The 57238-nt window shown below is 60.9% G+C and carries 53 protein-coding genes and 1 tRNA gene (2 of these 54 only partly in view); 31 read left to right on the top strand and 23 right to left on the bottom strand.

Going from position 1 to position 57238, the window contains the following annotated elements; genetic code table 11:
* Window positions 1-440, bottom strand: partial view of an Asp-tRNA(Asn)/Glu-tRNA(Gln) amidotransferase subunit GatA gene (gene gatA / locus IPK79_05595; GenBank protein MBK8189907.1) — the start only. The gene continues 1111 nt to the left of window position 1, outside the view; the window shows 440 of its 1551 coding nt (coding positions 1-440); its start codon is at window positions 438-440; the stop codon falls past the left edge of the window.
* 88 nt (window positions 441-528) lie between these two features.
* Window positions 529-1302 (bottom strand): hypothetical protein, encoded by a 774-nt coding sequence (locus IPK79_05590; GenBank protein MBK8189906.1) that lies wholly within the window; start codon window positions 1300-1302, stop codon window positions 529-531.
* A 367-nt stretch (window positions 1303-1669) separates the two neighbouring features.
* On the opposite strand from IPK79_05590, the gene IPK79_05585 reads away from it, so the two are divergent.
* From IPK79_05585 to purF, 5 genes are all read left to right on the top strand, one after another.
* A tRNA-His gene (locus IPK79_05585) sits at window positions 1670-1745 on the top strand.
* Between the two features lie 187 nt (window positions 1746-1932).
* Window positions 1933-3678 carry an LCP family protein gene (locus IPK79_05580; protein MBK8189905.1) on the top strand — a complete coding sequence of 582 codons (1746 nt, stop codon included), beginning with the start codon at window positions 1933-1935 and terminating at the stop codon, window positions 3676-3678.
* A 46-nt stretch (window positions 3679-3724) separates the two neighbouring features.
* Window positions 3725-4525, top strand: a complete 801-nt coding sequence (locus IPK79_05575) for a hypothetical protein (protein ID MBK8189904.1) — start codon at window positions 3725-3727, stop codon at window positions 4523-4525.
* A 92-nt stretch (window positions 4526-4617) separates the two neighbouring features.
* Window positions 4618-6921, top strand: a complete 2304-nt coding sequence (purL, locus tag IPK79_05570) for a phosphoribosylformylglycinamidine synthase subunit PurL (protein MBK8189903.1) — start codon at window positions 4618-4620, stop codon at window positions 6919-6921.
* Between the two features lie 91 nt (window positions 6922-7012).
* Entirely contained in the window at window positions 7013-8470 is a 1458-nt protein-coding gene (gene purF / locus IPK79_05565; GenBank protein MBK8189902.1) for an amidophosphoribosyltransferase, read from the top strand.
* A 301-nt stretch (window positions 8471-8771) separates the two neighbouring features.
* On the opposite strand, the gene IPK79_05560 is transcribed toward purF, so the two are convergent.
* From IPK79_05560 to IPK79_05550, 3 genes are read right to left on the bottom strand one after another with little or no spacing between them, the layout of a single operon-like run.
* Window positions 8772-10424, bottom strand: a complete 1653-nt coding sequence (locus IPK79_05560; protein MBK8189901.1) for a SulP family inorganic anion transporter — start codon at window positions 10422-10424, stop codon at window positions 8772-8774.
* Between the two features lie 25 nt (window positions 10425-10449).
* On the bottom strand, window positions 10450-11283 hold the full coding sequence (locus tag IPK79_05555) for a Dam family site-specific DNA-(adenine-N6)-methyltransferase (GenBank protein ID MBK8189900.1): 834 nt from the start codon (window positions 11281-11283) through the stop codon (window positions 10450-10452).
* A gap of 5 nt (window positions 11284-11288) precedes the next feature.
* Complete coding sequence (locus IPK79_05550) at window positions 11289-11798, bottom strand: N-acetyltransferase (protein MBK8189899.1); 510 nt, start codon at window positions 11796-11798, stop codon at window positions 11289-11291.
* Window positions 11799-11967: 169 nt separating this feature from the next.
* On the opposite strand from IPK79_05550, the gene IPK79_05545 reads away from it, so the two are divergent.
* The 5 genes from IPK79_05545 (at window position 11968) to IPK79_05525 (ending at window position 16429) form a co-directional block, all read left to right on the top strand.
* Window positions 11968-12414: a DUF1292 domain-containing protein gene (locus IPK79_05545; protein MBK8189898.1), complete on the top strand. Its 447-nt coding sequence runs from the start codon at window positions 11968-11970 to the stop codon at window positions 12412-12414.
* Between the two features lie 64 nt (window positions 12415-12478).
* Window positions 12479-13648, top strand: coding sequence for an ADP-forming succinate--CoA ligase subunit beta (sucC, locus tag IPK79_05540; protein MBK8189897.1), 1170 nt, complete (start codon window positions 12479-12481; stop codon window positions 13646-13648).
* Window positions 13649-13687: 39 nt separating this feature from the next.
* The gene (gene sucD / locus IPK79_05535; protein MBK8189896.1) at window positions 13688-14581 is read left to right on the top strand and encodes a succinate--CoA ligase subunit alpha; all 894 of its coding nucleotides are present in this window, start codon (window positions 13688-13690) and stop codon (window positions 14579-14581) included.
* Between the two features lie 204 nt (window positions 14582-14785).
* Window positions 14786-14989 (top strand): hypothetical protein, encoded by a 204-nt coding sequence (locus IPK79_05530; protein MBK8189895.1) that lies wholly within the window; start codon window positions 14786-14788, stop codon window positions 14987-14989.
* A 54-nt stretch (window positions 14990-15043) separates the two neighbouring features.
* Complete coding sequence (locus tag IPK79_05525; GenBank protein ID MBK8189894.1) at window positions 15044-16429, top strand: MmgE/PrpD family protein; 1386 nt, start codon at window positions 15044-15046, stop codon at window positions 16427-16429.
* An 8-nt stretch (window positions 16430-16437) separates the two neighbouring features.
* On the opposite strand, the gene IPK79_05520 is transcribed toward IPK79_05525, so the two are convergent.
* Genes IPK79_05520 through galE form a run of 3 tightly spaced genes read right to left on the bottom strand, consistent with a single transcriptional unit; the run spans window position 16438 to window position 20093 of the window.
* Complete coding sequence (locus tag IPK79_05520; GenBank protein ID MBK8189893.1) at window positions 16438-17976, bottom strand: AMP-binding protein; 1539 nt, start codon at window positions 17974-17976, stop codon at window positions 16438-16440.
* Window positions 17948-19096, bottom strand: coding sequence for an A/G-specific adenine glycosylase (gene mutY / locus IPK79_05515; protein MBK8189892.1), 1149 nt, complete (start codon window positions 19094-19096; stop codon window positions 17948-17950). The genes IPK79_05520 and mutY overlap by 29 nt, the downstream gene beginning before the upstream one ends.
* A 4-nt stretch (window positions 19097-19100) precedes the next feature.
* Window positions 19101-20093, bottom strand: coding sequence for a UDP-glucose 4-epimerase GalE (gene galE / locus IPK79_05510; GenBank protein MBK8189891.1), 993 nt, complete (start codon window positions 20091-20093; stop codon window positions 19101-19103).
* Window positions 20094-20641: 548 nt separating this feature from the next.
* On the opposite strand from galE, the gene IPK79_05505 reads away from it, so the two are divergent.
* The 3 genes from IPK79_05505 to IPK79_05495 all read left to right on the top strand — a co-directional run bounded on the left by IPK79_05505 (window position 20642) and on the right by IPK79_05495 (window position 25252).
* A complete protein-coding gene (locus tag IPK79_05505; GenBank protein ID MBK8189890.1) occupies window positions 20642-22027 on the top strand; it encodes a hypothetical protein in 1386 nt (461 codons plus the stop codon).
* A 38-nt stretch (window positions 22028-22065) separates the two neighbouring features.
* On the top strand, window positions 22066-23388 hold the full coding sequence (locus IPK79_05500) for a hypothetical protein (protein MBK8189889.1): 1323 nt from the start codon (window positions 22066-22068) through the stop codon (window positions 23386-23388).
* 124 nt (window positions 23389-23512) lie between these two features.
* On the top strand, window positions 23513-25252 hold the full coding sequence (locus IPK79_05495; protein ID MBK8189888.1) for a 4Fe-4S dicluster domain-containing protein: 1740 nt from the start codon (window positions 23513-23515) through the stop codon (window positions 25250-25252).
* A gap of 33 nt (window positions 25253-25285) precedes the next feature.
* Here IPK79_05495 and IPK79_05490 read toward each other — a convergent pair whose 3' ends face one another.
* A complete protein-coding gene (locus tag IPK79_05490; GenBank protein ID MBK8189887.1) occupies window positions 25286-26593 on the bottom strand; it encodes an adenylosuccinate lyase in 1308 nt (435 codons plus the stop codon).
* Window positions 26594-26701: 108 nt separating this feature from the next.
* On the opposite strand from IPK79_05490, the gene argF reads away from it, so the two are divergent.
* From argF to IPK79_05455, 7 genes are all read left to right on the top strand, one after another.
* Entirely contained in the window at window positions 26702-27664 is a 963-nt protein-coding gene (gene argF / locus IPK79_05485; GenBank protein MBK8189886.1) for an ornithine carbamoyltransferase, read from the top strand.
* 146 nt (window positions 27665-27810) lie between these two features.
* Entirely contained in the window at window positions 27811-29154 is a 1344-nt protein-coding gene (locus IPK79_05480) for an adenylate/guanylate cyclase domain-containing protein (protein MBK8189885.1), read from the top strand.
* Window positions 29155-29234: 80 nt separating this feature from the next.
* A complete protein-coding gene (locus tag IPK79_05475; protein MBK8189884.1) occupies window positions 29235-29696 on the top strand; it encodes an Hsp20/alpha crystallin family protein in 462 nt (153 codons plus the stop codon).
* Window positions 29697-29793: 97 nt separating this feature from the next.
* Complete coding sequence (locus IPK79_05470; protein ID MBK8189883.1) at window positions 29794-30675, top strand: zinc ABC transporter substrate-binding protein; 882 nt, start codon at window positions 29794-29796, stop codon at window positions 30673-30675.
* Window positions 30672-31472: a metal ABC transporter ATP-binding protein gene (locus IPK79_05465; GenBank protein ID MBK8189882.1), complete on the top strand. Its 801-nt coding sequence runs from the start codon at window positions 30672-30674 to the stop codon at window positions 31470-31472. The genes IPK79_05470 and IPK79_05465 overlap by 4 nt, the downstream gene beginning before the upstream one ends.
* Before the next feature lie 32 nt (window positions 31473-31504).
* A complete protein-coding gene (locus IPK79_05460; protein ID MBK8189881.1) occupies window positions 31505-32281 on the top strand; it encodes a metal ABC transporter permease in 777 nt (258 codons plus the stop codon).
* 127 nt (window positions 32282-32408) lie between these two features.
* On the top strand, window positions 32409-34103 hold the full coding sequence (locus IPK79_05455) for a hypothetical protein (GenBank protein MBK8189880.1): 1695 nt from the start codon (window positions 32409-32411) through the stop codon (window positions 34101-34103).
* Here IPK79_05455 and IPK79_05450 read toward each other — a convergent pair.
* Genes IPK79_05450 through IPK79_05440 form a run of 3 tightly spaced genes read right to left on the bottom strand, consistent with a single transcriptional unit; the run spans window position 34100 to window position 35546 of the window.
* Window positions 34100-34465: a nucleotidyltransferase domain-containing protein gene (locus IPK79_05450; protein MBK8189879.1), complete on the bottom strand. Its 366-nt coding sequence runs from the start codon at window positions 34463-34465 to the stop codon at window positions 34100-34102. The two genes, IPK79_05455 and IPK79_05450, sit on opposite strands and share 4 nt — an antisense overlap.
* 10 nt (window positions 34466-34475) lie before the next feature.
* The gene (locus IPK79_05445; GenBank protein ID MBK8189878.1) at window positions 34476-34907 is read right to left on the bottom strand and encodes a nucleotidyltransferase substrate binding protein; all 432 of its coding nucleotides are present in this window, start codon (window positions 34905-34907) and stop codon (window positions 34476-34478) included.
* Window positions 34908-34928: 21 nt separating this feature from the next.
* A complete protein-coding gene (locus IPK79_05440; GenBank protein ID MBK8189877.1) occupies window positions 34929-35546 on the bottom strand; it encodes a hypothetical protein in 618 nt (205 codons plus the stop codon).
* Window positions 35547-35839: 293 nt separating this feature from the next.
* On the opposite strand from IPK79_05440, the gene ftsH reads away from it, so the two are divergent.
* Complete coding sequence (ftsH, locus tag IPK79_05435; GenBank protein ID MBK8189876.1) at window positions 35840-37756, top strand: ATP-dependent zinc metalloprotease FtsH; 1917 nt, start codon at window positions 35840-35842, stop codon at window positions 37754-37756.
* A gap of 79 nt (window positions 37757-37835) precedes the next feature.
* On the opposite strand, the gene IPK79_05430 is transcribed toward ftsH, so the two are convergent.
* The 3 genes from IPK79_05430 to IPK79_05420 form a co-directional block, all read right to left on the bottom strand.
* Window positions 37836-38156, bottom strand: a complete 321-nt coding sequence (locus tag IPK79_05430; protein MBK8189875.1) for a hypothetical protein — start codon at window positions 38154-38156, stop codon at window positions 37836-37838.
* 226 nt (window positions 38157-38382) lie between these two features.
* Entirely contained in the window at window positions 38383-39453 is a 1071-nt protein-coding gene (locus tag IPK79_05425; GenBank protein MBK8189874.1) for a hypothetical protein, read from the bottom strand.
* 5 nt (window positions 39454-39458) lie between these two features.
* Window positions 39459-40925: a phosphoglucomutase/phosphomannomutase family protein gene (locus IPK79_05420; protein ID MBK8189873.1), complete on the bottom strand. Its 1467-nt coding sequence runs from the start codon at window positions 40923-40925 to the stop codon at window positions 39459-39461.
* Window positions 40926-41172: 247 nt separating this feature from the next.
* On the opposite strand from IPK79_05420, the gene IPK79_05415 reads away from it, so the two are divergent.
* Complete coding sequence (locus IPK79_05415; GenBank protein MBK8189872.1) at window positions 41173-41529, top strand: VOC family protein; 357 nt, start codon at window positions 41173-41175, stop codon at window positions 41527-41529.
* Between the two features lie 15 nt (window positions 41530-41544).
* Here IPK79_05415 and IPK79_05410 read toward each other — a convergent pair whose 3' ends face one another.
* From IPK79_05410 to smpB, 4 genes are all read right to left on the bottom strand, one after another.
* Window positions 41545-42351, bottom strand: coding sequence for an SDR family oxidoreductase (locus IPK79_05410; GenBank protein MBK8189871.1), 807 nt, complete (start codon window positions 42349-42351; stop codon window positions 41545-41547).
* A 37-nt stretch (window positions 42352-42388) separates the two neighbouring features.
* Complete coding sequence (locus tag IPK79_05405; protein MBK8189870.1) at window positions 42389-43528, bottom strand: glycosyltransferase; 1140 nt, start codon at window positions 43526-43528, stop codon at window positions 42389-42391.
* Between the two features lie 126 nt (window positions 43529-43654).
* A complete protein-coding gene (locus IPK79_05400) occupies window positions 43655-44746 on the bottom strand; it encodes a hypothetical protein (protein ID MBK8189869.1) in 1092 nt (363 codons plus the stop codon).
* A 96-nt stretch (window positions 44747-44842) separates the two neighbouring features.
* Window positions 44843-45331: an SsrA-binding protein SmpB gene (gene smpB / locus IPK79_05395; GenBank protein MBK8189868.1), complete on the bottom strand. Its 489-nt coding sequence runs from the start codon at window positions 45329-45331 to the stop codon at window positions 44843-44845.
* A 177-nt stretch (window positions 45332-45508) separates the two neighbouring features.
* On the opposite strand from smpB, the gene IPK79_05390 reads away from it, so the two are divergent.
* The 8 genes from IPK79_05390 to IPK79_05355 all read left to right on the top strand — a co-directional run bounded on the left by IPK79_05390 (window position 45509) and on the right by IPK79_05355 (window position 52595).
* Complete coding sequence (locus tag IPK79_05390; GenBank protein ID MBK8189867.1) at window positions 45509-46555, top strand: GNAT family N-acetyltransferase; 1047 nt, start codon at window positions 45509-45511, stop codon at window positions 46553-46555.
* 459 nt (window positions 46556-47014) lie between these two features.
* Window positions 47015-47911: an S-layer homology domain-containing protein gene (locus IPK79_05385; GenBank protein ID MBK8189866.1), complete on the top strand. Its 897-nt coding sequence runs from the start codon at window positions 47015-47017 to the stop codon at window positions 47909-47911.
* A 119-nt stretch (window positions 47912-48030) separates the two neighbouring features.
* Window positions 48031-49383 carry a FliM/FliN family flagellar motor switch protein gene (locus IPK79_05380; protein ID MBK8189865.1) on the top strand — a complete coding sequence of 451 codons (1353 nt, stop codon included), beginning with the start codon at window positions 48031-48033 and terminating at the stop codon, window positions 49381-49383.
* A gap of 5 nt (window positions 49384-49388) precedes the next feature.
* Window positions 49389-50012, top strand: a complete 624-nt coding sequence (locus tag IPK79_05375) for a hypothetical protein (protein MBK8189864.1) — start codon at window positions 49389-49391, stop codon at window positions 50010-50012.
* Window positions 50012-50653 carry a flagellar type III secretion system pore protein FliP gene (fliP, locus tag IPK79_05370; protein MBK8189863.1) on the top strand — a complete coding sequence of 214 codons (642 nt, stop codon included), beginning with the start codon at window positions 50012-50014 and terminating at the stop codon, window positions 50651-50653. The genes IPK79_05375 and fliP overlap by 1 nt, the downstream gene beginning before the upstream one ends.
* Window positions 50654-50680: 27 nt before the next feature.
* Window positions 50681-51187 (top strand): flagellar biosynthetic protein FliQ, encoded by a 507-nt coding sequence (locus IPK79_05365; protein ID MBK8189862.1) that lies wholly within the window; start codon window positions 50681-50683, stop codon window positions 51185-51187.
* Window positions 51188-51211: 24 nt separating this feature from the next.
* The gene (locus tag IPK79_05360; protein MBK8189861.1) at window positions 51212-52036 is read left to right on the top strand and encodes a flagellar biosynthetic protein FliR; all 825 of its coding nucleotides are present in this window, start codon (window positions 51212-51214) and stop codon (window positions 52034-52036) included.
* 34 nt (window positions 52037-52070) lie between these two features.
* Window positions 52071-52595, top strand: a complete 525-nt coding sequence (locus IPK79_05355; protein ID MBK8189860.1) for a GNAT family N-acetyltransferase — start codon at window positions 52071-52073, stop codon at window positions 52593-52595.
* 600 nt (window positions 52596-53195) lie between these two features.
* Here the strand turns inward: IPK79_05355 and feoB are convergent.
* Together feoB and IPK79_05345 are read right to left on the bottom strand one after the other, a co-directional pair.
* Window positions 53196-55103 carry a ferrous iron transport protein B gene (gene feoB, locus IPK79_05350; protein ID MBK8189859.1) on the bottom strand — a complete coding sequence of 636 codons (1908 nt, stop codon included), beginning with the start codon at window positions 55101-55103 and terminating at the stop codon, window positions 53196-53198.
* A 25-nt stretch (window positions 55104-55128) separates the two neighbouring features.
* The gene (locus IPK79_05345; protein ID MBK8189858.1) at window positions 55129-55371 is read right to left on the bottom strand and encodes a ferrous iron transport protein A; all 243 of its coding nucleotides are present in this window, start codon (window positions 55369-55371) and stop codon (window positions 55129-55131) included.
* A 217-nt stretch (window positions 55372-55588) separates the two neighbouring features.
* On the opposite strand from IPK79_05345, the gene IPK79_05340 reads away from it, so the two are divergent.
* Window positions 55589-56209 (top strand): hypothetical protein, encoded by a 621-nt coding sequence (locus IPK79_05340; GenBank protein ID MBK8189857.1) that lies wholly within the window; start codon window positions 55589-55591, stop codon window positions 56207-56209.
* Between the two features lie 21 nt (window positions 56210-56230).
* Here IPK79_05340 and thrB read toward each other — a convergent pair whose 3' ends face one another.
* Complete coding sequence (gene thrB, locus IPK79_05335; protein MBK8189856.1) at window positions 56231-57142, bottom strand: homoserine kinase; 912 nt, start codon at window positions 57140-57142, stop codon at window positions 56231-56233.
* Window positions 57143-57194: 52 nt separating this feature from the next.
* A protein-coding gene (locus tag IPK79_05330) for an insulinase family protein (GenBank protein MBK8189855.1) crosses the window boundary here: on the bottom strand, window positions 57195-57238 show its final stretch. The gene runs 2797 nt beyond the window's last position; only the last 44 of its 2841 coding nucleotides appear in the window; its start codon lies off the right edge, out of view; its stop codon occupies window positions 57195-57197.

Raw genomic sequence — 57238 nt, 5'->3', positions numbered from 1 at the left:
ATGGCAAACTCGTCCAGATTGGTTTTCCCCAGAATCGGGAGCCCCGCCGCGCGGACTTTCTGGACCACGGTGGCGTCGTAGGGCGAGACGTAGCCTTCGAGAATCCGACTGCTGCACGTCGTCGGCAGTCCTGCGATGTTGAGATTGTCTTTAATGGCGATGGGCGCGCCTGCCAGCAGCGGCAGCGTCTCGCCCGCCCTGGCGCGACGGTCGATGTCGGCGGCGGCTTCCAGCGCCAGCGAGCGGGTCAGCAGATTAAAGCCCTGAATATCGTCATCGAGGGCCGCAATGCGCTCAAAAGCGTTTTCCGCAACGGTAACGGCGCTGAGGCGACCGGCCTGAATGTGGGCGGCGGTTTCCAGCGCCGTCGCGTGCGCCGATGAGGGTATCGGCGACTGTGATGACGACTTTTCGGGCGGCCCTGCCGGCGAATCTGACATGAATGAAGCATCTCCTTAGCGCGCGTCAACGCCCCGTATTTTATCGCAAATTTTATTGCAACGCTCCCGCAGCGCGCGACTGTTTCGGTCACGATCCGCCGGGAGAGCCGCGCGCGCGACCAACGCCCGGCCTGCGCCGAAAGGCCAGCGCTCGATAAGGGCCCAAGTACGGGTCCTGCTCAAGAGGCGGGCAAGGCGGGCGCGACGCGCTAGGGCGCTGACATAAGTCGGGAGAGGACTGACAGGGCGCGCTCGCGCTTGTCCCCGTTATTGCGAGATCCGGCGCTGCGCTTGGCGTGAGCGCGTGCGCTCTGTCCTGAAATGTCCTCGCCGTCACTGACGGCATAGACGCAAAATCCTGTAACGGCTGTAAGCGCGCGTCTGACGCGATTTGCGGGCCTTCGAGCTCGCCCAGACGGCGACGGGCGTAATCAATGAGAAATCGCCGGGGAAAGGGCGGCGACCACGAGGCCGCGCCGCCGTAAGCGCCTGAGGAAGATTTCCGGGAATTTGCGCGCCGCGCTCGCTCGCGGGCTGTCTTTGCGGCGTCTGCCGCCGATTCTGCCGTCTGGCCGGGCGTCAAGGCCCAGGCCGGGCACTCCAGCAGACGCGCTATCTTGCGGAAGACCTCGACCACGGGCGTGACCTGGCGCTCAGCTCGCCCCCGCGTAAACGCCGGACGGAACGGCCCATGAAGCCAGCGGCGGTAATAGCGCTCATAGCCGAAAAGAAAATGCGCGCCCCACATACCGATCCGCATTTTCCCGGAATCCAGAACAGCCATCAGCACCTCGTCAAAGACGGCGAGGTTTTCCATCAACGCAAAAAATAACGCCTGCGGGCGTGAAACCCGGCCTGTCATGGCTTGATTCCTTTAAAATGCCTGTTAAAAGGGCGATATTGTCACAGTATCTCATGTTTTTATAAAAGCATAGAGATCAATCTTTACGATTTTCACAAAGCCGCTCAGGGCTTGAAAAACAGGCTGAAAATCCGCGAAAGCCTTCTGGGGCGCGGGTTATTTTCAGGCAATTTTGAGCGTCGGGATCCACAGGCGTTGCAGCAAACGGGCGCGCCAAACGCCCGCCCTTGCAAAAGACCTTGCCGGCGCCCGGCGCGTTGCGCGGCTTTGAAGCCCACGGCAAATAAGGGCTTGAGCTTCCGCAATGGATTCCGTACAATAGCCCACGCGCCCGCAGGCGGTTGTCCAAAAGGCGCGCGCACCTTCGGCGAGTGTCGCCAAGCGGTCAAGGCCCCGGATTGTGGTTCCGGTATACGTGGGTTCGATTCCCATCACTCGCCCCATTTTTCTGTCGCGCGCCGGACGTTGAAACGGCGCGGCGCGCAATTTCCGGTTCGTGGCCGGTTTTGAGCGTTTAGCCAGCCGAGACGGCGCATTGACAGTCTAATGAATCGCCTCGCGCTTTTGCAGCCGCCTTCGCCCTCGCCTTAGCTTCTTTTTTCGCGCTCTCAGAGGATCGCAGCCGCTCCGATGACCACCCTCGACCAGAAGCCGCCCGCCGACATGCCGCCTTCCCCCCCTGATGACGCCGCCAACGCCGACCCGAATCGGCTGACGCGCCCCGGTCATGCTCCCGGTTCCGCTTCTGCGTCTGGCCCGTCTTCGCACGCGCCAGACGCCGCCAGCTCGGGCGCGCCGCCGTCTTCGCCGTTTTCATCCGGCGCGCCCGCCCCGGCGAATTTGCCGGAATTTCCCAAGCGGCCGCGCCCGCAGGCGTCGCTGACGCCAAAACCCTCTGGCGCGCCATTGTCAGGGCCGCCTTCGGGGGCTTCTTCAGGGCAGCCGGTCCCCGGCGGATCGGGGTCAGTCAAGTCTTCTCACGCGCCTTCTCATGCGCCTTCTCAGGCCGGCCCTCCGGCGCCGGGCGCGCCCCCGCCGGAGTATCCCGCCGCGCCGCTGTCGCCTGCCCCCCCCGGACGCCCTCCGCGCCCGATGCGCCGCCCGCGCGCCCTGTCGCCCATGGGCGCGTTTCTGGTGATGGCCGCCGCCGTGCTGACGAGCATCGCCCTGTTTTTCGCCGTCGGCCATTTTCTGCCCGATATCGTGATTCCGCTGCCCGGCAGCAAACAGCCGCTGTTTACGATTAAAACGCCCAAAGCGCCGACGGATATGGTCGTACTGGTGATGGGCGTTGATGTCCCCTACGCCAATGGGCGTCCTCAGCGCGAGCAGTTTTCCGGCGCGCGCACTGACAGCATGATGCTGGTGCGCGTCAGTCCGGGCAAGAATACGGTATCGGCGATTTCCATCCCGCGCGACAGCAAGGTGCTGATTCCCAACGGACATGGGATTGATAAAATCAATGCGGCCTACGCCTATGGCGGCGCATCGCTGGCGGTTGCGGCTGTAGAGTCGTCGTTTGGCGTGCCTGTGGATCGCTATCTGGTCGTTAATACGCAAGGCGTGCGCGATCTGGTTGACGCTATCGGCGGGGTGACCGTGGTGGTGGAAAAACCCATGCATTACCGCGACCAGACCGCGCGGCTGAATATCCAGCTGGAGCCGGGGCCGCGCGCGCTCAACGGCGAGCAGGCCGAGGGCTTTGTGCGCTTTCGTCACGACGCGCTGGGCGACATTGGCCGGATTCGGCGCCAGCAGCAGTTTCTGTCAGCAGTGGCCGCCAAGCTTAAAAATCCGTGGATGGTCGCCAAGCTGCCCGATCTGGCGCGCTTTGCCGGGCGTTATCTGGATACCAATCTCAGTTCGCATGAGCTGCTGCAACTGGCATGGTTCTCAAAAGATATGGACATGAGCCGCGTTCGGCTCTCAACGATGCCCGGAACGCCGACCAATTCGCGTTATGCCAGCTACTGGGAGATTAACGCCGTAGAAGCCGGGCGCGTTCTCGATCGGCTGATTCTGGATAATCCGATGGCGCAGAACGATATGACCTCCAGTCGGCCGCTTTCGGTGGGGCTGGTCTATGATCCCGCCCAGGCCCAGGCCATTGAGCCGCTGGTGAAACGTCTGGAAGGCAAGCTGTTTCAGGTGGTCTGTCGCGAAAAACGGGCAAGTCAATTGTCACAAATTATTGAGCGCAGCCGCCGGGTAAATGATGAGAGCAGCGCGCGTTTGCGCGGCGTGGATCCTGCGCTGGGGCGAGCGGGCTTGATTTTTTCGCCGATTGGCGCCACGTTTGAATCCAACCAGTGCAGCATGGGCGAAGACTATACGGTGATTCTGGGCGTGGACGCCGCGCCTCGCCATAACCCGTAAACCACGCGCCGTTATTGGAAAAATTTGTCAGCAGGAGGCATCCATCGTGAAGCGTTTCGTACGGATTCCATGGACAGGTATTGGCGGGGTGGGCGTTCGCGCTTGCGCGGCTCTCTCATTGGCGCTCAGCGTCAGCGTCATGGTTGCCGCCCTGTCTTGGGCGCAAGTCGGGCCGCCCGCGCCGCAAGAGAAAGCGCCGGCGCCTGCGCCGAAAGAAGCCGTCAAGAGTTTCACCGACAAGTTCGTGCGCATGTTTAAGCCGGGCGAAGATCCGCAAGCCGCCTCGGCGGATCCCAATGCCCCCGCGCCGCCGCCGGCCCCCACGCCCGCCAACGCGCGCCCGCCGCTGCTGAGTCAGCCCCCGCTTGAAAACGCCAAAGTCGTCCCCCCCGTTGAAAGCGCCCAGGACCCGCCGCGCAAGCTGCCTGCGCTGGACAATCCGAAAAACCCCTTCGGGCTGGCCGATGCCGAAAAACGCTTGAACGAAACCGCCCAGCTCATTGAGAAAAAAGACTACGGCAGCGCCCGCGCCAAGCTGACGCCCCTCAAAGAATGGCTGATGACCTCGACCGAGGCCCATATCAGCATCTACAAGGCGCTGAGCAACGTCCCGGCGGCGCGCGTGCAGTCAGAGCTTGAAAAACAGGTCGCGCTCGAATTTGCCAAAATGCGCGACAAGGCGTTTTTCCAGATGGGAAAGATCCTGATCGCCGAACAGCAGCCGCAAGAGGCCATCAAGCTCCTGACCGAAGTCATTAAGTCGCAACCGCGCAGCGAAATGGGCATGGCCGCTTACGAAACCCTTCAGGAAATGGGCTTTACCCAGAAACTGCAATTGCTGGAGTAAGATGGCGGACGGCCCGCGTTTGGCGGATAATGCCATCAGCAATGCCCTTTGCGCACGCGCACGCCATCCCCGTAATTGGAGACTCGCCTGTAATGACGGTCGCCGCCGACCCTGTGACAGAATCGCCTCTGGCCGATGGGCGTCTGGACCAGACCCTCGCCTCATTCAACCTGACGCGCGACGAGTACGATCGCATTGTCGCCGGTCTGGGGCGCGCGCCGAATTTTAACGAGCTGGCGATGTTCAGCGTGCTGTGGAGCGAGCATTGCTGCTATAAGAATTCGCGGCATCTGCTGAAACGCCTGCCGACGCAAGGCGCGCGCATTTTGCAGGGGCCGGGCGAAAACGCGGGCATCGTCGCCATTGATGACGAAATCTCGATCGCCTTCAAGATCGAGAGTCATAACCATCCCACTGCGGTAGAACCCTTTCAGGGCGCGACCACTGGGGTCGGCGGCATCTTGCGCGATATCTTCACGATGAATGCGCGGCCGGTGGCGAATCTCAATTCCCTGCGCTTCGGGCCGCTTGAGGACGCCAACAACAAACGGCTTTTTACGGAAGCTGTGGCGGGCATCGCCCATTACGGCAACTGCGTCGGCGTGCCGACGGTGGCGGGCGAAGTCTTCTTTGACCCGCGCTATAGCGGCAATCCGCTGGTGAACGCCATGGCGGTCGGCGTGCTGTATGACGGGGCCATTATGGCCTCCGGCGCCAAGGGCGTGGGGAATCCGGTGTTATACGTCGGCTCGGATACGGGCAAAGACGGCATGGGCGGCGCGGCCTTCGCCAGCCGCGAGCTGGACGCCGCCAGTCGAGAAGATCGCCCGGCGGTGCAAGTCGGCGATCCCTTTGCAGAGAAGCTGCTGATTGAATCGTGTCTGGAGGCCTTTGCGACCGGGGCGATTGTCGCTGCGCAAGACATGGGCGCCGCCGGCCTGACCTGTTCCTGCGCCGAAATGGCGGCCAAAGGCGGTCTGGGCATGATCATCGATCTGGATAAGACCCCCGCCCGCGAGCCGGGCATGAAACCCTTTGAATACCTGCTTTCTGAGTCGCAGGAACGCATGCTGATGGTGCTGGAGAAGGGCCGCGAACAGGAAGCCATCGCCGTCTTTGAGAAATGGGGCGTCCCGGCGGTGATTGTCGGCGAAGTGACCGATGACGGCCGCGCGCGCTTTCTGCATCGCGGCGAAGTTGTCGTGGATGTTCCCGCTGCGCTGCTCACCGATGACGCGCCGTCTTATCCGCGCGGCGAGCATCCGCCGGAGCCGGCAGAGGCCCGCGCGCGTCGCGAACGCGACCCCGAGACCGGCATGACAGCGCTTGAAACCCAAGACGTCGGCGCGTGGCTGGAGCGCCTGATGGGCTCGCCCAATATTGCCCGCCCCGGCGGCGTCTTTGGCCAGTACGATCGCCATGTGCGCAATAACACGCTTCTGGCTAGCGAGCGCCATGGCAGCGGCGTGATTCGCCTGCGGCGGCGCAACGGCGAATTTTCGGGCATGGCGCTGGCGATGACCACCGACTGCAACGCCCGGTATGTCGCCCTGAATCCGTACTCCGGCGCGGTGTCCGCCGTCGCGGAAGCGGCGCGGAATCTGGCCTGCGTGGGGGCCCTGCCGCTGGCCGTCACAGATAACCTCAATTTCGGCGCGCCGGAAAAGCCTGAGATTTACTATCAGCTGTATTACGCCATTGAAGGCATTAAAGACGCCTGTCTGGCCTTTGAGACGCCGGTGACCGGCGGTAACGTCAGTTTGTATAACGAGCATTCGGGGGCCCCGATTCTGCCGGCGCCGGTGATTGGCATGATTGGCCTGATCGAAAATGACGCCGCCATTGCCGCCCCCGGCTTTGTCGCGGCGGGACATGAAATCGCGCTGGTCGGGCGCTTCTTGCCGACGCTGGCAGGCAGCGAATATCAGGTCCTGCAAGGGGCGGCGCTGAGCGGCGAGCCGCCGGACGTTTGCCTGAAAACCGAAACGGCGCTGATTGCCGTCATACGCCGCCTGATCGCCGATGGCCTGCTGGCGTCGGCGACCGATGTGGGGATGGGCGGCCTGCTGACCACGCTGGCCGAGTGCGCCTGCATTGGATCAGCGTGTGATGGCCCTCCCTTTGGCCTGTCGCTGCAAGACGACGCGCTGAGCGCGCTGGGAGAGGGCCTGTCGCTGGCAACCCTGCTCTTTGGCGAAAGCAACGGCAGTTACGTCCTGAGCTATCCGCGCGAGCGTCGCGAGGCCATTGCCAAGGCTTTTGCCGACGCGGATCTGACCTGGACGCCGCTGGGTCAGGTGACGGACGGGGCAACGCTGCGTTGGGGCGCGATTCATCTGGATCTGGGTACGGCCTGCGAGCGCTGGAGAACCGGTCTTGACTTGCGGGACGCCTGAGGCGCCCTCGCAAGGGCCTGATAGCGTCGACGCGCCTCCCGTCGGCGATTTTCGGCTAGAGACGGCTTCTGTCGACTTTGCTGGAAATCCTCTGGACGATCACCCTAAAGAGTACTGCGGCGTGTTTGGCGTCCTCGATCCGGCGCTGAGCAGCCTGGGGCATCATCTGTACTACGGCATGTTCGCGCTTCAGCACCGGGGACAGGAAAGCTGCGGCATGGCCGTCTACGACAACGACCAGTTGCGCATCCACAAGGATATGGGACTGGTGAATCAGGTCTTCAGCCAGTCGATGCTCGAAAAAATGACGGGGCAGGTCGGCTTGGGCCACACGCGCTACTCGACGACCGGGGCCAGTCATCTGGATAATGCTCAGCCCGTGGTCGCCCGAACGCGACTGGGGGCCATCACGCTGGCGCACAACGGCAACCTGATTAACACCCGCGAACTGCGCGATTTTCTGAAATCCCATGGGGTTTTTGGCGTTGGGGATAGCGATAGCCATCTCATGGCGCATTATATTCGCCACGTTTTGCAGGAAGACACGCCGCAAGGCGAGCGATCGCTGATCGACGCAGTTCAGAAAACCCTACAGGCCTGTCGCGGCGCGTTTTCGATTGTGGTCGCCTCGGGCGATACGCTGATAGCGGCGCGCGATCCGCACGGCATCCGCCCGTTGTGCTACGGGCTGACCGACAATGGCGGCGTGGTCATCGCCTCGGAGACATGCGCGCTCGATATCGTCGGCGCGCGGTACGAACGCGATGTGGCCCCCGGCGAAATCCTCGCCTTTACGCTGGATGGGCGCACCGAGCAAGCGTTTTTGCCGGAGTCCGGGCCTGAGCGCTTCTGCTTTTTCGAGCTGGTTTACTTCGCCCGGCCTGACAGCCGTCTGTTTGGGCATTCGGTGTATCATTACCGTCTCGGGCTGGGCAAGCGGCTGGCGCAAATCAGCGCCGAAAGCGGGCTTGGCGGTTCAGATGCCGATTACGTCGTTCCAGTGCCGGATTCCGGCAATGTGGCGGCTGTGGGTTACAGTCAGGAGTCGGGCATTCCGTACATGGAAGGCCTGATTAAAAATCGCTACGTCGGGCGCACGTTTATTCATCCTTCTCAGGAGTTGCGCCAGCGCAGCATTCAGCTCAAGCTGAATCCGCTGACCGACGTGCTGCGCGGCAAAAGCATCGTGGTGATTGATGATTCCATCGTGCGCGGCAATACCAGCCGCAAACTGGTGGAGATGTTTCGCGCGTGCGGTGTGCGGGAAATTCACATGCGTATTTCGTCAGCTCAGGTCAAGCATCCGTGTTTCTACGGCATTGATATGTCGCAAGAGGACGAGCTGATCGCCAATCAGATGGACGTAGACGCCATCCGGCGCTGGCTGGGCGTGGACAGTCTGGCCTATCTCTCGCCGCAGGATATGCAGGCGGTGGGGCTGGGTCTGCCGTATTGCATGGCCTGCTTCAATAACGATTATCCGGCAGGGCGTCCGCCTGAGCCGACGCGCCGTCGGGTCTCCAGCCGCTCTGAAAAGCCTGCTTCGTAAGGCCGTAGCGTCTGATCGTCCTTATGAAGTCGGCCTCTCGGGGGCCGTTCCCGCCCCCGACCCCCCACCCTGTCCTGATTTGAGGGTTTCACCCTCAAGGCCCGTTTGAGAGTCTGCCTGTGCGCAGCGGCTTAAGCGGGCGGCGACGCATCCGCAGCGGCGGATTTCTGACCTGCGGGCTCTGGCTCATTGGCGAGCGCCAGCCTCTCGGGGGCCGTTTCCGCCCCCGACCCCCCACCCTGTCCTGATTTGAGGGTTTCACCCTCAGGGCCCGTTTGAGAGTCTGCCTGTGCGCAGCGGCTTAAGCGGGCGGCGACGCATCCGCAGCGGCGGATTTCTGACCTGCGGGCTCCTGACTTAATAAATAGCGCAACGCGGGTTCATAGGCGTCAAATTCGGCGGCTTGCGGCAGATGGGCAAGCGCGCCGAGAGCCGCTAACTCCCCACGGATGCGCGGCGACATGCCGACCACTGCCGTGCGCACGCCCTTGTCGGCGAGCATGGCCAGCGTTTCTTCCAGCGCGTAGCCGCCGCTCTGATCGATAAGCGGCGCATGGCGAAAATCCAGAATCAGCGCATGAATTTGAGGCAAGGCGCTCATTGTCGCCTTGAATTGCCGCACGGTCGCAAAGTACAGCGGCGCATTCAGGGTGTAGAAATACACGCTTTCCCTGAGATGGGCGGGGAACTGCTCGATGAGCGCGTCGAGATGCGCCAGCGACGACACATAGCCTTCAGAGGCGCGCGCCCGATCGCCTAGCTTCTTGCTGAAGAGGATGCCTGCCAGCGCCAGCCCCGCCAGCACGGCGACAATCAGATCTACGAAGACCGTGAGCGCCGCCACGGTGAGCATTGTGGCGACATCTGACTTGGAAGCCTTGCCAATGCTTTTCAGGCCTTTGGTGTCGATAATCGACAGACCGACGGTCACCAGCACGCCCGCCAGCGCTGAATACGGGATTTGAGAGGCCAACGGCCCCAAACCGAGCAGCACCGCCAGCAGAACAATGCCATGGAAGACCCCGGAAAAGCGCGTGCGTCCGCCGCTTCGGATATTCACCACGCTGCGCATCGTGGCCCCGGAACAAGGCAGACCGCCAATCAGCGCGCTGCCCATGTTCCCGATGCCTTGCCCGATTAGTTCGCGGTCGCTGTCGTGATGCCGCCCGGTCAGACGATCCACCACCACGGCGGTCAGCAGTGAATCGATTGAGCTCAGCACGGCCAGCGACAAGGCGGCGGGCAGCAGCAATTCCAGACTGCCCAGCGAGAACGCGGGAAAGCGCACCTCAGGCAATCCCGCCGGAATAGCGCCCAGTAAGGGGACCGCAAGCCCCAGCGCGCTGGCGAGAACGGTCGCCGCCACCAGCGCGATCAACGACGCGGGCAAGTGGCGATACAGGCGCGGCAGCAGGTAAATCGCCGCCATGACGCCCAGACCCAGCGCGGCAGCCGTGGGATTGATTCGCGTCAGCATGTGCGGCAATTCGCCCAGCGCGGCGATTGGGCTGGACGGCGCAGGCAGCCCCAGCAACGGCGGCAGTTGCAGCAGGATGATAATAACGCCAATGCCGGTCATAAAGCCGGAAACAACCGGATACGGGATGTAATGGATATACCGACCGGCGCGAATCAGGCCAAAGATAATCTGAAAGACGCCCGCCAGCAGAATCGCCGCAAACACGAAGACAGGATCCTGAGTATGGGCCGCGGCAATGGAGGCGACAATCACCGTCATCGGGCCGGTGGGGCCGCTGGCTTGCCCCGGCGTTCCGCCCAGCAGGGCGGCGAGAATCCCGGCGGCGATTGCCCCGTACAGGCCCGCCGCCGGCCCCAGACCCGAGGCGACGCCAAAAGCCAGCGCAATCGGCAGCGCGACAATCGCCGTCGTCAGCCCGCCGGTGAGATCGCCGGGCAGATCGGTTTTAAGGTAACGCGTCAAGGCGGACGTCATCGGAAAAACTCCTGAATTAAACGGTTTACTGGCGGGCAATAAACGAGGAAGGAGGAAGATTGCGAACGGCAAGCATCTCGCGGGCCGACGCCCGGTTGCCCGTGCAGGCGATGCGGCGCGGGGCGTCCAGCAGCGCGATTTCAAAGCCCAGCCGGTGATACAGCGCCAGCACGCGCTCGGTCGCCTGATTGCTGACCACGGTCGGGCACGGCGCCGCCGCCAGCCACTCGGCCAGACGCTCTTGATCCGCCCACGAAAAACCGCCCTGCGAATACTGCGTAAACGGCGCGTCGTAAGGCGGATCCGCATACAGAAAATCGTCGGGGCGCAGCGGGTCGAGATCGGCAAAATCGGCGCAGGTGAAGCTCCAGCGCCGCAGCGTCGGGGCGTAGGAGGCGAAATCGCGCGCATAGGCGATGGTTTTGTAGCGCCCGAACGGCACGTTGAAGCGCCCGCTGCGGTTAAAGCGACACAGGCCGTTATAGCCCGTGCGGTTGAGGTAATAGAAGAGGCGGGCGGCCTCGATGCTCTGGGCGGCGCCCGCGTCAATGAGCGCATTGAATCGGGCGCGGGCCGCCTCATACGCGGCGCGATCGTTTTGCAGCGCGGGATCGTCCAGCGCGAGGCCGCGTTGCAGGGCCTGATAGAAGTGAATCAGGTGCGGATTGACGTCGTTGAGCAGCGCTTGCGGCGGATTCAGGCCGAGGGCGACGGCCAGCCCGCCGCAAAAAGGCTCGACGAGACGCGAGGCGTCCGACGCTTGCCACAAGGGTCGCAGATGAGGCAAGAGCCAGCGTTTGCCGCCGGCCCATTTCAGCGGCGGGGACAGAGACGGCGCTGAATTATCAGAGGGCGCCAGCGCTTTCAAGATCCGGTCTCTCGCATCGCGCCCGAGCGGGCCAGCAGCCGGGCCGGATTGCCCGCCACCACGGCGCCGGGCGGCACATCGCGCGTGACCACGGCCCCGGCCCCAATCATCGCGCCTTCGCCAATGGTAACGTCGCAGAGAATCACGGCGCCAGAACCAATCGAGGCGCCGCGCCGCACCCGGGTAGGATGCACGCGCCAATCGGCCTCGCTTTGCAAGGTCCCGTCGGCGTTGGTGGCGCGCGGGGCGGGATCATTGATGAACATCACGCCATGGCCGACAAACACGTCGTCCTCAATTGTGACGCCTTCGCAGATGAACGTATGGCTGGAGATCTTGCAGCGGTCGCCGACGACGGCGTTTTTCTGGATTTCGACAAACGTCCCGATCTTGGTTTCGCGCCCGATTCGGCAGCCATAGAGGTTCACGAAATCGAAAACGCGCGCGCCTTCGCCCAGGACGACATCGCAAGCGATATTCTGGCGCGGGTTGGGGGATATCGACATCAGGCTCTCTCCAATTCTCACGGCGCGGGTAAGCCCTTGTCCAGCATAGCCCAAGCGGCTGCCCGCGTCACGCTCCCGGCGCGCGGCGCCGCGTTTTTTGGGGATTCCGGCTCTTGATGATAAGATGGCATCGTCTGTTCCAACGTGTCGCTATTGAAAGGAACCCCCGATGACAGAGAACGGAAGCCTCGGCCCGGATGTGATCGAGACCACCGATGAAGAGGGAAACGTCCACGTATTTGAGAAGGTCGAGGAGTATGAACTCGACGGCAAGCGCTACGCGCTGCTGATCTATCAGGGCGGCGACGACGATGAAGACGAGGATGAGGACGATGCGCCCGCCGCTGCGCCGCACGCGCATGACCATGGGCATCAACACGGCCCCGGCTGCGCGCATGGCCACAGCCATGATCACGATCACGACGACGATGACAACGACTACGAAGAAGAAGTCATCGTTATGCGCGTCGTGAACGAAGACGGCGCCGACGTGTTTGAGACCATCGACGACGAAGCCGAGTTTAATCGCGTGGTCAAGCACATTGAAGAGGTCGGCCTCGGCGACGATAGCGATATGGTGCTGGATCTCAGCCAGCTCGACAAGCCCGCCGACTAGCCGGGCGCTTGCAAGCCCGCGCGTTGTCTCGATTCCCCCGTGTCGATACAGGATTTCGCATGCGATGAAAATTCATGAATATCAGGCCAAATCGCTTTTCCGGCGTTTTGACATTCCATGTCCCGCCGGGACCGTGGCGTTTACCGTGGAGGAGGCCGTCAACGCGGCCGAGGCGCTGCCCGCGCTGCCTTACGTCGTAAAGGCTCAAATCCATGCGGGCGGACGCGGCAAGGGCGGCGGGGTGAAGGTCGTGCAAACGCTCGACGCCGTTCGCGAAGCCGCCGGGCAGATTCTGGGCATGCAGCTCGTCACGCATCAAACGGGCCCTGAAGGCCAGCGCGTCAAGTCTGTCCTGATTGAGCAGGGATCGACCATCGCCCGTGAACTGTATCTGAGTGTGGTGCTGGACCGGGCCGCAGCCTGTCCGGTGATCATGGCAAGCCCGGACGGCGGCATGGACATCGAAGCCGTTGCCGAGCAATCGCCCGAGCGTATTCTGAAGGTTCATATCCATCCCTCGCTGGGGATTCAGCCGTATCAGGCGCGGCAAATTGCGTATTTTCTGGAGATTCCGGCGCCGGCAATGAAGCAGGCGCTGGCGCTGATTGAGAACCTCTACCGGCTGTATCTGGAAACCGACGCTTCGCTGGTAGAGGTTAATCCGCTGGTCATCACCCAGGACGATCGCGTCATCGCGCTTGACGGTAAAATCACCGTGGATGACAACGCCCTCTATCGTCAGGCGGATATCGCCGCGATGCGCGATACCGATGAGGAAGACCCGCTGGAGGTGGAAGCCTCGCGCTTTCATCTGAATTACATCAAGCTGGACGGCAATGTGGGCTGTATGGTCAACGGCGCGGGGCTGGCCATGGCGACGATGGATATCATCAAGCTGGCCGGGGCGCGCCCGGCGAACTTTCTGGATGTGGGCGGCGGGGCCAACGCCCAAGCCATCGAAAACGCCTTTCGCATCCTGCTGAGCGACGCCAGCGTCAAGGCGGTGCTGATTAACATTTTTGGCGGCATCCTGCGTTGCGACTTGCTGGCGGAAGGCGTGGTGGCCGCCGCCCAGAAGCTCAACGTCAGCGCCCCGATTGTGATTCGCATGAAGGGCACCAACGTCGAGCGCGGCAAGCAGATTCTGGCGGAATCGGCGCTACAGTTCACCGTTGCAGAGACCATGGGCGAAGCTGCTGAGGCCGTATCGCGCCTGGTCTGCCAACCCGTCTGAAAACCCCGTGTCCCGTTTAATTCGCAGGAATAGTCGCTGATGACGTTGATGATTGACGAAAGCACCCGCGTCCTGGTCCAGGGTCTGACCGGCCGTGAAGGCATGTTCCATGCCGAACAATGTCTGCGCTACGGCACGCAGATTGTCGGCGGGGTGACCCCAGGCAAGGGCGGCAGCGCAATTGAGATCGACGGGCGCTCGCTGCCGGTTTTCAACACCGTGCGCGAGGCGCGCGCCGCCACTCAGGCCACCGCATCGGTGATTTTCGTCCCGCCGCCATTCGCCGCCGACGCGATTCTGGAGGCCGCTGACGCCGGTCTGTCGCTGGTCATCTGCATTACCGAAGGCATCCCTATTACCGATATGATGCGCGTGAAAGAGGGGCTGAAATCGCGCCCCGCCACGCGGCTCATCGGGCCGAATTGTCCGGGGCTGATTGCGCCGGATCGTTGCAAAATCGGCATTATGCCCGGCTCTATCCACAAACGCGGTCCGGTGGGCGTGGTCTCGCGCTCAGGCACGCTGACCTACGAGGCCGTCGACCAGTTGACGCAACTGGGCATTGGTCAATCGCTGTGCATTGGCATCGGCGGCGACCCGATTCATGGCACGAGTTTTATTGACGCTTTGACGGCGTTTCAGGCGGATCCCAATACCAAGGCCATTGTGATGATTGGCGAAATCGGGGGCTCTGCTGAAGAAGAGGCGGCGGCCTATGCCAAAGCGCATGTGAGCAAGCCGGTCGTGTGCTTTATCGCAGGTCAGACGGCCCCGCCGGGCAAGCGTATGGGCCATGCGGGCGCCATTATTTCGGGCGGTAAGGGCGGCGCGGCTGAAAAAATGCAGGCCCTTCGAGAAGCGGGCATGGCCGTGGTCGACAGCCCGGCGCGTATCGGCGAAACGGTTGCGGCGGCGCTTTCTCGCTCCTCTTGACGTTTTAACCGCGCAGGACTATGATAGTCCTGTCCGGGCTCAGGCCCGGCCCCCGTTTCCGCTTGGCGTTGACGCCAGCCGCCTTCTCCCTGACCCGCAGATAATCGCCCCAACGGCCTGAAGCCAAAATGGCGGGGTCTCACAGGGTCAAGTGATACGAAGAGAGAGCGGGATAGCGGAAATGGCCAGAAAGGATTGATGATCATGAGTCTCGACGCACTTCGATTTTCTGGTAATGGCCCCATTATCAGCTTTGGACGTCAACAACAGGACGTCGCGGCTGCGGGCAATACGCCGCCCGCGCCTACCGGTCCCACCTGCGCCAAGGCTGGCAAACGCGCCGCCTACGCGCCAGCGCTGGCGACCTACCCGGGTCAAAACGGGACGCGGCTGAATACGTTTGCCTAGTATTGGCTTGAATCGCGCCTTGAATCGTCGCGTGAAGCTGGCCTGCGGGAACGCATGATGGTCGATTCTCTTGCGCGCCGTCTGGCGCAATACGCCCACGGCTTTTCTCCTGATGCCATTCCGGCGGCGTGCTGGGCCGAGGCCCGACGGCGCGTCGTGGATTCGTTGGGCTGCGCCTTGGGAGCGATTGCCAGCGCGCCGGTTGCTGCGGCGCACGCGATGATCGCCACCGCGACGTTGGCCAATGGCGCCACTGTGTTGGGCAGCGGCGTCCAGACCATGGCCGAGTGGGCGACCTTCGCCAATGGCGCGGCCATTCGGTATCTGGATTTCAACGATACGTATCTGTCGCGCGAGCCGGCGCATCCCAGCGATAATCTGGCCGCCATTCTGGCGGTGGCGCAGATCGAGGGGCGCAGCGGCGCAGATGTGCTGGCCGCCATGACGCTGGCCTACGAAATTCAGTGCCGCCTGTGCGATGCCGCCAGTATTCGCGCGAGGGGCTGGGATCACGTCACGTATGGCGCAATTTCCAGCGCTATCGCCGCCGGATGGCTGATGCGCCTTGATATTGAGCAGTTCGCGCATGCCATTGCGCTGGCCGCAACGCCCAACGCCGCTCTGCGGCAAACCCGCGTGGGCGAACTGTCGCACTGGAAAGGCTGCGCTTTTGCCAACGCCGCGCGCAACGGCGTGTTCGCCGCCACGCTGGCGCGTTATGGGATGACCGGCCCTTCGCAAGTGTTTGAAGGCGAAATGGGCTTCTTCAAGCAGGTCAGCGGCCCGTTTGATCTGCCGCCGATGGGCGGACAACCCGGCGCGGATGGCTTTATGCTCACGCGCACCTATATCAAGCGCTACCCGGCGGAATATCACGCCCAAAGCGCCATAGAGGCGGCGCTGTCGCTGCGCGAACAGATGCCGTCTCTGGAAAACGGCCTCTCCATTGAGGCCATTGAGATTGATAGCTTTGACGCGGCGGTGGATATCATCGGCGGTTTTGCCGAGCATTGGCGTCCGCGCAGCCGCGAAACCGCCGATCACAGCATGCCCTATCTCGTCGCCGTCGCCCTGATGGACGGCGATGTGACGCTCGCCAGCTTTTCGCCCGGGAAACTGGCCGACCCCGCCTTGCTGGCGCTGATTCAGAAGATCTCTATTCACCGGGACGCTGCGCTGACCGCCGGTTACCCGGACGGCATCCCCAATCGCCTGCGCATCCGCCTGACGGACGGGCGCACGCTGGAGGCCCTGTGCCGCTATCCGACCGGTCATGCCAAGAACCCGATGAACGATGCGCAAGTCGCCGAGAAGTTTCGCGGGCTGGCCGGGGCGGTTTTTTCGCCGTCTCAGACCGAAGCGTTACTGATTGGGCTCGAAAACTTCGCCGACTGCCGCGATTTGGGCGCGCTGCTCGCCACATTTACGGTCGCTTCCTGAGACGCGATTCAGGGCGTGTCGGGCGTTGAGTCTTGAGCGAGCGCCTGCTCGCGCAGCGTCTTGCGTAGAATCTTGCCGCTGGGGCCTTGCGGCAGCGGGTCCGGCGTGAAATGCCAGCGTGTGGGGATTTTATACGACGCCAATCGCTGGGCGCACGCGCCTGCCAGCTCGCCGACGCTCGGCGCGGCGCCGGGCCGGGGACGGATCCAGGCGTGAATACGCTGATGGGTGAGCGAAGAGCCGCCCGCGACTTGAGACGCAACGCCGGCCACGGCGGCTTCGGCCACGTCAGGATGCAACAGCAGCGCCTCTTCAATTTCGCGCGGATAGGTTTTTAAGCCGCCCACCACGATTAAATCGTCCTGTCGGGCGACGATGGCCGCGTAGCCGTCGGCGTCGCGCAAGGCCAGATCGCCGGTCTTCAGCCAGCCATCGGGCGTAAAGGCGGCGGCGGTTTCGCGCGGACGGCGGTAATAGCCGCGCATCACGGTGGGCCCTTTTACCTGAAGTTCGCCGATCGCGCCGGGCTGCGTAACGACGCCTTCTGCATCCGCCACGCGAAGCGCCACGCCTGCGACAGGCGGCCCCACGAACCCGGCTTTACGAGGCCCCGCCAGCGGATTACTGCAGACGATCGAAGTCGCTTCCGACAGGCCATACCCCTCCTGAACCGGCGCGCCGAAATAGCGCTCAATATCGGCAATCAGGCTGGGGGGCATTGCGGCGGCGCCGCTATGGCAGACGCGCAGAGACGAAAATCGCTGCGGTATCGGCGTCGATCGTCCCAGATACGCGACCATCGCCTGATACATTGTGGGAACAGCAATCAGCGTGCTGATAGAAAGCTGTTCGAGCGCCGACGCCACGCGCTGAGGACGAAAACCGTCGACGAAGGCTGTTGAGGCGCCGACCATCAACGCGCTCAGCAGCGCATTCACCAGGCCATACACATGCGCCAGCGGCGGCAACGCCAGAAACCGATCGTTTGAGTCGGCTTGCAGCACGGCGATATTGGCCTGCGCATCCGCCAACAGATTCTCGTGCGAGAGCATCACGCCTTTAGGGCGTCCGGTGGTCCCGGACGTATAGACCAACGCCGCCAAATCCGCCGGAAAATCCCGTTCAGAAGAGGCCAGAGGCGTCTCCTCCTGAGCCAGCGGCGTGACGGGACAGAGAGCGCCGCCCGCCTGCGGTCCGATACGCCAGTGAATCTGCGCATCCTGCAAAATAACAGCGATCTCCGCCTCGCTTAAGCGCGGATTCAGCGGGACCAGCACCGCGCCGACGCGCCACAACGCCAGCGCCGCCGTGACGAAATCGACGCCGTTGGGCAGCGTGAGCGCCACGGGATCGCCAGGGCCGAGGCCTTGCGCGCGGAAGCCCTCCAGACATCGCTGTACGGCGCGCGCCAGCTCGCCATAAGAGATTGCGTCTCCCTGGGGCGTCCATAGCGCAGGGGCCGACGGCTGACGAGCCGCTATTTGCAGGATGCGGCGCGTCGGCGTGTCGCGATCCGTCTCAACGCAGTGCGGGCGAGGGGGCGTCATGAGGGGGCGTCGTCTGGCCGGGGAGGGTCGATGCGTCCTGACGTCGCGCCAGAATGGCGTCAATCACCCGATTATTGGCTTTTGGAAAGGCAAACTGACGTAATTTTTCCGGCGCCGTCCAGCGCCAGGCTTCGGCGCAGCGCGCTTGCGGCTCGCCGCCGAGGTAGTCGCAGTCGAAGGCGTGCAGCGTGATGCGAAAATGGGTGTAGGCGTGCTTGACGCTGATAAGCTTGTCGCGCACGCGGATTTCCAGCGCCAGTTCTTCGCGGATCTCGCGCGCCACGGTCTCGGCGAGCGTTTCGTCGCCTTCGCGCTTACCGCCGGGGAATTCCCACAGGCCCCCCAGCAGGCCATCGCGCGGACGCTGCTGAATCAGCACGCGGTCGCCGTTCCAGAGGACGGCTGCGCCGATATCATAGTGCGGCGAGGGTTTTTTAACCGCTTTTCGCGGTAACTCATGTTGTGCGCCCTTCGCCGCCGCCTCGCAGAAGTCTTTGACAGGGCACAGAAGGCATTGCGGGGCCTGCGGCGTGCACAGCGTCGCGCCCAGCTCCATCACGGCCTGATTAAACGCGTAAGGATCGTCGCTGGGAGCCAGCAATTGGGCGGAATAGTCCCAGAGCGTCTCTTGTGAGCGCGGCGCATTGACATCTGCTTCAAAGCAAAACAGGCGCGATAACACGCGCTTGACGTTCCCGTCGAGCAAGGGATGGGCCTGGCCCATGGCAAAGGTGAGAATCGCGCCGGCCGTGCTGCGGCCAACGCCGGGCAAGGCCATCATGCCCGCAAGCGTGTCGGGAAAGCGTCCCTGATGGGTCTCGACAATCGCTTGCGCGGCGCGGCGCAGGTTACGGCCGCGCGCATAATAGCCGAGTCCTTCCCACAGCTTGAGCGTTTCGTCTTCCGAGGCGGCGGCGAGCGCTTCTACTGTTGAAAAGCGCGCCAGGAAGCGCTCGTAATAGGGAATCACGGTCGCTACTTGCGTTTGTTGCAACATGATTTCGGATAGCCAGACGTGATAAGGATCGCGCGTTCGACGCCATGGCAAGTCGCGCGCATGACTTGCGTACCAGCGCGTCAGGGCCAGCGCGAATCCGCTTTTATCCGTTGCCGCGCGCATCGCTTCAGGTCGCCAGCACGGCGGCTTTGCGCTGTTCCCAAGCCCAGGCGGTCTCGATCGTCGGCTTCAGGCTGTCATATTCTGGCTTCCAGCCCAGTTCGCGCCGGATTTTTTCGGCGTTGGCCACCAGCATCGGCGGATCGCCTTCGCGACGCGGGCCTTCTACCACCGGAACGCGCCGTCCGGTGACGGTTTGGCAGCAATCAATGACTTCGCGCACGCTATACCCGTGCTCTGTGCCGATATTAAAGACCTGCGACGCCCCGCCCCCTTGCAAATACGCCAGCGCCAGCAGATGGGCGCGGCTGATGTCGTTGACATGGACGTAATCGCGAATGCAGGTGCCATCCGGCGTTGGGTAGTCTGAGCCGAAGACTTGTAACGCGGGACGCTGGCCCGCTGCGGCTTGCAAGGCCAGCGGAATCAAATGGGTTTCCGGGTCGTGCGCTTCGCCGATATCGCCTTCGGGATCCGCGCCGGCGGCATTGAAATAGCGCAGCGAGACATACCGCAGCCCGTACGCGCGCGAGAAATCCGATAAAATCTCTTCCACCACGCGCTTGGTAAAGCCGTAAGGATTCACCGGCGCCAGCGGATGGTCTTCGGTCAGCGGCAGGCGCTGCGGCAAGCCATACGTGGCGCAGCTTGACGAGAAGATGAACTCGTTGACCTGGGCCTCGCGCATGGCAGACAACAGGGTCAGGGCGGCGCAGACGTTGTTATCGTAATATTTTTCAGGGTCGCTCACCGATTCGCCTACGTAGGCGAAGGCGGCGAAATGCATGACGGCTTTGACGTCGTATCGGCGCAGGGTTTCGAGGACCAGCGCGCGATCGGCCGTCGACCCTTCGACAAACTCGCCCCGAATGAAGCGGCGAAAGCCCGTGGACAGGTTATCCAGCGTCACCACCGACCAGCCGTCCCGCTGGGCGAGCAGTTGCTTGACGCAGTGGCTGCCAATATAGCCGGCCCCGCCGGTGACTAAAAGCGTCGGCATCAGAAAATGGGTTTCCTCGCGTAAACAGGCTGATTCTGGCAGAGAGACGACGAATTGTAAACGCTCCAGCGCGCTCGGCGCCACGCGCTCTTGGAGCTTAAAGCGCCTCTCAAAGCGCCTCATGTACCTGACGCGAGAGGGCGACGGCCCCGCGCGCGCCTCCTCTGATATGTTGATTTCTTAAAAAAAAATTTAAAAACCTGTTACTTTTTTGGGAACTATGATAATAATAAAAGTATCGACTGGGATCGTACGCTGAGAGTTAGCCTTTTCGATGAAACCCTTTTGTCGGGTTGAAGGGCGTCCCGAAGACTGTAGCGACCAATTCCACACAAGGCAGGCGACATTTCCAAAGGCATTGCGTCCTTTAGAGGCGAGTGAATCTTTACGGTTCGACGTATTAACCAGAAGCATCTCTTATTTTCAGGCCATTGTCCAAGGCGCAGGGGAATTTTTACGTTAGCAGGTCACGTCAACACACCATGAGCGTCTGAAAAGCTGTCAGCAGATCTCCATCTTATTTTCCTGAACCTCCGTCGAGAGAAACCATGTATATAAACAAGTGCGCGAAATGCGGGACGGAATTCGAAACCAAGAATCCGAAACGGGTTATTTGTCCAGATTGTCTTTACCCGGATCGTCCCGCCCCTCCACCGTCTTCTCCTTATGAAGGCGGCTATGGCGCGCGAGAGCCTCAAGCGCCTCCCCCGCGCGGCGCCTTTAACGGGCCGCCGCAAGGCCCGCGCCCCGCTCCCGGCGGTTATGGCCCGCCGCCAGATTATCGCTCCGGGCCCGGCGGTAAAGCGCCTGCGCCCATGCCGCGAGGCGGCCCGCCTTCTGGCCCGCGTCCCGCTCCCGGCGGGTATGGTCCTCAGCCGGGTTTTCGTGGCGGCCCTCCGGGTTATGGCCCGCCCCCGGCGCCCGGCTATCGTGGCGGCCCGCCGCCTCCCCGGTTTGGCTATGGCCCGCCCCCTCAGCAGCAACGCTGGGGAGCGCCGCCGCAAGGTCCTCGTCCTGCGCCCGGCGGCTATGGTCCGCCGCAGAGAGGCCCCGCGCCTCCGGGACGTCCCGGTCCGCGTCCGGGTGGATTTGGCCCGCCTCGCGGCGGCCCGCGTCCGGGCGGACGTCCGGGATTCGGCCCTCCCAGAGGCGGTCCCAGACGCGGCGGCCCGCCCAAGAAACTACTGGTCAGCCGCGAGGAAATTGAGCAAATCGAGGCGCTGTACAAGCAGTCCTTGCCGCTGCCCAATCCGGACGTTCACGAGACCATCGGCGAAAAGCTGGATATGAAGCCGAGCAAGGTGTTTTTTGGCATCAATCTGATACGCCAGAAACTCAAGCTGCCCAAGCTGGACTTCCCCAAGCGACGCCTGGCGCTGACCCCTGATCAGCTCAGCGCAATCGAAACCTTATACGAGCCCTATTTGCCGCTGCCGCCCATCGGCATCCATAAAATCATTTCCAAGCAATTGCGAATGGATGAATGGCGCGTACACGTCGGCATCGGTCTGGTGCGCAAAAACCGCAACATGCCGCGCTGGAATGAAGATCGAGAAGATCTCCCCGAGACGATGCGCGTCTCGCTGGCTGAAAAGGCTGAACGAGAAAAAATCGAGCAAGAAAAAGCCGAAAAAGAAAAAATCGAAAAAGAGAAAGTGGAAAAAGAGAAAATCGAAAAACAAAAAGCCGAAGCGCAAGCCGATCCCAAGGCCGGCGAAGCCCCGCCATCCCCTGCCGAGGACGCGCCTGACCCGGCGACCATGCCTGAGGCTGCTTCTGCTGAAGCGCCTTCTGATGCGCCGCCGTCTGAGACGCAGGCGGCAGAGGCCGCTCCCGTCAAAAAACCACGCGGACGCCCCAAAAAAGTAGCGGCCATTTCAGAACCGGCTGCCGACACGCCGCCCGCTGAAACCCCTTCCGCCTCGGACGCCTGATGATCCGCCGCCGGGCGCTGACAAGAGCGAACGATCGTGTGACGCGCCCCGTCGCTGCCGGCGCCAGTCTGGTAGAAATGGCCGTCTCGCTGGCCCTGACCGGGCTGGTGTTGATTCCGGCGCTGATGCTGTCATCGGCCTGGTTATCAGAACGTATGAGCGCCGAACGCGCGCGCATCAGTCTCAGTCATAGCGTAGCGCAATGGCTGAACCGGCTGACGACGGATCTTTCGCAAACCGCCGTCCTCTCGTCGGATTCTGGTCCCGGCCGGCTCTGCTATGCCTTTGAAGACGCGGCGACTCAGCGCGCCCAGCGTCGCTGCTACGTCCTGACCCAGACGAAAAGCGCCGCCACCATCCTGATGCGCCAGGAACCGCGCCACGCCACAGGCGCGTGGATGACGTTTCCCGCCTTCGACGGCGAGGCGTCAGAGGCTGTCTTCTTGCAGACGGGCGCGCAATTTGCGTATCTCGACCCGCACGGTCAGCGCGTGGCGCCGGATCAAGCGTCTGAGGTCGCCTTGCAAAACTGGACGCTCACCCAGGGCCGCGCCAAGGCGCGTCAGCGGCTTTCTCTACCGCAAATGCGCTTGCCGCTGGGATCGGACCCTACGCCGGGCGCGCCCTTGTCGTTGGCGAGCGTTCGGGTTGAACAGCGCGGCGGGTTCTCGCTGGCGGCTGGCAAGGGGAGCGCGATTTCGGCGACAGGGCCGTTTATGGGCAGCTTCAGTCGCGAGGGGTCCCTGTTTTACTCGGACAGCCAGTATCCGTACAACGTGAAGGCGTTTCCTCTGGGGATTGCGCCGGCTCTTGAAGATCACGGGAGGGCATTTGCGCTTGCGCCCGGCGTAGGGAATGTCTCCGGGATCGCTTCTATGAAGGTCTCTATGAAGGTCTCTATGAAGGTCTCTATGAAGGCTTCTGGAAGCGCCTGGGCGCAGGATTTTGGCGCCCAGAGGCTGTTGTACGCGCTGGATTCAGGCGCCCGGCGCATTGTGGGCTATCGCGATGCAGGCTCAGAAGAAGCGTCTATCGCGCTGGCGACGATGCGTCAGCCTCAGGGTCTGGCCGTTTCGCAACGCAGCGGGATTCTGATGACGCTGGAAACCGCGCGCGCAAACGGCGATCGTCTCGTTTTAACCGCGATCGCCCCGGCCTTAAGCTCAGCATCGCGATCAGAATGGGCCTTGCCGGGCGCGCCGCAAGGGAAGACGCTGGAGATTCCGCTGCGCGTCCTGACGCCGGTTCCGCCGGTGGGTGAGACGTTCGCCATTGCGTTTGACGAGTCGCGCAATCGGCTGGCGCTGATCGCTCGTCGCAGCGCGCGCGTCTACTTGCTGACCCTGCCCGAGCGCTGGTAAGGGCTTGTCATCACGCCTATTAGACAGGGAGGGATCCTTTTTCTTATGATAAACCCTTGCCAAGTCTGAGAGGACGGCTCGGCCTTCGGGTATGATAGGCGTGGTGGAAGAAGGAGTTTTTTCCGTGTCCGAACGTATTGAATACGATATTCTGCTGGTCGGGGGCAGTCCGGCCAATCTGACGCTCGCCCATCGCTTGCTGGATCTCGCCCGAACCAGCGGCCGAAGCTTCTCGATGGCGATTCTGGAAAAGGGCCCTGAATTCGGCTCGCATATTCTGAGCGGCGCCGTCTCAAAGCCGCATGTCATTGAACGTCTGTTTCCAGAGTACCGCACCAATGGCTTTCCCATTGAGGCGGTCTGCGATCGCAGCCATTTGACGCTGCTGGGCGCGCGCGGACAGTGGGATGTTCCCAACGCCCTGCTCCCCGAAGGCTTGCGCAAAGAAGGTTATCTCATTCTGACGCTGAGTTTTGTCGTTAAATGGATGGCCGATCAACTCGCAGAAAAAGCGAAAACCATACCCAACGTGACGTTGGACTTCTTTACGGGATTTTCTGCGCATGGCGTGCTGTATGAAGGCGATCGCGTCGTCGGCGCGCAGGTGGTGGAAACCCCGTCTGGCAATCCGGCGGAAGACGCCGTTTACGCCAAGGTGACGTGCTTTGGCGATAAAGGCTTTACGTCGCGCAATCTGGTCGATCGCTTCCAGTTGCGCGACAACCCGCAGTTATGGTCAGTCGGCGTCAAAGAAGTGTGGGAACTGCCCGCCGAGCGCGGCCAGGCCCTGAAAGGCGCCGTGTGGCATACCATGGGCTACCCGCTGATGGACGGCAGTTTTGGCGGCGGCTTTATTTACGGGATGGACCGCAACCGGCTTACCGTCGGACTGGTGATCTCGCTGGACAGCGAAAACCCCAACCTCAACCCGCAACAGGCGCTTCAGGCCCTCAAGAAGCATCCGTGGCTCCAAGGCCTTCTCGCTGACGGCAAGTTGCTGAAATACGGCGCGGCCCTGCTGCCGGAAGGCGGGTATTACAGCCTTCCCAAAAAATTCGCCGTGGATGGCGCGTTGTTATTGGGCGATGCGCTCGGTACGCTGAACATCACCACGCTGGCAGGCGTTGATAAGGCCATGGAATGCGGCTGGCAAGCGGCGGAAGTCTTACATGACGCCTTGGCGAGCGGCGATTTCTCTGCCGCCGGGCTGGCGCCTTACCAGCAGAAAACCATGGCGACCCATGTCGGCCAGGAGCTGCATGAAGGCCGCTATTTCCGTCACGCCTGGAAAGAGAATCCACGTCTGTTGAATCGCTATCTGCCCACGGTTCTTTCTGGCGTGGACAACAGTCATGCGTTAATCGGCATGGCCATGGTCGGTTTGAAAAACAATCCGCTACAGGCCATTGGCGACGCTCTGCGTCTGAAAACCCTGATGGATGGCAAGCGCGATATTGGACCGCTGACGTATAAGCCCGATCACGCGTATATTCAGCCCGATTTCAAAGCGCCTGCGCTTCCTGCGCCGACGGAATTCCGCAAGGACACCATCTATTCGCGCGAAGACGCGGTTTTCTACGCCAATCCCGTGTATCACGAGCATAACCGGCATATCGACGAGTTCAGCGCAGACGTGTGCCTGCCGTGCATCGCCAAATACGAAGCGCTGGGCAAAACCACGCCCTGCGTGTCCGACTGTACGGCGGAAGTGCATCGCGTGGATGTGGTGCACGACCTGCGCCAGCACGCCATGTCTCTGGAGAACTGTGTCCAGTGCCGCACCTGTGAGATTGTCTGTCCGGAGCAGAATCTGCGCGTGCGCCCGACGGAGCAGGGCTCCGGGCCGGACTTCATGGGACTTTAAAGAGAAAAACGACTTTCAGCGTCTGAAAGCGTTTTATTCGGTCTCAAAGCGCTCGAAGACGGCATCTACGTGACGCAGCATGGCGGCGGGGTCGAAGCAGTCGGCCAGCGCTTGGGGCGATAGCAACGCGCTCACCTGGGGATCGCCAGCCAGCGCGACGCGGAAATTGCCGCCTTCGCGATTCCAGGCCGCATGCGCATGGCCTTGCACGATGGCATAGGCCGCTTCTCGGCTGAGTCCTTTTTCGGTAAGGGCCAGCAGCACGCGTTGCGAAAACACCACGCCGCCATACAGGGTCAGATTACGCGCCATATTCTGTGGATAAACGCCCAGGCCCGCCATCAGGCTTTCGGCGCGGGTGAGCATGTAATGGGTCAGAATGCAGGCGTCGGGAAAGGCGATGCGCTCCACCGAGCTATGGCTGATGTCGCGCTCGTGCCACAGCGCGACGTTTTCCAGCGCGGGCGCGGCGAAGGCGCGAATCAGGCGCGCGATGCCGGTGAGGTTTTCGCCGCTAATGGGGTTGCGTTTGTGCGGCATGGCCGAAGAGCCTTTTTGGCCTTTGGCGAAGGCTTCTTCTACTTCCAATACCTCGGTACGCTGCAAATGGCGCAACTCCACGGCGAATTTCTCAATAGAAGACGCCAGCCCCGCCAGCGCCAGAAAAAAGGTCGCGTGCAGGTCGCGCGAAATTACCTGCGTAGAGGTTTTGGCCGCGCGCAGCCCCAACGCTTCGCAGGCGCTCGCCTCGACTTGCGGCGGACAATGCGAGTAGGCGCCCATCGCCCCGCTGACCATCCCGACGCGATTTTCGTCCAGCGCGGCCCGCAGGCGGCGATCGTGGCGATCCAGTTCGTCGACCCAGCCCAACAGCTTCAGGCCAAAGGTAATCGGCTCGCCGTGAATCCCGTGCGAGCGCCCTATCATCGGCGTATGGCGGTATTCCTGGGCGCGACGCCAAATCGTCTGGCGCAGGGCGGCAAGTTTGTCGAGAAGCAGGACGCCCGCACGGCTTAATTGTAGCGATAGCGCGGTATCCAGCAAGTCGGAACTGGTCATGCCCAGATGCAGATACCGGCTATTCTCGCCTAATTGCTCGGTCAGATGGGTCAGAAACGCAATCACGTCATGCCGGGTCTCGGCTTCGATCGCCTCAATCCGGGCCGGGTCAATCGTCAGATGCTGCGCGCGCGCGCTCATTTCGGCGGCAACGCCTGGGGGAATCATGCCGATGGCTTCCTGTGCGGTCATTACTGCCAGTTCTACCGAGAGCCAGGCGCGGTAGCGCGCGTCATCGGTCCAGACAGCGGCCATTTCGGGAAGGGTATAGCGGGCAATCATGGGCAGGGGTCCTGAAGAGCGGTTTGGGACGACGTGAGGCAAGCCCGACGCTTGGCGCGGGGCGCGGCTTTGCCGTATCATAGGCGAAAGAAAAGAGGAGAGCCACCCATGACGCTGACGCTTCAACCCCCGCCGCGCTTGCAGACGCCGGATTTTCTGGCGGTCGCCGACTTATCGCCGGAAGAATTATCGCAATTGCTGGCCTATGCCGCGCATCTCAAGGCGCTGCGAAAAGCGCGCATCGCGCATCCGTTGCTGCAAGGGCGCAGCGTGGCTCTCTACTTTGAAAAACCCAGTAACCGCACGCGCGTCAGCTTTGAAGTCGGCGTGGCGGATCTGGGCGCGCATCCGTTTATGCTGCGCAAGGACGAGGTGAATCTTGGCGTTCGCGAAACCATCGCCGATACGGCGCGAACGCTCAGCCGCTACGTCGACGGCATTATGATTCGCACGTTCTCTCACAGCGACGTCGAACAACTGGCCGATTACGCCAGCGTGCCGGTGATTAACGGCCTGACGGACGCGCATCATCCGTGCCAGATTCTGGCCGATCTGCTGACGGTACGCGAGCGCTTTGGCGAGCTTCAGGGCCTCAAGCTGGCGTTTATCGGCGATGGCAACAACATCGCCCACAGCCTGCTGGAAGGCTGCGCGCTGGCGGGGATGCGCGTGGCCATCGCGTGTCCCAAAACGCATGCGCCCCTGCCCGAGATTGTCTCGCGCGCACAACAACTGGCCAGCAGGACGCCCGGCGCGAGCGTTCTGGTGACGGATAATCTGGCGGATGCTGTCGAAGGGGCCGCCGCCGTGTATACCGACGTCTGGATCAGTATGGGCCAGGAAAAAGAAACTGCTGAGCGCCGCCGAATTTTCGAGGGCTATCAGGTCAATGAGTCCCTGATGCGCGGCGCGCGTCCCGACGCTGTGGTCTTGCATTGCCTGCCGGCGCATCGCGGCGAAGAAATTTCTGCCGAGACGTTTGAGAAACATGCCGATGTCATCTTCGACGAGGCCGAAAACCGCTTGCATGCGCAAAAAGCCGTGATGGCTGCCTTGATGGCGCCTCGCTGAAGCGATTCGGGTCTGAGTTGTCGCCGCGCGGGAATTTCATCCGGCAGGGTTTTAAAAAACGCCGCGCGGCTGCGCGAATCGGCTACGGATACGATGCGCGTCCACCGGGCGGCGCGTTACGATAGCCACGGGAGGCTCCCGATCGCGTGAATTTTTCTTTCTTGAAGCGATGCCTGGTGCAGTTGTTTCAGATGGGCGGCGTGCTGGTTGGCGCCACTCTGCTGGGGCGCTTTGCGCTGATGATTTTCTATCCCGGCACGCGCGACACCGCTTGGCTCTTTGAGGCGCTGGCCCCCTGCTGGGGATTATTCATGGGCGCGTCAGGCCTGTTCGTGTGGCCGGTCGAAGCCCTGGGCAGGCTTGTAGCGACTCACTTACCGCCCGCGATTCAGGTTCAGTTTCCGATTTCTCAGGCGGCAGCGGTTTTCAAGGCGCTTCATGTGGTTCCGGCCGGGCAGTCGGCAAGCCATGCCTATCCCGGCGTGTTGGAGTGGACGACGTTACTGGCCGCCGCGCTTTGGGCCGCCGGATTTCTGACGCTTTCGCTGGGCGCTCTCCTCTTGCCGGATGGCTTTGGCAGCGACCCGGCAACGCCGTCACGACCCGGCAGCGCGCGCCGAAAATCGTCGACACAGGCGCCCTCGTCGTCCTCTTCGGCGCCAGCATCCTCGTGGACTGTTGCAGACGCTGAACGACGTCTCAGCGCCCGGCCCGGCGCCGATGCGCCTCAAAGCCCGTCGCGTCCCTCTGCCCCCCCGGCAGCGTCTCCCAACGTCGGCATTCGCGAAATGCTCAACGACCTCAAACGCGAGAACATCTCGCTGCAAGCGCGTCAGCAGGAGATGAAGAAAACCATCGGACAGTATTTTTCTCCCAATGTGTTGGCGTATATGGAGAAACACCGGCATACGTTTGAGAACATTCAGAATCAGCGCTGCCAGGTCAGCGTGCTGTTTTGCGATATCCGCGGCTTCACGGGATTCTCTCAAAGCCACTCGCCCGAAGAGGTCCGCGCCTACCTGAGCGAATATTTCAATCTGGCCAACGATATCATTCTCAATGCGCATCAGGGGTCGATTAACAAGCTGATGGGCGATGGCATCATGGCCTATTGGGGTTTTCCTGTGCCGACCACAGACCATGCGCTGCTGGCAACGCAAGCGGCCCTAGGCATTCTGCGCGAGCTGGATATGCGCAATCAATGCCTGAAGCCGGGACAATCTCCCATGACGGTGGGGCTGGGCGTCTGCTCGGGAGAAGCGCTGATTGGAAACGTCGGTTCGTCGGATTTCAAGGACTTTACGCTGATCGGCAACCCCGTCAACCTCGCCTCGCGACTGGAGGGCATGAATAAAGACCTGCACACCCAACTCCTGATTTCGGAATCCACTTATCAAGGATTACGGGGGCGTTTGCCTTGTGTAGACAAGGGCGTGGTGACGGTTCGCGGATGGGACGGTCCCTTACGCGTCTATGAGCCCAAGCGCTGAAGGCCGGATCTGGCGGGTTTCAGCCGAATCCGTTACAATAGAGGCCTCGCCCGTTCAGTCACGCCGCAGGAGGGTTCCCCGTGACGCTTGCGCATCCGTTAAACGAGATTAGCGAACAGCTCGAAAAAGCCTTTCTGGCGATCGAGTCGATGCCGTTGCCTGAGCATCTGGGGCCGGTGAATCTGGATGAGGACGGCTCGCATACGTGGTTTCCAAATCTGGAAATCGACGAAACGCCTGACGAGTATGTAGTCTCGGTCGAATTACGCGGCCTCGACCCGGATGAGCTGTCTGTGGAGGTTCAGGGGGCGTCGTTGATTCTGGCCACGCGCCATGCGGGCCGCGATGATCTCGATGACGCGCTGGATAACGATCAACCGCTCTATGACGAAGAAGCGCGCGATGAGGCCAATCCTGAAGAAGAGGATTTTGGCGAATGCGTCTGTGAAACCACGTTGCCCGCCAGCGTGGATGTGGATCGCGCGGTCGTTGTCTGTGAAGACGGCCTGTTGAAGGTGACGCTGCCGAAACTGACGCGATAAGCGGGCGTCTCTCGCGGCAAAGCTTGTTATATAATCGCCTTCAGCCCTCCCGACTGATTTGCTATCCCCTGATCTCGTATTGGACCCGCTTGTTCTCATGAAACGCCTCACCCCGCTGTTACTCTTGCTGCTGTTGGCAGGGGGGCTGATAATCGGCGTTTCTTATCTGCGCGCGCCGCGCCAGACGTCGTTATCGACCGCGACCCCGCGCGCCCTGACGGTCACCGCCAGTATTCAGCCGATGGCGGCCCTGTTGCGCGAAATCGGCGGCGAGCGGATTGCTGTCGAAGCGTTGCTGCGTCCCGGCGATTCTCCCCATACCCATGAACCCTCGCCGCAGGCCGTGGCGCGCGTTGCGCAAAGCGCCGCCCTCTTCTACGTCTCGCCTGCGCTGGATGGGTGGGCTGCGCGATTGCCCGCGCGCCAGCGAATTGCGCTGCTGCCGCTGCTGCCGCCGTCGGCGCGCCTGGACGACGACCCCCATTTCTGGATGGATCCGCTGGCGGCGGCTGCCATGGCGCATCCGCTTGCGCAGACGCTCTCGCGGCTGGATCCGGCGGGGACGGCGGCCTATCACGCCAACGCGCAACAGTTTGGGTCGCGCATGCAGGCCTTGCACCGCGAATTAAGCCAGACGCTGGCGGCGACGCGGGGGCGGGGGGTGGTTTTGTATCATCCGGGGCTGCGCTATCTGCTGCGGCGATATGACATTCGGTGTCTGGGAATTCTGGAGCGCTCGCCTGGCATGGAGCCCAGCCCGCGCGATCTGGCGCAGCTTCGCGATGCGCTTTCGCGCCAGACGCCGCGCGCGTTACTCGCTTCGCCCGAACTCTCTGAGCAGGCGGCTCAGGCGACGGCCGACGCGCTGGATGCGCGCGTGGTCTGGGTGGATGAATTAGGCGCGACGCCTGAACGTCAGACGTTGACGGCGCTGCTGCGGTATAACGCGCGCGCGCTCGCGGGGGCGTTTGGACCATGACGCCTGCTGCGCTCGAGATATCGGGGTTATCGTTGCGCTATGAGGCCGTGACGGCGTTATCGCAAGTCACGCTTACGCTGCCTCAGGGGGCGTTTCTGGCGCTGCTGGGTCCCAACGGAGCCGGGAAATCCAGCTTTTTACGGTTGATATTAGGCTTATTGACGCCCAGCGAGGGCGTTATTCAGATTTTCGGCGAATCGCCCGCGCGCCGCCCTGCCCATTGGGTCGGATACGTGCCGCAGATTAAAACGCTCGATCGCAGTTTCCCCGGTTTGGCGCGCGAACTGGTGGCCACTGGGGCGCATCCGCGTTGGCCGTGGCAATTTTCGCCCTCGCAGTCGCAAGGGGCGCTGGCGGCTTTAGATCAGGTCGGAGCGGCGCATCTGGCGGATCGGCCGCTGGCGGCCCTGTCCGGCGGCGAATTGCAACGGGTGTACCTGGCGCGCTGTCTGGCTCGAAACCCCAAACTCATTGTGCTGGACGAGCCCGCCACCGGCATTGACGCCACGCTGGCCGATGATTTGTACCGCATTCTGGAAGCCTGCCAACGTCGCACCGGCGCGACGATTTTGATGGCGACCCACGATCTCGAAGTGGCGCATCACCATGCGAGCCACGCGCTGCTATTGAATATTCGGATGATGGGCTTTGGTCCGCCGGGCGATGCGCTCAGAATCGATCGCCTTGAGAAGGCTTTTGGCCATGGCGGCCATGGGCATCACGGGCATGGCGGGCCTGAGAGCGCGCCGCCCTGCTGCGATCATCAAAGCGGGCATCCGGGAAGCGCCGCGCGATGACGTTGCCGCTGGACGCGTTTACGCTGCCTTTTATGCAGCGCGCGCTGGGAGCCGGCGTTTTGGTCTGCGCCCTGGCGTCTGCGCTGGGCGTCTTTGTGGTTCAGCGCCGCTGGAGTTTTCTGGGCGATGGGCTTGCGCATGCGGCGTTTGGCGGCGCGGCGCTGGGCCTGCTGCTGGGCGCGCCGCCGCTGCTGGTCGCAACCCCCTTTACGCTGGCCATCGCGCACGGGGTTGCCTTCATTAGCGCGCGTTCGCGTTTGGCGACCGATACGGCCATTGGCATCCTGTTCGCCTGCTCGATGGCGCTGGGGATTATTTTCCTCTCGCTGCGTCAGGCCGCTACTGCCGACGCGTTTACGTATCTATTCGGCTCCATTCTCGCCGTGACGCCGCTCGATCTGGCGTTGACAGGCGTTCTGGCGCTGACCACAGCCTGTTTAATTCCATCTTACTGGGGACGGTGGGCCTATGCGACGTTTGATCGCGATCAGGCGCTGGCCGACCGTCTGAACGTCGTGCGCGATGACGCCGTTCTGATGACGCTGCTGGCGCTGACCGTCGTCTGCGCCATTAAGACCGTTGGCGCTGTTTTAATTACCGCTTTCCTCACCATTCCTCCTGCCACAGCCCGCCTGTTGGCGACTACATTTGCGCGGATGACGCTTTATTCGGCGTTAATCGGTCTTGCGACTACGATTGCAGGCTTGTGGCTGTCGTATCCGCTGGATCTACCTTCTGGCCCCGTGATTATTCTGTTGCAGGCGGCGGCGTTTTTCGTTGCGCTGACGCTGCGCCGCCGCTCATTTTAACGGTCTGTCAACAATTTGGCTTGAGGGGGTTTGATGTGGACGTCAGCGATCTCTGATTGTTCGGAGGTCGTTTGCAAGGACCTGATCACCGCGAGGGGACAGAAACCGTGAGCCGTATAATCGCCCGATGAGCGCTATGACGCCCTGGCAGACGACGCCTTATCCTGTTTACGCGTCGCCTTCTCCCGTCGCAGGCCCACTTCCTGCGGCGCCGCCGCCTGCCGTGGCCCAATGGAAACGCTTGAATGAGCTCGCGGGCAATTCCGGCTTATTCGACGCCTTTGAAATCAATCGTACGCAGCCCAATATCGAAACGTCGGGCCTCACCAGCCTGCGTCAGCAGCTCTTTCGGCCAATGGAGAGCGCGCGTCTGGGCAATCAGCTTGCCGCCAGCGGCGAAACGTTCGCGCAACGCGTGGTAATGCTGCGCGCGATTCGCGAATCGCTGAAGGGCGACGGACGCCAGCAACTCGACGCACTGCTTCAGAACGGCCGTTTGTGCGACGTGCGGTCGGAGAATGGGCATTCCACGCTCTATCAGCTGTACGCTATTCTGACAACTCCACGGCAGCAGGGCTTTAAAAACCGCCATATCCTGCGCGAAACGCTGGCGATTCTGGCCTCACCGCAAGCCATTACCCAGAAAATTACGCCACTGACCGCCGATAGCGCTGATGAACTCCTGAAGCTTCATAACCAGGAGCCCCTGTTGAACCGCGAGCGCGTTTTCCCCGCGCAGGGACCGATTACGCGCCGCGATGTCGAGGTGGAATTCAGTAATGCCTGCGTCCCGTCCAGCGTCATGTTTTACATGGCCGATAAAAACCCCAGCGAGTTCGCGCGCCAGATTAACGAGCTGACCAGCCCGATGAGCGCCTTTCTGCGAACGGTTCCCCTGAGCGCAATTTCGCCGCAGAATCCATCGCAGGCGTACCGTATTCTCGATGAAAACTACGTTACCTACTACAAAACCGCCCCCGATCGCGTGACGGTCCGCGTCTCGCTTCCGCCGGAAGGCGTGGCGCGCGCGGTCAATGACAGCCAGCGCGAACGTCATTTCAAGACGCGCTCGGGCGTGGAAACCGCCTATCAATCGGCTCTGGCGTTCGTTTCCACGCAACGGACCTACGACGCCGCCCTCGATCAGTCGGCCGATTACGCTGGCGGCCCCATGTTGCAGGGGCTGAATGCGGCGCAGAAAGACCTGATGGAAACCCTCATCAAGGGCGGCGGCGGCGTCAAATCCGTCAACCTGATGATTACTGCCGCTTCGCAGACGCCGCGATCGCCCCAAGACGTCGGACAGCCATTCTTATACGGCTACACCCGCTCTTTTGAGCAAACCCAGCGCGATATTATGCAGGCGCTGGATATGGGCGAATACGTCATTATCGGCTTTGTTCCGGTTAGCGCTGGCGGCATGATTCTGCCCGGTCACGAAATTACGCTGGCAGGCTATGAACAGGACGCAAAAACCGGCGACGTGCGCTTTATCGTCTTTGATAGCGATGATAATAATCCGCAAAAAGTGGTGAAAGCGGCGCGCGACCTGATTCCGCGCATTCACCATGCGGGCATGCCGATGGCCATCGCCCGGCGAATTGAGGCGGAAATGAAGCAATCGCCCGGGTATTTCCGCCCCAACGCCGAAGATGGCGCCCGATTCAAGCCGGTCAGCGTGTCGAACGATCCCCTGCCGCCGGATGCGATGACGCAAATCCTGCCGCAAGACGCGCCTTCGTTTTCGCCTTTTGCGCCGGGCTCTCCCGTCATGCCGCCGTGGGCGGCCGCAACGCCGTCGCTTGCGTGGCCGTCGGCTTAAGACCCGGTTTTTTCTTCGCAGAGGAGATCGTCGCGCGTCAGAAAAGGACGTCCCTGACGATCCACAATGTCTTTTAAAGGCGCATAGGCAATCGCGTCGTAGGCATGTAAATCGACCTTAAACGGCAGTCGGCTTTCAATAAAAAGCGTCGTCAGTCGCGCAAGCAGCGCCTCATCCACATGGCCGCGCAAAGACAAGTCGATATCCGAAGAAGCGCGATAGGTTCCTGTCGCGCGTGAGCCAAAAATATCGACCCGCGCAATGCGATTGACGTAAGGCGCTAAAATTTGGCGCATCAGGGCCACCTGCGCATCGCTGAGTCCGTGGAAGCCCTTTTCTACAGAAGCATCGCTGGCCGTCATACGTCGCTCGTCATAAGTCGATAGAGGGATCGGCAGGTCGTAACCGCAGGTAAAGCGCTTCGATCGCATCCAGATAACGGAGGCGAATCGCCTCAATGACCGCCTCAAACTGGCGGCGATCGTAAGTATGCGCCATACGATTACGCGCGTCCAGCGCATCCATCCACAGCTCACCATCGGTGAGGATCCGGGCGGCGAAAGCTTCCCGGATAACGGCCCGCGGCGTCACCTGCGTCAGTGCGACGTTTTGGCTCTCGAGATAGTCTTTCAGCGTTTTCCAGGCCAGCTCAATGGTAAACTCGAAACGCTGAATGAGGCCCTCTTTCTCCAGTTGCGTCAGGTCGCGCGCCGCCGCCAGCGTGATTGCTTCGCGCAACAACCCGTAGGCCCGCTCGAAATTATCAAACCGGTATTGCCAACGCGCTTTTTCGGTCTTTGACACCCGAAACGCCCTCAGAAAATGCTAAATCTTGCGGTAAAAGCCAAAACCGGAAGATTTATAGCGAGTCAGCTCATACTGAAGCGCGTCGGTTTCTTCGGATTTTTCCTTGAGCTTTTGCCGCAGGGCGTCATTTTCGCTCTTGCAGCGAATCAGCTCGACGACAACTTCGTCCAGACCTGTCAGCTTGTCGTCGAGCAGGCGCGACATATCGCGCAAAATGCCTTCTTTAGCCGTGCTAACGGCTTCTACGACAACGGCGAGGCTTTCTTTACCGATACTGCGCAGCGTCATGGCTTCCGCCCCACCGGCAGCAGCGGGGGCAGGGGCGCGCATCTGGGTCGCAGGCGTCGGCGGCGAAGGCATGGACGCGCCAGCGTCCTGCGCATGTTGGGCAGAGGCTTGCGACATGGCGAAATATCGTACGATTGTCTGGAGATCTTCTCCCCGGCGGCGCATATCCAACGCCTTGCGCAAGACCTCGGTGTCTCGGTGCGAAAAGATGACGCGATTGGTTTCATCAGATTTAGGGGCGAGCGACAACGCTTTGACCAGCGCCATCAGCTCAGACTCTTCCACGTTCAGCATCTGGCGAACATAGGTGAGGGTATAGGGGAATTCTTCGGTAGAAAGCGAGGTCATGATCGTCTCTGTCTCCTGCCGCAAAAGCGAAGTCTCTGAACTCTCTGACGTAAAGCGGGCGAGCGAGGCCCTCTGACGCCTTCAGTAACGGGTCTTCTCCTCGCATCGTAACATAAGAAGCGCTTTGGGCGCGAGTTTGTTAATCTTGCGTTACGAAAGTGGGGCGTTTGGGGGAATTCTGGCCATCCGCGAGGCGCCATCGGGCGGGCCCCCGCCAAACGATGGTATGATAGGAGGGCCTGAGCGCCGCGCAAACGGCATGGACGAATGGAAGGTTTCAAAAAACGACAGCCATGAAAGACTCTCACAAGACCGGCTTCTGGATTCTCGCGCTGCTGATTATCGTCGCCGTTCTGATGTCGACGATTCTGTTTTCGCCGGAAAGCGGCTCGAAAAACATCTCATTCTCAGAATTTCTCCAGAAGATTGATCGCGGCGAAATCGCTTCTGTCGTGATTGAAGGCGCCGAAGCCAAGGCCACGCCCGTCAAGAAGCAGGGCGAAAAGGCGGCGTTTTCGATGTATCGCTCACAGTTGCCTCAAGAGGGCGCAGTGGCGATTCTGACGCCTAAAATGATCGAGAAGAACGTCAACTTCAAATTTGAGCAGCCCCATGCCTCCGGTTTCTGGGTGCAATTGCTGACGATGCTGGCGTTGCCCGCGCTGCTCGTTATTTTTCTGATGTTTATGCTGCGAAACGCCCAGAATGGCGGCGGGCAAGCCATGGCCTTCGGTAAAAGCAAGGCCAAGATGACGCTCGACAGCAAGGTCAAAGTCACGTTTGACGACGTGGCCGGCATTGACGAAGCCAAAGAGGAACTCGAGGAAGTCGTTGATTTCCTGAAGAATCCCGAGCGCTACCAGAAACTCGGCGCGCGCGTGCCGAAAGGCGTGCTGCTGGTGGGATCGCCCGGAACCGGCAAGACCCTGCTGGCCAAGGCCGTCGCTGGCGAAGCCGGCGTACCGTTTTTCAGTATCAGCGGGTCTGACTTTGTGGAAATGTTCGTCGGCGTCGGCGCCAGCCGTGTGCGCGATCTGTTTGAGCAGGCTAAAAAACACGCCCCCTGTATCGTGTTCGTCGACGAAATTGACGCCGTCGGCCGTCAGCGCGGCGCCGGGATGGGCGGCGGGCACGATGAACGCGAACAGACCCTGAACCAATTGCTGGTGGAAATGGACGGCTTTGACGCCAATACAGGGATTATTATTCTGGCCGCCACCAACCGCCCTGATATTCTGGATAACGCCTTGCTACGCCCCGGTCGATTCGATCGCCAAATCGTGCTGGATCGTCCCGACGTCAAAGGCCGCGAGCAGATCCTGCGCGTTCACGCCAAGGGCAAGCCGCTGGCCAAAGACGTCGATTTGAAGATTCTCGCCAAACGCACGCCGGGTTTTACGGGCGCGGATCTGGCCAACCTGCTGAACGAAGGCTCGCTTCTGGCGGCGCGACGCAATAAAGAGGTCGTGGAGATGGATGACATCGAGTCCTCCATTGAGCGCGTCATTGCCGGAACCGAGAAGAAATCGCGCATTATTACCGAGAAAGACAAAGAAATTACGGCTTACCATGAAGTGGGCCATGCGCTGATCGCCCTGCTGACGCCCAACTGTACGCCGCTGCGCAAGGTCAGCATTATTCCGCGCGGGATGGCACTGGGCTTGACCTGGACGATGCCCGATGACGATCAGACCCACACCTCCAAAAGCCACTTGATGGCGGATATCGCCATGGCGCTTGGCGGTCGGGCGGCGGAACGGCTGGTCTACGGTGAGTTTTACACCGGCGCCGCAGACGATCTCAAGCGCGTCACCCGGGTTGCCAAGCGACTGGTCACTCAATTCGGGATGAGCGAAACGCTGGGGCCAATCGTGTTTGGTAATCATAACGAGCATGTGTTTATGGGCCGGGATTTCGGCTCAGAGCGCGACTACGGCGAAGAAGTCGCTGCGGCGATCGACCGCGAAATCAAAACCATTATTGAAACCCAGTTCGCTTACGCGCAAAAACTGCTGGAAGAGAATCGCGACGTGATGAACGCCGTGGTAAAAGCGCTGCTGGAGCGCGAAACCATGGATGAATCCGAAGTGCAGGAAATCTGCGATCGCGTGAAAGCTTCGCGTGACGGAGCCACCGGGGGCCACGGCCGTACGGATCTCGAAATGGCCGCCATGACGACGGCGGATTCGCCGATTGTCTCAGCCGGATAACGCTTGCGGCGACCTCTCCAAAAAGAAAAAGCCTGTCTTGCGACAAGCTTGCTGAGAGAGAAGAGAGCATTTGTTGTTGTTAAAACTGGCGCCCGCACGGGCTTTGGCCAAAGGCCATGCCTTGTAAAAAGGCGAGAATCTGTTCGAAGCCCGCGAGATCGCTAGCAGGCGCTCCTGCAAGCGTCGGCTGGCAAGAAGGAAAGAGAGGCGCGCACGCAGGAGGCGGGCTGATAGGCGGCAGATACGAATAAGTCGCTGGATAGGGCATCGGCGCTGGCGCAACAGAATTGCTGAGGCTGAATCCCGCCGGATTGGCCTGAAACTGGGTGGTGAAGCCGGGGGCGCGCAACGTGGCGCTTGGCAGCGCGGGCTGGCTCCAATAAGGCGTTTGCATCGACATGACGATGACCCTTTCCCCCGTTGTCGCACGTCGGCGAAGCGCTTGCTTCCAGGCGGCAGGCTTCTGAGGCTTATCGCCCCCGACAATACGACCCCTCGACACGCTCTTGTTTCAGACACCACTGTGACTTTCCGTACTTGAATAAAAACAATCGCATGCGCGGGATTGCGCAGGTTTAGATTTTCTTAGGCTTGCGTCGTCCGCCCCCGTCTCCGCAGATGTGAGTTTAAGAGGCAGGCGTCTCCTGTGGCGCGAGCGCGTCTGACGTCTTCTGCGTTAACTCATGGCGCAGGCGCAGATCCTGGTATAACAGCGTGAAGAGAAACGTCCCCCACGGCAACGAGAGCAGCGTCACCGCCAGCCCGAGGGTCAAATGGACCCCGCCGCGCGCAATATCAGAGCGAGAGGCGTCCATCAGGCCGTACAGCCAGTCATAAAGCGCGCCAAGGGAAGCAGACGCGCCCCACTGCGCCAGTTGCGCAGGCGAATACGCGTCCAGCATCCGCGTGACAAATAATGCGCTCGCCGGAAGCAGCGCGCGCGTCAGTCCGGTGACGTCGCTGAGCGCGCAGATGATGGCCGGCGCCAGTAGACTCGTCACCAGCGTCCACGCTGTCATGGCAAGCGTCAGCCGTCCCATCTGGCCGCGCGCCAGCGTCAGGCATCGCCGCAGCGTATCCCGCGCGCGCAGATGATGCGGCTCCAGCGCCGCGACCTGAAATGCCGTCGAACACGCGATATAAAAGACCGTGGCGGCCCCCAGCGCCGCCAGGGCAAGACCCATTCCGCTCAGCAACAGGACGACCCGCAGCAGGACCGATGGCATCCACACGCTCAGCGCCAGCGTGACCAGATAGATGCCAAGCGCGGGAAGCCAGATGCCGCCCAGAAGAATACCCAGCAAACGGGAATACGCGCGCGCCCGGGCGTCAATGGCGCGTGAAGCCGCCTTGAAATCAGGGGGAGCGTTCGCCAGAACCTGCGCTGCGTTAGTGGACAACGAGGCCATCAGCGCCAGATAGCGCCACACTCCCACGCAAAAGAGCGCCAATCCCGGCAGAGGACTTGCCAGCACCAGCGCCATAGCGCTCAGCGTCTGACCGTTCTGCGTTAGGGGGAGCGCCGCTTCCAGGACGTAAAACGGCATCAGCGCGCAATACAGTAGACCGCCCAGCTTATAAGCCGTCGGGGCGAGAACGGGCAGCGTAAAACGCGCCCCCCACTGGCCGTAGAGTTGAAAGCTACGCGCCAGTAAGCGCCAAAACGACTGAGGCGCCGCCGCTCCCGGCAAGGCCATCGTCTCTATCGCGTCGCCGCGCAGGAAGAAAGGTTTTCGATGCGCTGCGCGACGTCTTCTTCAAATCGATCGCGCATGACCGGATCCGGGCTCTCGCCATACAGGCGCAAAATAGGCTCGGTGCCGCTGGGACGCACCAACACCCAGTCTGAAGGGCCAAAGACCAGCTTGATCCCGTCGCGGGTAATGATGTTTTGAACCGGGCGCCCTGCAAATGCCTCGCCGGGCTTAATCGCGCCCATCGCCGCCATGAGACCCGCTTTTTGCGCGTCATCCAGATGCAGATTGGTATTGATGCCAAACAGGCGAATCCCGGCTTCTGCGACCAGATCGTCATAAATAGCGCTAAGCGGCTTGTTTTCAACCGCCCGCATTTCGGCAATAAGCAGATCGCCCAGAATGCCGTCTTTTTCGGGAATATGTCCCAGAACGCTCAGCCCGCCGGACTCTTCGCCGCCGACAATGACGGCTTCGTTTCGCATCACCTCGCCAATGTGCTTAAAGCCCACCTTGGTCTCATGGACAGTGACGTTGAGTTTTTGCGCCAGCGCGTCCATCAGGGTCGATGTCGCAATTGTCCGCGCGACGCTGCCGCGAAAGCCCCGGCGGTGGTACAGGTAGCGAAACAGCAGCGGCAGCACGATATCAGCGCCCAGAAACCGTCCCGTTTCATCGACAACGCCAAAGCGATCAGCGTCGCCGTCGTTGGCCAGGCCCAGGTCATAGCCTTCGGCGGGTACGCGCGCCAGCAACTCGGGCAGACACTCGGCCTTGGGTTCAGGCAACTGCCCGCCAAAGCGCGCATCAAACGTGTTGTGAATCATATCCAGCGTCAGGCCGGTTTTTTCGCGGTAGATACGATCCAGATAGCCTTGCCCCGCGCCGTACATCGGGTCGTAGAGGATTTTAAGAGGGCGCGTCTTGAACGTATCGAACTGAACGGCCTGAGAAAGCAGCGTCACATAACGCTCATACGGGTTAAACGTCTCAATCGAACCGGTCTGAGCCAGCGGCGCAGGCAATCCGGACTGTTCCAATTCGCGCACCGTTGCGACGATGGCATCCGTAATATCCTGAGTAGCGGGCCCCGCGTACTCGGGAATGAACTTGACGCCCATATATTCCGGCGGGTTATGGCTGGCGGTAAACATCAAGGCTCCCGCGCTCTCGTAGGCCTTGGCGGCGTAGGCCACAATAGGCGTTGGGGTGTAGCCTTGCGTCATCAAGACCTTAAAGCCTTGCGCCTTAAGCGTTTCGGCGGCGCATTGGGCAAAGCGGTCGGCCAGAAAACGACAGTCAAATCCCACGACGACCGGGCGCGTGGTTCCGTATTGGGCGCGCATGTACCGCGCCGCCGCATGCGTGACCAGGCGCACGTTATCAAAGGTAAACGCATCGGCAATGACGGCCCGCCAGCCGTCAGTTCCAAAATGAATCGCTGATGGGAGCGTCGGAGTTACGCTTGCGCTCATGATGCCTCTTTCCTGCCAATGTCCTGCACGAGAAACCTGTTTCCATTAAACCAGAGGCGCGCGCCGAGGGAAAGCGGGCAATCGCTCACATGCAAGGCTGTATGAGAAGACGTCTGTCGCAGGGATTAGGTGGTGTCGTCCAGGGCCAAAACACCCTGAACAGGCCTTTGCGCTATCATTAAATCCAGAGAGACTGCCGCGACAGGAGGTTTTCGCCATGACCCAAGACGCAACGCCATCGACTCGCATTCGCGTGCTGGAAGCCGCTTTCATCGCGTATCCGGCCAGCGATCTGGCCCGCGCGCGCCAGTTTTACGAAACGGTTCTCAACCTCAGAATGACGATGTTCAGCGAAGAACTTCGATGGGTCGAATACGATCTGGGCGCTGGCGTGACGCTGGGCGTCGGACAATATGAGGGCTGGCTCCCGTGTGAGAAAGGGCCGATGGTCGCGCTGGAAGTCGACGACTTCGATCAAAGCATTGCGGCGTTACGCCAGACTCAAACGCATTTCCATATGGAGCCGGTCGACACGCCTGTATGCCGCTTTGCCATCATTCACGACCCGGAAGGCAACGCGCTGATGATTCACAAGCGTAAATAAACCGCGCCAGCCCCGCTAAACGATGGTGCCGCCGTCAATAATCACAACTTCGCCGTTCATATACGTATTGCGATCGCACACCAGAAAGACGGCAAATTCGGCGAGCTCCCGCGCCGCGCCCATCCGGCCCTTGGCGCACCAGCTCTGGTACAGATTGCGGAACGATTCCGGCAGCGAATTGCCCAGATCCGTATCCAGAATGCCCGCAGCGATGCAATTGACGTTGACGCCAAACGGCGCGGCTTCGCGCGACAGGCATTTGGTAAAGCCGATAGAGGCAGCCTTGGCGGTGGCGTAGTGCACCGACGTGGGCAAGGCGCGAACCGCGCCAATGGAGCTGATGTTGAGGATGGAGCCTGCGCGCTGGCGCATCATCTGCTTGAGGACCGGCTTGGTGACGTAATACAGTCCGTTGACGTTGACGTTGATAATCTCAAGCCAGGCCTGCTCGGTGGTGGTGACGAAGTTATCGCCGCGATTGAGAGCGGCGTTGTTGACCAGAATGTCAATGCGGCCAAATTGCGCGGTGACATCGCGAATCATGTCCTGTATGGCCGGCCGATCCGTCACCGAGGCGCGGTATTTGAGAGCGCAACGGCCATTGGCTTCAATGGCTTCCACGGTGCTTGCCGCCCCTTCGTCGCATTGGGCGTAATTAAAGGCGACATCGGCCCCCTCGCGCGAAAAAACCTCGCAGAGGGCTTTTCCCAGCCCGCGAGAGCCGCCGGTTATCAGCGCTTTTTTGCCCTGAAGCAGTCGCGTCGGCGCAGCCTCGCCGTCGGGTAGGGCATGCGGCTGGGGGGCAAGGGGTTGTGTGGTCAAAATCAGCGTCCTGAGGCTAAATCCGATAAAAAAGCCGCTATAACGCGGTCAGAATCTCGCTGGCAATACGGTCGGAAGCGCCCAAAATAGCGCAGCGCCCTGCCGCTTGGCGCATCATATCACACTGTCGAGGAGAATCAAGGAGCGATTTAATCAGCGGGGCCGCATCCTGCGGGGATTTCAGAAGGATTCCTGCGCCTGCCCGCTGGATATATTCGGCGGCGGCCTGCTCTTGCGGCATGGGCGGCGTCACGGCGTCGGCCAGAACAGGCAGGCGGCAAGCCAATGCCTCAAACGTCGTTAAACCGCCGGGCTTGGAGATCATCACGTCAGAGGCGTTCATCACCGCCTCAATGGCGTCCGTATAGCCCAGCACCTGGGTTGGGAAATGTGCGCGCGCCGATAGCTTTTCCACGCGACGAATGAGTCCCTGATTCCGCCCGGCGAGAAAAACAGCCTGGATATCCAGAGGCGCGCTCGCCAACGCTTCATAGATGCGCGGAATATTGCCGCCTCCGACCCAGCCGGCATTCAGAAACACCGTGAACTTATCCGGGTGCAGGCCCAATTGCTCTCGCAAACGGCGGCGATCCGCCTCTTCCACCGGATGAAAACGGGAATGGACGGGCAAACCCGCAATGCGAATCTTGTCAGAGTCCACGCCGTAGCGCTCCAGTTGGCTGGCGGCGGCGTCGGTCGCGACAAAATAACGGCTGACGTCCTTGCAGGCCCACCCTTTCCAGAAGCCCCCGCACGGATCCGTGACCACGCTGACCAGGGGGATGCGCCCTAACAGGCCCGTCTTTTTCAGCAGGTACGCAAAAAAGTGCTGCGTCATGGGATGGACAGACACGGCCACATTGGGCGTGAAGCGCTCCAGAAGTCGCCCGCCATAGCGCAACGCGCCCAGCAGCATCAGACGCGATTCGTTGGGACGGCAATGATTGACAAAGCCGTAGTAATACTTCATCCAGTCCTGATGATGGCGCAGCAAGTAGTTATAGACGTCGGCCAGACGGCGCGACATCACATGGGCCTCTTCCAGCACTTGCGTGATTTTTACCAGGACTTCGCCGGGACGCAATTGCAGCAGACTGCTTTCCAGCGCCGCCGCTGCGCTGCGATGCCCGCCGCCCGTATTCGAGCTGAGGATCAAAATATTTTGCGTCGCCGCCATAGTGCGCGAACCCTATCCCCAGAGTAGCGTGAGAGATAATGCGGGGTAAAAGACAGGAGAATTGGCGTTAGAAACCTAGTCACAGCATGCCATAAAAACGCGTCAAGAACCAGCGGCCTTGATTAATCAGGATTGATTGGGGGTCGGGCGCGCGCGTTGAGCGTGCTCTGCGCTTGCCGCAGACGGCGCTTGCGACAGCGCTTGCTGTAGTTCCTGAAACAGCAGCGGCGCTTGCGGCGATTTTGTCGCCTGCGCCCACTGCGCAAAGGCTTCGAGAGCCGAATGATCGCAGGCAATCAGCGCCGATGGCGGCGTCGGCGCTTCGCTCAGCAGCGATTCAAACGCCTGCGCGTCGGGACCTTCTTTCAGCAGACCTTTTTCGCAGCCGATGGCCACTACGCTGGTGAGCATCTGGCGACGCCAGCGCGTGGCGAGCTTGGCGGGCGCGCCACTCATCCGGGCAATGGCAGGAGTTACGCGATTGACCAGCAATCGCATCGCGGATTCCATCTCGAGGCGATCGACTGGCCGCGAGGAGCGCGTCTCCAGCGAAACGGCGAAGCCCTTATCCGACAAAACCGACTGGATAGTCAGTTGAGAGGCGGACGAGCCGCCCGCTACGCGCAGCGCGGCTATCTGCGCCGCGCTGGAATCTACCAGCGGGAGATCAAAAATGCCGCGTACGAATTTTTCCTGCACCTGACGCCGTTGAGAAGCGTCCAGCTGGGTGACGTTCTTGAGCGTCAAGGCAAGCCGGTCTTGAAAAGCCGAGAACCAGCGCCCTTCTGCGCTCAGGACGAAGCAGGGCGTCAAGGCGTCTACCGGGTTGGGGCGTGTGAGCAAGTAGCCCAAGGCGGCCAGCTTGTCGAAGTAATCGGCAAATTCCTCGAAAAACTCGCTGCGGTGCGGCGTCTGGGCCGTCACGACAATGACTTGCGGGAGCCTGCCGCGAAAAAAGGCGTCTGAGAATCCATTGAACCAGCGGTTTTCAACATTCACACGCTCGCCACTGCCTGCTGCTTTCGCCAAAGGCCACTCCGGCGCTATTTTGAGCGCCTGAGCGCTGGCGTCGTCCTTGAAGCACATCAGCGCGTCGCAGCGATCCTCGCGCATCAACGTGACGGCGAGCCCTGATGCGGGGCAAAACCCAACCATGCCTGCCTGCGTACGTTGCTGAGGCAGTTCCGGCTGATTTTTCTTCGCCAGGCGCGGACTCAAAACCGAGCACTCCTTCGCGTTCAACGCAGCCCCGACCGGCGGCAATCGATCGACCCATTCCCTGCGCGCTTCTGCATTGATTATATCCCAATGCGCTTAAGAAGAGGCCCGTCCTTTGCGGGCGCGATCCATTTCGCGCTGATGCTGGCGCTCGGTGAGGGCTTCTCGCTTGTCATACAGTTTTTTGCCGCGACACAGGCCGACTTCTACCTTCACCCAACAGCGGTCGAAAACCAGTTTAAGCGGAATCAGCGTCAGACCCGTCTGCTTGGTTTTACCGACCAGCTTGCGGATTTCAGCGCGCGTCATCAGCAGCTTGCGGACGCGATCGGGGGCGTGGTTATAGTGCGTGCCCTTGTCGTACGGGCTGACATGCATCCCGTATAAAAACACCTCGCTGTTTTCAATCCGCGCAAAGCCTTCGTTGAGCGAAACCTGGCCGTTTCGGATCGATTTTATCTCGGTACCCGTCAGAATAATGCCTGCTGTATAGGTTTCTTCCACATGATAGTCGTGATACGCCTTCTTATTAGAGGCGATCACACGGGGTGGAGAAGGTTTCGCGTTGGCGGGGCGAGCGGTCATAACGGGCAGGCTTTCGGGTCGGGCGCAGCGGCGATGCTGCAAGAGGCGATGCCATCAGTGTAACAGGCCGTCGCCCTCGCATGCTAGACTCCCCTTCTGCAGAAGATGGGGGATTTTGGGACGCGGCAGTCCACTATAATAGGAGCATTCTGCGATCGAAAGGGCTGGCGGAGACGCATGATCAAGTTGCGGGCCATGGGTCTGGGCGACGTGGGGCAGGTGATTGCCCTGCTCGGCGCCTTTCGCGACGAGGTGCCGCGTTATCGTCTGTTTTTAACGCTGCGTCATCTGTTTGCGCCGCTGCAGGCGTTGAGCATGGCCTTGCCGCCGACCTGGCAATTCACCCCTGCGATTTTTACGGCAGCTTCCAACGGCCGGGTGCTGGCGGTATTGGGATTGTCCAAGGACCCAGACTGGACGACGCGCTGGAAAATCGATCAGCTCTTGCTGGCGCCGGATGTCTCGACTTATGACGTCGCTTCACAGCTGGCGCATTACGCGCTCAATCGTTACGGCGCAGAAGGCGTTCAGACCTTCATTGCGCTGACGCACCCTCGCTACGAGCAAGCGCTGGCGCTGCTAAAAGCCTGCGGGTTTCGTCCACTGGCCCAGCAATGGACGTATCATCACGCTTCTCCCGGTCAATGCGAGCGTCCTGCGATTTTTATCGCCGGTTTGCGAGAGGCGACCTGCGCTGACGCCAAAGGCTTGAAGACGCTCAGCGATCAGACGCTCCCGGTGGAAAAGCGCTTGTATATGGAGCGCAGCGCCAGAGCCTTCTCGCGATCCTTTGCGCATGCGACGCTGGACACCCTGCGCGGACGCTTTTTTAAACGCTGGGTCGTGGCCGACGCCGCCCGGGATCTCCTGTTGGGCAGCGTCTCTGTTGCCAGCGCCGATCTTCAAACCTATGACATCTCCTGGATGGTCAGCTCTGGCTGGCCGGAGGGTGATGCCGAATTGCTTGAGTTTGCGCTGCATCACGTAAGCGAACAGACGCGAAAAGCGACTGTTCGCGTGACGGCGTATTCTTTTCAGAAAGAGCGGCTGGCGATGCTGCAAGCCAAAGGGTTTGAGCGCGGAGAGGAAACGCAATTGCTCGTGCGTGATTTCTGGACGCCCTTACAGGACAAGCCGCGCCGGGGCGCTTCCCCCATTCTGCTCTTTAGTCGAAAAACCTCGACAGCCTGCGGGTCGCCTTTATCTGACGCGACCCAACAGTAGGAATGCGGCGAGATTTTTAGACGCACAGGCGCAAGCGCGGCCCGCGCGGAGCGAAGCGAATTTCAAACGCCGGATGATAGGCTTGCTTGCAGCGTACCCAAACGATCGTACCACTAAGCGCTGCCAGCTATCGACTCGCTGACTCTTTTCTCCGGGTTGAAGACGCGCTTACGCGCCGCCAACGTTGAGCCGCCTTACGGAAGGCCCCCACGTCCGGGCCACGCTTGCGTTATGCGTACTGAATTTTCCCTGATGAACCACGCGCGACGATAAAGGCGAATCGCGCCGGGCCGTCTGGCCCTGTCTCTCTTGCGGACAAGTAGGGTATCGACGCAATGGCGTCAAACTGGAGGGTTGCGCAGGTCTTTGTTACGGAATTACGCCGAAGATTTACAATCCGGCGAAGGTCGGCGCTATGATAGAGTCAAACGCCCTCACGTCGAACGGCAGGAATCCGCGATGTCCCCGATGCCTCCCTCTGGTTTTTGGTCCGCGTCTCGCGTCTGCGCGCTGGCGTCGGCGCTGACGCTCCTGACGCCCTTCTGGGCCGGGTGCGACGGCCCGCCTCAACCCGCGCGTCTCACGACCGAGCTGCCGCCGGATATTCCGCCCCCTCCGCCTATTTCCACCAAGCGCAGCGCGTTGCAGCCGGAAGCCGAAATGTTGCGCAGGCGCGAAGTTGAGAAAGACCGTTATTTAGCGTTTCGTGAGGCTTTTTTATATGCGCGCGACCGGCAGTTAATTCCCGCCGACGCGACGCCGGATTCGTCCGCCTTTCAGCAGCCGGTGTCGCGATCGGAGCTGGCGCAATGGCTGGTTAAGTTCGCCGGCGTGGCTGTTGAGGACGACCCGCAGATTGCTCTTGCCGACTTGCCGCCGGAGCGCCCCGATGCGGGCCCCGCAGAAATTGTGGTGCGTCGCGGCTGGATGTCGACGGATGCTTTTCAGGGCGAACGGATTTTTCATCCCGATGCGCCTATCACGCGAGAAGGGCTGTGCGATTTGGCCGTGCGTTTGAAAGGCGAAGCCCCGGCGCTTTCGAAGATACGATCCGCCGTTAACGATCAATTGCGACCTGACACTGCCAAGGAATCGGGCGAGAATTTTGAGAATTTTCGCGATCTGGCGGCTATTTCGCCGGAATTTCGCTCGGCGGTGGCGTGGGCGTATGCCCATAATCTCATTGAAACCGTGTTTAACCTGTCCCCGACTGATTTAACCGCGCGCGAAGGCTTCTCCCCGCGCCAAGCCGTGACGCGACAGCAAGCCTTGACGTTTCTGGCGCGTTACGTTCTGCCGCCCAAACCGGCGAATGCGCCCGATCCAGCGGCCTCAACAACCGGCTCGCCTCCCTGAGTCGGCCAACGCCATGGCAAAATGCCCGGATCCGAGTACCCTCTTAACAGCGTCTCCTCTGCCCGATGGATGGTCAGTCGCACGCATGGGCGCTATGCTGGGGCAGGAGAGAGAACGAGGTGGAATTAACCCCCATGGCCGCCGTCGCTGTGACGCCCTCGCATTGCATGCCCCGCGATCTGCCGCTGGCGCAGGTCGTGGATCGCTGCCATGCGACCACCGGCGCGCTGCGTCAGGCCTTGCAAACGTTCTGGGGCGTGGGAACGACGGTTCGGCTGGTAGCGGTTAGCCAGCACAATTTATATTTTTGGCGCGCCGATGATTTTTTCGTCACCCAGCTTTCTTTGGGAGAGGCGCCGGAAGACGTCACGCAGTTGCGGCTTTGTGAAACCGGTTGTCAGGGTCTGCTCGACACGACCTTGGGGCTGCGCGACGCCCCTGGCGACGCGGGATCGTTCTCGCTGAATCGCGTCAGCGCGTTGGAAAGCCAGATTCTGACCGGGTTTTGCAAGGAAGCCTTTGACGCGCTCAGCCCTGCGCTTATTCGGCGTAAGCGATCGCGGCGTCTTCAGCCCGGGTGGCTGCACGTGTGCTGGGCTTTTCGGCTAGCGCGGCCTGTCGGCGCGCGCGCAGGCGACGAGACGCTTGGCAAGCTCATTCTCACCATTCCGCGACAGGCGTTCTTATTGGCCAAAGACGATGTCGCGGCCAGCGCCCCCCCGCCCACGCGCGCGCCGCTGGAAGATTCTTTTTTTTTACACGTGCGCCAAACCGTTCGCCTCTGGGTGGGACGCACGCGCTTATCGTTACAGGATCTCGAACAGCTCGAAGCCGGCGATCTCGTTGTTCTCAGCGATAGCCGCGCCGATCGCCTGGCCTATCAAGAGCCCGGCAGCGACAGACGTTTTCCTTTTGGCGCGCGACTCACTCGCCTCGCCGGACTCGCCCTTCATAACGCACAGGAATCGAGAGTAATGGAGTCTTCGCCCCCCCTTCCCCATCCGTCTCAGATTGGCCGCGCGTCCAAGGCGCGCGAACAACTCTGGAGCAATCTGCCCATTGAGGTTCACGCGGAATTCGCGCCGGTACGCCTGCCCCTTCGCCAGGTCAAGCAAATGACCGAAGGTCTGATTGTCGAGGTCGGAGACCTGACCGCCAATCGCATCCGCCTGCATGTGGAAGGCAAGACGGTTGCCGTCGGCGAGCTGGTCATCGTCGGCGATCGCTTTGGCGTGCGCATCAGCCGCGTCGGAGAAGAGACGCTGGAAGCCCCTGCGGAAGAAACGACGCTTCATTTACCGGCGGCGCCGTCTGCCGTCTCTCCCGCGCAGAAGCCCGTCGCCCGAGAAACGGAACCTCCTGCTCCGCCTGTTGCCGAAACGGGCGATAGCGACGCCTTCGACAATTGGGTAGAATCGGAGGACGATAGTTGGCTTGCCGACGACGATGACTTTGACGAGGAGGACGCCTAAGCCTGATGGTCGCCTCAGTATTTGCGGACCCCGCCCAGACCGCCGGATTATTCTGGCGCTATATGGGCGCTGTGGCCTTGTATACAGGCGTACTCATCGTGCTGATTCTGGCGGCGGCCAGTTGGTTGCGCCGACATCCGCGGTGGTTGCAGGCGTTAAACGCGCGGACGTCGTCGCATTTTTCCCATGCGCGCGGACCCGCCTCGCCGTTACCCGGCGGCGGCGGCTGGCGAACCTGGATGAAATTTCCAAAAACCCGTATGCCCTCGTCCATTGAGGTCAATGCGGCGACCGCCATGCAGGGGGACGGCGCAACGGCGCCGCTGGTTCTGGAATCCGCTCTAATGCTGGAAGCCGGACGAACCGCGTATGTGGCGCGCGTGGGTCGCGAGCGTTTTCTGCTGGCGTGCAGCGAGCTGGGCGTGACGCTGCTGTCGCCGCTGGAGCCGGCGCCGCAGACAGGCGAAACAGCTCAGATCGCTAAGAAGATTGAAACGCCTGAGCAGGTTGTTACTGTTGCCGCTGATGCGTCCCTTACGGGCATGGCGCTGCGCCTGTGTCAGCGTCTACGCGCTGGACGCCCCGCGAATCCGCCGTCAGCCGCCTCCCGACAACAGGAGACGCCTTAATGCCCGCTTTCCTGCAAACGCTGGATCCGGCCCTTCAGCTGATCGTGCTGATGGCGGCGCTCAGCCTGCTGCCTTTTGTCATCGTGAGTATGACCAGCTTTTTACGTTACATCATCGTGCTGTCGATTCTCAAAACGGCGCTGGGCACCCAGCAGGTGCCGCCGTCGATGGTGCTGGTGGGCATCGCGCTGGTGTTGACGTGCTACACGATGGCGCCAGTCTTTGGCGAGATGTATGAAAAAATTTCGCCCGATATGAAAAAGGGCGCCAATATGGTCACCCTGCTCGTCGACGGGTCCGAGCCCCTGAAAGAATTCATGATGCGCCAGACGCGCCAGGACGACATCGCGTTTTTTCTGCAGATGACGCGCAATAAAATGCCGGAATCGCCCAAGGAACTTACCATCTGGGAAGTCGCGCCCGCTTTCATGATTAGCGAGCTGCGCACCTCGTTTGAGATCGGCTTTATTATCTTTATCCCCTTTATTGTGCTGGATTTGGTCGTGGCCAATATTCTGCTTGCCTTGGGGATGTTTATGCTATCGCCGACGATTATTTCGCTGCCGTTTAAAATTCTGGTATTTGTCGCCGTGGACGGCTGGAGCCTGGTGATTAACGGGCTGGTGAAAAGCTTTAATTAACCGCAACGCGAGAGGCGTCTCACCGCCATGGAACTGATGATGGAGCACCTGGGCAAGGGGATGTATCTCATCCTGCTGCTATCGCTGCCAGCGGTGCTGCTGGCCGCAGGCATCGGTCTGATTGTCGGCATCCTGCAAGCGGTCACGCAGGTGCAGGAGCAGACGATTTCAGCGGCGCCCAAGATTTTGCTGGTTTTTCTGCTGGTTATTTTTGGCGGTGGGCTGATGATGACGCTGTTAACCAATTACGTGCGCGAGTCCGCCACGCTGGCCTTTGAAGAAATTCCCCACGCCGAACGGATGCTCATGCCCCCCAAACCGCGCGATCCTCGTCGACAGCGCATCGAAGCCTTCTATCAGCGGCAGTTGCGTGGAGAGCCTCAGCCCAAAATCGACGCCTTAATGAAATCGCCTGCCGCCGATGGCGAAAAACAGGCTTCTGGCGGCGCCGTTCAAACAGGCGTCAAGCCGCAACCCAAGCTCAGCGTCAGCGAGCAGATGACGCTTCGCCAGGCTCAAGGCCCGCCACGTTAAGACGCGCAAGAGGGAATCGCCCGGATGGCTGTCGCCGCCAGTTTTGACCTGATGATGCAAGGCATGACCCGCCTGCTGGCCCAGCATGGCGCTTCGCTCGATCATGGCCTGCTCGTCTTTGCCCGGGTGCTGGCCTTTCTCGTGATGGCCCCCGTCTTCAACCGGCGCGATATCCCCTTTAACGTCAAGCTCTCGTTCGGCGTGATGTTGACCTGTATGCTGCTCTGGATTATCCCGATTGATACGGCGCATTCGCCGATGCAATGGGCGCAAAAGGGCAACATGGGGCCATTTGTGTTGTTGCTGGCCGTCAACGCCACCGTCGGCGCTTTACTGGGCTTCATTGCCGATATGATTTTACGCGCCGTCTATGCGGCTGGCAGCTTAATGAACAACCAGATAGGCCTGTCGTCGGCCATGATTTTTGATCCGTCCAGTCGCGCGCAAGTGATGCTACTGGAGCGGCTGTTCGGCTTTCTGGCGACGTTGGGCTTTCTGTATATCGGCGGGGCCTACTGGTTGATTCTGGCGCTGAAGCGCTCGTTTGACGTTTTTCCGTTGCTGGCCATGAATCCAGATATTGTCGGGCGGATTAATCTGGAATATCTGGTCACGGTGTCGGGCAACGTGCTGCACATCGGCACGATTCTGGCTGCGCCGATTCTGGTGGTGACGCTGGCCATTGACGTCATTTTGGGGATCGTTAACCGCACCGCCCAGCAGATTCCGGTATTTCAACTGAGTTTTGCGCTCAAGCCCTGTATCGGGGTCGCCGTGTTTCTGGCCACGCTGCCGTTGTTTATGCAGGCGATGATGAACTTCCTGATGGAGTACGCCTCGTTTTTCTAATGTCAGATGCTACCGCTTGGGCTATCATCCGGTCATGACTGCTGAAAACCTGCCGCCGTTCTGCCTTGCAGGCGCGCCCTCGCCCCACGCAATCGGCGAGACGATTGTCACGTGGACAACGCCCGAAGAAATGGCGCAGGGCTGGGAGGTCGTCTGCCAGATGTATCCAGACATGTCGCTCGAAACCTATCAGCAAAGACTCGCAGAAGCGCTCAAGCGCGGGTATCGCCAGTTCGCCTGTCTGTCTTCACAGGGGCGATGCCTGGGGGTTGCCGGGCTGTGGTTGTTTACGCGCGTCTGGTGCGGGCTACAGGCCGATATTGATACCCTTGTCGTTGACCGTAACGCCAGAAGCGCCGGTATTGGGAAGCGGCTTCTGGCCGCCTGTCTTGAGGAGGCGCGCACGCATGGGGCGCGCGTGGCGACGCTCGACACGTATGTGGAGAACATCGATTCCCATCGCTTTTACCATCGAGAAGGCTTTGCGATTCGCGGTTACCATTTTGTGAAGGGTCTCGAAACAGCCGACTCCATCAACTGTCACGGACGATCCTCCTAAAAACAGGTGACGGAACATAAGCCTTTTGTAACGATCTTTGGGAATCCTCATCAAGTTTTTGAATTTGCGAACGATAGGATTTCTATCGGCGCTCAGCCCCCAGCCCTCTGCGCCGACGAGCCATCGCAATTCGTGCTGGCGAGGTCCCGTACTTGGCCCCTAAGGTCGTTCGTTTTCGAGTCTTGCTCCCCCTCGGAATGTTATCTTTCGGAAAGAGAACTTTGGAGAAGCGTTATTCGGCGCGCGAGCGCGTTTAGAAGTCTTACCAAGCCCCTCTCAACTGCAATTTACCGCCGTCCCGCATCTCCCTGTCGGACGGCGCTTTTATAGGGCCTCATCGTCTTGACGCCCATCGGCAGACGCAACCTGGAATCGACGAATAAAATCTGAAGATACCCTTAAATCTGTCGCCAGACTGACACAAAGCAGAATGCAATCGCGTTTATGCAATCACAAGGACGCACACAGAAAACCTCCCGGATAAAATGCCGCAACAGGGCGGGACATAGGCTTTTTTAGAAAATTTTTCACACGCTCGCTTTGATACCTCCTCTCCTCCTCCTCTGGAAATCCCGCACGCGCACGCTGACGCGCCCCGTTTTAGAGGGGCGCGAACGCTAACAGGCGACTGAGTATGGTTCCTGCCCCAAATGCAAGCAGCCATGATCCACCCAGGATCATGGCCGCTTCGCGTATGCCGCGCTCTTTCCAGAAAATCGCGGCAGAGGCGATGCAGGGCACAAAAAGCGTAATGACGATCAGGGCGGTCAAAATCTGAGCGGCGCTCATGTGATCCGCCAGCGTCAATAGCCCGGCGGCGCCGAAATCTCGCCGCACCAGACCCATGACGAACACGCGGGCCGTTTCCGGCGGTAGGCGTAAGGCTTGCACCGTGAGCGGGGCAAGCCATTGCTGAATCCAGGCCAGCGCGCCCGAGGTTTGTAATATAGCCACCACCGCCGAACCCAGGACAAATAAAGGCGCGGCTTCCAGCATGAAGGCCTTGGTACGCGTCCATGTTTTTCGCGCGACGTTTTGGACAGAGGGCAATCGCATGGGCGGCAAGTCCAGCATCAGCGCCGAGGATCGCCCCGGCAGCAGGCGATTGAGAATGGTTCCCAGCAGGGTGAAAATGAAAAACAGCGTCGCCAGATAGATTAACCAGCCCTTCAGGCCGCCTGCCATGGCCATCAGCGTCATAATGACCGCGAGTTGAGCCGAGCACGGTACCGTAATGGCCAGCAGCGTAGAGGCAATCGTCCGTTCACGCTGAGACGTCAGCGCGCGCGTGGAGACTGTGGCCATCGTCACGCAGCCAAAGCCCAGAATCATCGGAATCACCGCGCGGCCGTTGAGCCCCAGACGACTGAGCATGCTGTCTGACAGCACGGCGATGCGCGGCAGATAGCCGCAATCTTCCAGCAGCGAAATATACACGTAGAACGCCAGCACCAGCGGGAACAACACGCCCACGATGTATTGCAGACTCATTGTCAGAACGCCGAATTCTCCCGCCAGCAACTCATAGGGCCAGCTCGACGGCGCAAACAGCGAGCCAACCGCTTGTTGAATCAACGGGCTGACGACTCCCAGCATCAGCGTGCCTTCGGTCAAGCCGACTAAATCGCCCGCGACCCAGACGCCGACAACTTGATACAGAGCCAGCAAGGCGATCGCCAGCGACAGCGCTCCCGGCAGCGGGCGCATCAGCCAATCGCCCAAACGACGTGAGGCGCGTTGCGCGCGAGTGGTTTCCAGTCCCGGATCCAGGCTTAGAACGCGCGAAACAATGGCATTGACGTATTGCCGTCGCAGCCCATACAGGTGCAGTCGCTGCGCCGGATTGGCCTCCAGTTCGGCAATCTGCGATGACGCAGGCGCATCGGGCGTTACGGCGCCGAGGCGGGCCTCACCTAGACGGGCAGCGACGCTATCGACGCCTTCTCCCTGAATTGCCACGCACGGGATCACCGGCACGCCGAGCAGGCGCGACAGCGCGCCAACATCAATGCGCATGCCGCGCTGGGCGGCTTCATCCATCTGATTCAGCGCAACCAGAAGCGGCTTGCCGTAATCAATGAGTTGCTGGGTCAGAAACAAATCGCGCTCAAGATTCAACGCGCTGACGACGTTAATGACCGCATCCGCCGCCAGAATCGCCTGTTCGGCGACGGTCTCCTCTTCGCTGAAACCCGACAGACCGTACACGCCCGGCGTATCTTGCAAGGCGACGTCTTCGCCCGCCAGATGCGCACGGCCATGGGGAATATCAACTGTCGTACCGGGGAAATTAGAGACGTTGACGTACTGCCCGGTAAAGGCGTTAAAGAAAACGGACTTGCCCACATTGGGATTGCCCGCTAAAACTACGGTTTTGAGGCCTTCTAGAGGTACAGCGCTGTCGGTAGCGGCGGCGTCAAGGGCGGGCGGATCGGTAGATGCCGTCAGATGAAGGCCCGTCAAGGCCTCGCGAGCAGAGGCGCTCGTTAAGGCATCCGCTGCGTTCATAGGATCCCTGTCACGCGAAACGCGATCATACGGCCAAGGCCGGGCACGGATCGCTGACCTGAATCCCTTTGCAGATGTCGCGACCCAGCGCGATTTCTTGCCCGCCACGGCGCAGAACAGAGGGTCCGCCCGGCAGGCGCGAAGAAAGCGTCACGCGCTGACCGGCCTGAATCCCCAGACGAAGCGCCATGAGCGCAATAGTGGGATCCTCAATCGTCGCGATGTCAAAATCGGCGCCGACGCGCGCCTGTTCCAGGGAAATCGGCATGGCGGTTCCTGCTTCAGGGGCTTACTTGAGAATTATTATCAAAAAAGCGATGCGCTTCAATGACTAAAATCAAGTTCACGGCTTTTTCTGCGTAAATTTTACGCGCTGCGTAAAGAAGCGTCGCGCGCGCAGCCAAAACTACTACCCATGTCTTAGCGATTGATGGTATAACGTCGTTCACCCTGAATCGTATGACACGGAGAGATGGACGCGCGTGATGAGTCTATTTGAGACCTCGGCGGGCGAGTTCGAACCCAAGCCGCCTGAAAATGCGCCTTCTGCGCCCCCCGCCGCCGAAAGCGCCGCGCAATGGCGTGAGATGGAAGAAGAACGTCGCACCCTGCGCGAAACGGTCGACTTGCTGCAACGCCAGAAGCAGGAGCTGAAGGCAATGTTGCTTCAGCGAGAAAGTACCGATCGCGAGCGAAAGAATGCCCTGTTCGCCCTGCAAACCCAACTGGCGACCCAGCAGCGTCAACTTGCGGCGCTCGCGCACCAGGCGCGATCGTCTCGTCTGATGAAAGAAAAGGCCCTTGCCATGACCCAACCCATTAAATACCCTCTCGAGTGCGTCACCTGGACCAGCGCCCCGAGCGTCGTCGGTCACTGGCGTTCGCTGGCGGCCAAGCCTGAGTTGCTGGTGACGGTCTCCTGCGGCTTTATCACCTACGAAGACGACAGCGTCGTTCAGGTCACGCCGCATGTGATGCTGGCTGAAAATCAGGGTTGTGGCGACATCCAGATCCCCAAAGCCGCCATTCGCGCGCGGGTAGAAATGGATCTCATTGGCGATGACGGCGCAGGCCCCGTCCCTGAAGATGCGCTCGCGTCGTCCTGAGGTCGACGTAGACTTCAGAGTTTAAATTTCGCGTTGAACGCCTTCGGTGTCCAGGCCCAACGGTAAAATACGCAGATTTTCGCCACGGTCGCGCTGGTACGCCTGTAATGCCGCTGTCAGCGCAGATTCGGCGTTTTTGGGATAGAACGCGAGCAACGACGAGCCCGATCCGCTGATCACCACCCCAAAGGCGCCCGCTTGCCGGGCCAGCGCGCGGACGGGTTCAAAATCGCGAATCAAGGGCCCTCGATACGGCTGATGCAGACGGTCTGACAAACTATCGGCGAAGGCCTCCGGGTCGGCGCGCATCAGACTGTAAACGAACACGCTGGATTTGCGCAGATTAAAGACCGCATCTTCGCGCGAATAGCTTTCAGGCAGCGCTTGGCGGCCGTCCTCGGTCAACAGACGATCGGAGGGCGCAATGGCCATCAAACCCCACTCGTCCGGCCACGGCAGCGAATAGCAACGCATCCGCCCGGCAGAGCCATCGCACAGGGTCACGCCGCCTAACAGCGCCGGGGCCACGTTATCAGGATGCCCTTCCAGTTCGCTGGCCAGACGCAGCAAGTCGCAGCGCGACGCGGATTCGCCGCTGAGTTCGAGTCCTGCCGCCAGCGCCGCCACAATCGCCGTCGAACTGCTTCCCAAACCGCGCGCCAGTGGGATGTGAGCGGTAATTTCCAGTGTTACGGGCGGACGTGAGCGCCCCCACTCCGCATAAAGTCGATCCAGCGCCTGAAACGCCAGATTGTCTTGCGGCGCGACACTTAAACCCTTGGTGTTGACGGTGGACGCGTCACTGACGACGACCGCGTCCCGTTCGGCCAGCGTGAAGGCGAAATGATTATACAGGGTCAAGGCCAGGCCAAAGCTATCAAAGCCGGGGCCCAGATTGGCGCTGGTGGCTGGGGCGCGAAAACGAAGCGTCACGGAACGAACGGGCTCCTGAAAAGAAGGGCTGGAAGCGGCTTGAGCCTTGGCGCTAATCGTTTTTAGGCGCAGCAGGCGCGGGCCCGGCGGCAGGTT

The sequence above is a fragment of the Vampirovibrionales bacterium genome (genome assembly GCA_016712355.1).
Taxonomy (GTDB): Bacteria; Cyanobacteriota; Vampirovibrionia; order Vampirovibrionales; family Vampirovibrionaceae; genus JADJRF01.
The sequence above is the reverse complement of the archived record's forward strand: the minus strand, read 5'-3'. Positions and strand labels throughout refer to the sequence as shown.

Excerpts from the sequence above, each read along its gene's own strand:
- IPK79_05520 (MBK8189893.1), bottom strand. The coding sequence starts at position 17,976 with ATGACGCCCCCTCGCCCGCACTGCGTTGAGACGGATCGCGACACGCCG.
- smpB (MBK8189868.1), bottom strand. The coding sequence starts at position 45,331 with ATGACCGCTCGCCCCGCCAACGCGAAACCTTCTCCACCCCGTGTGATC.
- IPK79_05430 (MBK8189875.1), bottom strand. The coding sequence starts at position 38,156 with ATGTCGATGCAAACGCCTTATTGGAGCCAGCCCGCGCTGCCAAGCGCC.
- IPK79_05470 (MBK8189883.1), top strand. The coding sequence starts at position 29,794 with ATGAAACGCCTCACCCCGCTGTTACTCTTGCTGCTGTTGGCAGGGGGG.
- IPK79_05360 (MBK8189861.1), top strand. The coding sequence starts at position 51,212 with ATGGCTGTCGCCGCCAGTTTTGACCTGATGATGCAAGGCATGACCCGC.
- ftsH (MBK8189876.1), top strand. The coding sequence starts at position 35,840 with ATGAAAGACTCTCACAAGACCGGCTTCTGGATTCTCGCGCTGCTGATT.
- IPK79_05530 (MBK8189895.1), top strand. The coding sequence starts at position 14,786 with ATGAGTCTCGACGCACTTCGATTTTCTGGTAATGGCCCCATTATCAGC.
- fliP (MBK8189863.1), top strand. The coding sequence starts at position 50,012 with ATGCCCGCTTTCCTGCAAACGCTGGATCCGGCCCTTCAGCTGATCGTG.
- sucC (MBK8189897.1), top strand. The coding sequence starts at position 12,479 with ATGAAAATTCATGAATATCAGGCCAAATCGCTTTTCCGGCGTTTTGAC.
- IPK79_05590 (MBK8189906.1), bottom strand. The coding sequence starts at position 1,302 with ATGACAGGCCGGGTTTCACGCCCGCAGGCGTTATTTTTTGCGTTGATG.
- IPK79_05580 (MBK8189905.1), top strand. The coding sequence starts at position 1,933 with ATGACCACCCTCGACCAGAAGCCGCCCGCCGACATGCCGCCTTCCCCC.
- IPK79_05385 (MBK8189866.1), top strand. The coding sequence starts at position 47,015 with ATGTCCCCGATGCCTCCCTCTGGTTTTTGGTCCGCGTCTCGCGTCTGC.
- IPK79_05550 (MBK8189899.1), bottom strand. The coding sequence starts at position 11,798 with ATGTCGATATCCCCCAACCCGCGCCAGAATATCGCTTGCGATGTCGTC.
- IPK79_05355 (MBK8189860.1), top strand. The coding sequence starts at position 52,071 with ATGACTGCTGAAAACCTGCCGCCGTTCTGCCTTGCAGGCGCGCCCTCG.
- IPK79_05465 (MBK8189882.1), top strand. The coding sequence starts at position 30,672 with ATGACGCCTGCTGCGCTCGAGATATCGGGGTTATCGTTGCGCTATGAG.
- IPK79_05340 (MBK8189857.1), top strand. The coding sequence starts at position 55,589 with ATGAGTCTATTTGAGACCTCGGCGGGCGAGTTCGAACCCAAGCCGCCT.
- IPK79_05365 (MBK8189862.1), top strand. The coding sequence starts at position 50,681 with ATGGAACTGATGATGGAGCACCTGGGCAAGGGGATGTATCTCATCCTG.
- feoB (MBK8189859.1), bottom strand. The coding sequence starts at position 55,103 with ATGAACGCAGCGGATGCCTTAACGAGCGCCTCTGCTCGCGAGGCCTTG.
- IPK79_05490 (MBK8189887.1), bottom strand. The coding sequence starts at position 26,593 with ATGATTGCCCGCTATACCCTTCCCGAAATGGCCGCTGTCTGGACCGAT.
- IPK79_05455 (MBK8189880.1), top strand. The coding sequence starts at position 32,409 with ATGAGCGCTATGACGCCCTGGCAGACGACGCCTTATCCTGTTTACGCG.
- galE (MBK8189891.1), bottom strand. The coding sequence starts at position 20,093 with ATGCCGACGCTTTTAGTCACCGGCGGGGCCGGCTATATTGGCAGCCAC.
- IPK79_05525 (MBK8189894.1), top strand. The coding sequence starts at position 15,044 with ATGATGGTCGATTCTCTTGCGCGCCGTCTGGCGCAATACGCCCACGGC.
- IPK79_05420 (MBK8189873.1), bottom strand. The coding sequence starts at position 40,925 with ATGAGCGCAAGCGTAACTCCGACGCTCCCATCAGCGATTCATTTTGGA.
- IPK79_05560 (MBK8189901.1), bottom strand. The coding sequence starts at position 10,424 with ATGACGTCCGCCTTGACGCGTTACCTTAAAACCGATCTGCCCGGCGAT.
- sucD (MBK8189896.1), top strand. The coding sequence starts at position 13,688 with ATGACGTTGATGATTGACGAAAGCACCCGCGTCCTGGTCCAGGGTCTG.
- IPK79_05545 (MBK8189898.1), top strand. The coding sequence starts at position 11,968 with ATGACAGAGAACGGAAGCCTCGGCCCGGATGTGATCGAGACCACCGAT.
- IPK79_05405 (MBK8189870.1), bottom strand. The coding sequence starts at position 43,528 with ATGGCGGCGACGCAAAATATTTTGATCCTCAGCTCGAATACGGGCGGC.
- IPK79_05375 (MBK8189864.1), top strand. The coding sequence starts at position 49,389 with ATGGTCGCCTCAGTATTTGCGGACCCCGCCCAGACCGCCGGATTATTC.
- argF (MBK8189886.1), top strand. The coding sequence starts at position 26,702 with ATGACGCTGACGCTTCAACCCCCGCCGCGCTTGCAGACGCCGGATTTT.
- IPK79_05460 (MBK8189881.1), top strand. The coding sequence starts at position 31,505 with ATGCAGCGCGCGCTGGGAGCCGGCGTTTTGGTCTGCGCCCTGGCGTCT.
- IPK79_05440 (MBK8189877.1), bottom strand. The coding sequence starts at position 35,546 with ATGACCTCGCTTTCTACCGAAGAATTCCCCTATACCCTCACCTATGTT.
- IPK79_05425 (MBK8189874.1), bottom strand. The coding sequence starts at position 39,453 with ATGGCCTTGCCGGGAGCGGCGGCGCCTCAGTCGTTTTGGCGCTTACTG.
- IPK79_05450 (MBK8189879.1), bottom strand. The coding sequence starts at position 34,465 with ATGACGGCCAGCGATGCTTCTGTAGAAAAGGGCTTCCACGGACTCAGC.
- IPK79_05390 (MBK8189867.1), top strand. The coding sequence starts at position 45,509 with ATGATCAAGTTGCGGGCCATGGGTCTGGGCGACGTGGGGCAGGTGATT.
- IPK79_05505 (MBK8189890.1), top strand. The coding sequence starts at position 20,642 with ATGTATATAAACAAGTGCGCGAAATGCGGGACGGAATTCGAAACCAAG.
- purL (MBK8189903.1), top strand. The coding sequence starts at position 4,618 with ATGACGGTCGCCGCCGACCCTGTGACAGAATCGCCTCTGGCCGATGGG.
- mutY (MBK8189892.1), bottom strand. The coding sequence starts at position 19,096 with ATGCGCGCGGCAACGGATAAAAGCGGATTCGCGCTGGCCCTGACGCGC.
- IPK79_05345 (MBK8189858.1), bottom strand. The coding sequence starts at position 55,371 with ATGCCGATTTCCCTGGAACAGGCGCGCGTCGGCGCCGATTTTGACATC.